Genomic DNA, 57,671 nt, shown 5'->3' with positions numbered 1-57,671 from the left:
TGATCGGATGCCGTGACATCCTGTTGTCGGACGAGTACGACCTCGTCGTCAAGATCCACTCGAAGAAGACGCCGCAGGACGGGGCCAACGTCGGTCGGCACTTCCGCCGGCATCAGTTCGAGAACCTGCTGCACGGTCCGCACGAGGCTGCCAACGTCGTCGCGCTCTTCCAGCAGCAGCCCGGCCTCGGGCTCGCCTTCCCTCCGACCGTCCATCTCGGTCACCCCACGATGGGCCACGCCTGGTGGGCGAACCGCCCGGGCGTGGAGGAGCTCTGCCGTGAACTCGGCATCCGGGTTCCCCTCGACGAGGTCTCGCCGCTCGCTCCCTTCGGGTCGATGTTCTTCGCACGGCCGCAGGCCCTGCGCCTGCTGGTGGAACGACAGTGGACGTACGACGAGTTCGGGGGAGCGGAAGCATACGTCGACGGCGGTCTCGCACACGTCCTCGAGCGCATGCCGGTGTACGCGGCGGGGGAGCTCGGGTTCCATTCCATGACCATTGCGACGCCCGACTATCTGGCCAAGAGCTACACGGCCTTCGACTACAACCTCGACCAGATGTCGGCCACGATGCCGGAGGACACCCAGCATCAGATCGAGTTCTTGCGTCGCGCGGGATACATCGGGTGGGGCCACTTGCGCGATTTCGTCGACATGTGGGTGCGACTGCACCGCCCGGATTCCGCGGCGCGCATCAATCGGCTGTTCGCGCGCAGCGAGGGCATGCGCGGTCGTCTGTGGCGCGCACGTCAGCGGCTGCGCCGTCGCTGAGTTCAGACGTCCCGCAGGAACAGCCCACTAGAATCGGACCCCATGCCTAGTCCTTCACCCTCCGGGGATAACGCGCGCTTCGCTCGGCTCGCGGAGATGCCGATGCGCACGGTCGGCGTCACCCCGGGGCTCGGGTTCGCTTCGTTGTGGACGACGCTCCGAGACATCTTCGCCCGCCGGGAGATGCTCGACCTCCTCGTCAAGCGCGACATCAAGGCGCGCTACAAGGACTCGGCTCTCGGTTTCGTCTGGGCGCTCATCCGCCCGCTCATCCTTCTCGGCATCTACTTCGTCGTGCTCGGGCAGTTCCTGGGCGCGGCGCGTGGCATCCCGGACTTCGCGATCTTCATCTTCACCGGCCTGACCGCCATGAGCCTCTTCCAGGAGATCGCGGTCGGCGGCACGGGATCCATCATCGCCAACGGCGGTGTGGTGAAGAAGGTCTACATGCCCCGCGAGATCTTCCCGCTCGCCGCGACGGGGTCCGCCCTGTTCAATTTCATGATCCAGTTGGGCGTGCTCCTGGTGGCGACCGTGATCGCGGGTAAGCCGCCGTTGCACTGGCAGATCGTGTACGCGGTCCCTTCGCTTCTCCTGATCCTCGTGTACGGCCTGGCTTTCGCGCTGTTCTTCGCCGCCGTGAACGTCTACCTGCGCGACGTGCAGTACCTCGTCGAGGTCGTCACGATGCTGCTGATGTGGCTCTCGCCGGTGCTCTACGCCTGGCACCTCGCGAAGCAGATCATCACCAGCCCCACGCTGCTCGAGGTCTACACGAACAATCCCCTCACCCTCGCCGTACTCGGCTTCCAGCGGGCGTTCTGGCTCGGGGGCGACGGCCTGGAGGGGCCTGCGCACCTCGTGCTGCGCATGGCGGTCGCTCTGCTCATCGGTCTCGTCCTGCTCGTCCTGAGCCACCGGGTCTTCGTGCGCCTGCAGGGCAACTTCGCTCAGGAACTGTGATCGATATGTCGTTCGACGTCAATGTCCCCGCCGTGCGCCCCGAGGTCGTGGTGCTCACCGACGTGTCCAAGCGCTTCGTGGTGCGTCGCGACACCTCGATCAAGGAGCGCATCGTGACGCTCGGTCGCGCCGGGCGTCGGCACCGCCAGAACTTCTGGGCGCTCAGCGACGTGAGCCTCGACATCCGCGCGGGCAACACGATCGGCCTCATCGGGCACAACGGTTCGGGGAAGAGCACGCTGCTCAAGGTCATCGGCGGCATCATCCAGCCCACTTCCGGTGATGTGCGCCAGCGCGGCCGCGTGGCGGCGCTCATCGAGCTCGGTGCCGGTTTTCACCCGGATCTCACCGGCCGTGAGAACGTCTACCTGAACGCCTCCGTCCTCGGGCTCAGCCGCGAGGAGACACGCGCGAGCTTCGATGACATCCTCGACTTCTCCGGCGTCGGCGACTTCATCGACACCCAGGTCAAGTTCTACTCCTCGGGCATGTTCGTGCGCCTCGCCTTCGCGATCGCGGTGCACACCGACCCCGACATCCTCCTCGTCGACGAGGTGCTGGCGGTCGGCGACGAGCAGTTCCAGCGCAAGTGCCTCGACAAGATCAAGGAATTCCAGAGGCAGGGGAGGACGATCATCATCGTCTCCCACGCGCTCGACCAGATCGAGGAGCTGTGCGACCGCGTCATCCTGATGGACAAGGGGCGCGTCGCGTTCGACGGCATGGCCGACGCGGCCGTCGAACGCTTCCGCGAGCTGCTCGAAGAGGGGTCCGGGAAGGTCGCTGCGCGCCCCAACCAGATCACCCGCGCCGCGGAGATCATCTCGGTCGACGTGCGCGCCGCCGATGGCCGCCGATCGAACGACTTCCACAGCGGCGATTCGTTCCGCGTGGCGATCACCGTGCGGGGGCTGCGTCGGCTCGACGAGTGGGCTCTCGGCTTCAGCATCGACACCTCGTCGGGCGTCCTCGCCCTCGCCTCCAACACGAGCATGCTCGGAGCCTCTGTACCGCCGCTGCACGAGGGCGAGACGGTGACGATCGAGATCGACGTGGACGGTGCCCGCTTCAATCCCGGGAGCTACTGGATCAACGCCAACCTGCACGGGATCAGCGAGTCCACTTCGCACGCGCTCATGCAGGGCGCGGAGTTCACTGTGCACGGGCGTTCCGACTCGCTCGGCTCGGTCCCGGCCGAGGTGCGCTTCCGCTGATCACGGCTGACCGGGACCCGCGGGCCCCCTGAACTGCCGGACGGGCCTCCTAGCGGCGCCGCAGCGCCGCGTCGAGCAACGTTCGTGCGCGGGCGTCGAAGGAGTGATCGGCGCGGATACGCGCCGACACCGCATCCAGGTCGGGCGCAGAGGGGAAGGCGGCGTCGAGGTCGGCGGTGAGCAGGTCGAGCAGGTCGGGAACCCCCTCCCATGTGCGCACCGCACCGCCGAAGAGCTCCTCGATTCCCTCGACGCGGTCACTGACGGCGCGACCACCGGCGGCGACGACGTCGAAGAGGCGATTGCCGATGAACCCCCGCTCCTGCATGGCGGGCCAGTGATCGTTCAGCACCACCCCCGCGGTCTCGTAGAGCGCGGGAAGCTCGTCGTTGCCCACCCCGGTGGCGGCGATGCGCTCGGCAGGGATCCATCCGCGCCAGTCGGGGCCGATCACGGTCACGGGGATGCCGGCTCTGATGGGCTCCACGACGGAGGGGCGCAGGATGCCGCGCGCCGTGCCGACGAAGAGGATGTCATGGCCGCGGGGGCGTCCGGCGGGGTGGAAGCGCGTCGCGTCGGTGCACTGCAGCAGAGGGGTGATGGGCACGCCGAGTTCGCGGCCTGTCGCCTCGGCCCACGGCGCGGACGCGGCGAAGACCTCGTGGAACCCCGCGACGTCGTCCGGACCCACCTGGTCGGGATGACTGATGACCCACAGCAGCGAGACACCGGTGGGGGAGGCCTCGAGCGGTTCGGGACCGCGCAGGGCCACGGTCACGTCGTCGAGATGCCGCGTGGGGCGGGTGCGGGCGGCGTACGAGTCGATGACGACTTCCTGTCCGAGGCGCCGGAGGGCGTCGGCGAGGGCCCGGGCGAAGTGGGTGTCGCCCCAGCCCTCCGCGCGAGGGCCCACCGGTGCGGCCGTCCGCAGCGCCCATCTCAGGGCGGGCACGTGCGTGCCGTCGGGGAGCTCCACCTGGCGCTGCGGACGTCTCACACGTGGCAGAGGGCCTTGGGCGAGGCGCTCCCACCCGGCGCGGAGCAGGAGATCCCCACCGCCCGTCAGGTGCGGTGGGAGATGCGCCGGTTCGGCACGCGAGCGCGTGCGCGTCTCGACGTCCAGGGCGACGACGGCCCGTCCCTCGAGGCGGGCAGCCGCGTCGGGACCGCGCAGCGCGACGGTGACCTCCGCGCGGCGCGCGGCGAAGGTGCTCCCGGCCAGGGCGGGGACCTCGAGATCGGTCGCCGGAGCGAGGGCGGCGAGGTCTTCGATCGGGTGTCCGGCGAGGAAGCGTCCATCGGCGGTGGCTCCGACTGCGGCGATCGTGCCGTCGCCGTCCCTCCACACCGGACCGAGCACCGTCCCGGCGGCGCTCTTCTCCACGCGATCCGCCAGACGCGTGGCGTCGGCGGCGGTGAGGGTCTGGTTCGGTCCTCTCACGATGATGATCTCGGCGCGGGAGGAGGCGACGAGTTCGTCGAGCGCGAGGGACGCGTCGTCGTGACGTCGCCGACTGATGCGGACGCGGGGGCGGCCCGCGGCCCACAGTGACGCGAGCGTCCAATCCTCCGCGCGGTCGTCGAGCACGGCGATCGCAACCCCCTGTCCGGGGACGTCCGAGAAGGCGACCGCTTCGGCGAACGATTCGTCGAAGTCCCATTCCTCGGGGCCGATCGCGACGATCAACTCGCGATCGACGGGCTCCGCCGACGGCGCCGGGCCGACCTCTCCGCCCACTCGGGCGCGACGGGCGGCCTCGACGATCACGCGCGACAAGTCGGGCCAGGATGCTGCGGCGGGCTCGGATCGCGGACCGAGGGGGAGCGAGTGCGTCTCACGGTGGCGCCAGGCGTGTCCGAGAGGTCCGCCGGGAGCCTCCCAGGCCTCGGGATGAGCGGTGCCGTAGGCCACGGCATCCCACAGCGGACTCACCTGCAGCCCCCGTGGATCGGCGACGAGGTAGGCGTACAGCGCGGGCACGCGCCATGCCTCGGGCAGGTGGTCGCCGACCGCCGTGTCGACGAAGAGCGGCGACAGGCGCAGCCCGTCGCGGAAGCCCCCGTTCACGTACCGACGGACGGCCGCTGCTTCGCTCAGGGGCCTGCCCACCTGGGCGCGCACGTACGCGAGGTCGACGACGCCGGCGCGGCGGATGACCCGCGCCCACCACAGCCGGTCGGCGCGGGCGACGAGCGGGCGGAGCAGCGGCAGGTCGCGCGCGGCGCGCACGCGCGAGCGGAGGGCGGTCAGCACTCTTCGAGTTTAGGCAGGGCGTCAGGCCCTCCCGAGCGAGACGCGGGCCCGCCGGCCCGCCCGGGCGAAAGCTGGGCCACCCGGCCCGTGCGGACGGGGGACGGGACGGCGGGCCCGCCTGGGCGACACCCGGATGCCGTCACCGCGGCGAGACGGGGCGATCGGCCCAGTATCGGTCGCCGCGCATGCGCATCGATTCGCGCAGGCCGATCGTGCGGTCGACCGCGTGGAGCGGCAGGACCGCGGTGGGCGCGGCGGCGCCGCGGCGCCAGCCCTCCCATCGACCGCGGAGCGAGAGGACGTCTCGCCGCAGCACGAGGCGCGCGGCGCTGACGACCAGCTCGACGGCCAGCGCGCGCAGCGCCCAGCGCGAACGGAGCACGCCGTACTTGCGCAGCAGGTAGCCGCGCGCGAAGCCCGACAGGCGGCGCTGGCGAGCCGACTCCCGGCCCGCGCTGGCCCCGCCGAGGTGCGTGCCGAGGGGGCCCTCGATTGCGACGCACTCCCACGCCGCCGCGCGCAGCCGGAACGCGAGATCGAGCTCCTCGCCGTACATGAAGATGTTGGTGTCGAACAGGCCGATCTCGTCGAGGGCGGCGCGGACGTAGATGGCGACGGCTCCGTACGGTCCGAGGACGGGGGGATCGACGGGGTCCGCCGCCGCCGGCTCCGCCCCGTGGAAGCGCACGAAACCCGCTCCCGTGACGTCGGCGACGATGCCGTAGGAATCGACGGTGCCGTCGGGGGCCAACAGGAGGGTCGCTCCGCTACCGACGCGACGCGACTCCGCGCCGGCGGTCATCGCCGCAAGCACACGCTCCACGGCATCCGGCTCGAGGACGACGTCGCTGTTGACCAGCATGACCAGTCGCGCCGAACCGGCCGCCAGACCCACGTTGCACGCGCGGGCGAAGCCGAGGTTGCGGTCGTTGCGGATGAGGGTGACCTCGGGGAACTCGGCGGCGACGCGGTCGGCGGTGTCGTCGGGTGAGTGGTCGTCGACGACGATGATCCGCGCCGCGACGCTCTGCCGCGTGGCCGCGAGCAGGCACGAGCGGACGAAATCCCACCCGCCGTACACGGGGATGACGATGTCGATGTCGGGTGCGTCGGTCATGCGAGACCTGCCCTTCGAGCGGTCGGTGAGATCACGGGGTGGATGCTTCGGCGGCGACGAGGTCGACCTGGCGGCGCGTGCGCCCGACCAGGATGAGCGTGGAGATCGCCTCGGTCACGGCCAGCCCGGCGGCCACCCCCACGGGGCCGAGGAGCAGGCCCGCGCCGATCATGAGGGGGATGCCGACGACGGTGGCCGTCACGGTGGCCCGCATCACGGCATGCTGCTCACCCGCGGGGAAGAGCACGTGCCGCGTCATCGAGGTGCGCAGGGAGAACAGGGCGAAGGCGACGCCGAGCGCCAGGCAGACCAGGAAAGGCGCCGCCGCCGGCTCGCCGAACATGAGCGCGCTGACCGGGGGACCGGCGAAGCCGAGCACGAGCATCCCGAGCACGCCGAAGCCGCCGTGCATCAGCAGCGCCAGTCGCAGCCGCGACCGCCGCGCGGGCCCCGTGACCTCGGCCGACCACGACTGCAGGGCGTTGGCGAGGGTGAGCGGGAGGAACTGCCCGAGCTTGGCCATCTTGTCGGCCGAGGCGAAGCCGGAGGCGGCCGTCCCGACCGACAGCACGTTCACGAGCGGCGTGGGCACGGCGGAGTACGCCCCCAGGGCGGCGTCGTTCAGCGCCACCGGCGCGCCGACCCGGAAGAGGCCCGGGATCTCGCGGACGGGCGGCCACGCCGACGGATACCGGCGCAGCAGGCGCAGCGAGAACAGCGTCGTCCCGACCACCGTGACCGCGATGCCGGCCATCGGGTAGACCTCGACGGGAGCGCCGTTGACGATGGCGAGCATCGATCCCACGGCCACCACGAGCCGAGGGATCGCATCGTAGAAGAGGATCGACCGCGGGTCGCCCACGCCCACTGAGAACCACGTGAACGACAGGGCGATCATCGCGCCCTGCAGACCCATGAGGGCGGCGAGCAGGCCGTACCCGGGACTCGCGACGAGGGCGCAGACCACCACGAGGGCGGGCAGGGCGACGATCGAGGTCGCCAACCGCACGACGAGCGCGTCGCGGTACAGGCGGCCGCGACGGACGTCGTCGGCCGCGATCGACACGAGGGCCGGTCCCACCGTCGTCCAGCCGTAGGCCACGGCGATGGCGGCGAACGTTCCGATCGACTCCCCCGCGATCGCACTGGACCAGCCGTCGGGTGCCGCGCGCGAGACGGCCGGCAGCACCACGAGGGGCGACACCGCCGCGACGGCGGGGATCAGCGTGAAGCCGAACAGTCGCGAGCGCAGGGACGCCGGTTCAGCCACGGCTGTTCCCCCGCGCCGCCGTGCGACGGAACACGACCGAGAGGGCGATGGCCGCAGCCGACCAGCTGAAGCGGCTCGCCCACTCCCGCCCACCCGTGCGCAGCGCCGCGCGCGTCTCGTCGTCGAGGGACAGCACCGCGAGGATCGCCCGGGCGAATGCAGCGGGATCCGTCGCGTCGGCGTAGCGCGCCCACTCCCCGCCGACTTCGCGCAGCACCGCCGTGTCGTGGGCCACCACGGGCACTCCCGCGCCGAGGGCGTCGACGACGGGCAGGCCGAAGCCCTCGGTCAGAGACGGGCACGCATAGACGTCGGCCACCTGGTAGAGCGCGCGCAACTGGTCGTCGCCGACCCAGCCCGGCAGCACGACGTCGGCCGTGAGGCCGAGGCGTTCGACCGTCGGGCTCAGAGGATCGTCGGCTCCGCCGCCCGCGATCACCGTGAGAGGACGCCGGTCGGCGGGGATCCGCGCCACAGCGGCCAGCAGACCCGCGAAGTTCTTGTGCGGCATCCGGTTGCCCGTCGACAGCAGGACCGGTCTTCCCGGGCGGATGCCGAGGGGTGCCAGCAGACGCCAGGGGTCGTCGACGCGGGTGATGTCGCTCCCGCCGTTGTGCACGACAGTGATGCGCTCGCGCGCGACGCCGAGATGACGGGAGATCGCGCTCGCCGCAGTGGAGGAGACGGTGACGACCTCCCGCGCGGTCTGCGCGGTGCGCGTCATGAGCCAGGCCGTCACGGCGCGCGTGATCCGCTCGAGGCCCGTGCCGGGCACCTCGTGGTAGATGACGTCGTGCACCGACACCACGCGGGGGACGGCGCCGGCGGTCAGGGGACCGAAGTTCGCCGGGCTCCACACGAGGTCGGCATCCGTCGCTTTCGCGGCCCGCTCCACCGCGACGATCTCACCCGCGGCCCACGAGGCGCGTCCGTCGCCGACCCACTCGACCACGCGCACCTCGCCCGGGAAGAACGCCCGCACGCCGGCGGCGCCGGACGCTCCGGTCAGGGCGACGAAGCCGGCATCCGGCATCTCGTCGGCCAGGCGCGGCAGCAGCTCGCGCACGTACGTCTCGGTGCCGCCGCGACCGCCGGTGTAGCCGAGCAGATCGACGAGGATCCGCACGGCGGTCAGCTCTCGATGACGGCTTCGGGGCGCTGCTCGCGCCGGGGCGTGGTGAGGACGCCCGAGAAGAAGCTCATCATGACGGTCTGGAAACCGAGGATGATCAGCAGCGCGCTCGGCACGGCGATGCGCACGGCCTGGGCCGCATTCTGCTGCCCGAAGTCGAGGCTGCCCCACAGGATGACCTGCACGATGCCGATCACCACGCCGAGGACGAAGAGTCCGACGCCGATGAGCAGGCCGCGCTCGGCCGACCACTTCGCCACGATCCGGCGATAACGCTCGCTGGTGGGGAGGAACCCCTCCTGCGTGGCGTAGAGCTTGGTCAACCAGAAGAACAGCAGCGATTGGAACCCGATCACGCACAGGGCGCTGGCGTAGACCATCGTCGTGACGTCGAATCCGACGCCGCCGACGTTGATACCGCCGAAGGAGAGGACACCGACGGCGATCGCGCCGAGGAAGAACGCCACCAGGCCCGGGTAGACGAAGAGCCAGCGCGGGGCGAACAGCAGCAGGAAGCGCAGGTGGCGCCAGCCGTCGTGCCAGCTGCGCAGGTGCGGAGGCCGCGAGCGGCCGTCCTTCTTCAGCGTCGTCGGCACCTCTTCGATGCGGTAGCGCGCGAGGGAGGCGCGCACGACCATCTCGGAGGCGAACTCCATCCCCGTGGTCTGCAGGTCGAGAGTGCGGATGCGCGCGCGGTTGAATCCGCGCAGACCGCAGTGGAAGTCGCGGATGCCGGGGCGGAAGAACAGCTCGCCGATGAACGACAGCACCGGGTTGCCGAGATACTTGTGCAGCGGGGGCATGGCGCCCGGGGCGATCCCGCCGCGGAAGCGGTTGCCCATGACGAGGTCGGCTCCTGCACGAAGGCGGTCGACGAACGGCTCGAGGTTCTCGAAGTCGTAGCTGTCGTCGGCATCCGCCATGATGACGTACGTCCCGCGCGCCTGCTCGATGCCGTTGATGAGGGCCGCGCCGTATCCGCGGCGCGGGGCGTGCGACACGCGGGCGCCGAGGCCTTCGGCGATCGCCTGGGAGCCGTCGGTGCTGCCGTTGTCGGAGATGAGGACCTCACCGCGGATGCCGCTGCGCTGCAGGAAGCCCTGCGCCTTGCGGATGCAGACCTCGAGGGTCTCGGCCTCGTTGAGGCAGGGCATGAGGATCGTCAGTTCGACGTCCGTGGGAGCGGGAGTGGTCACGGGCTGTCTTCTTTCGTCTTCACCGCGGCGGGCGTCGGCAGCGGCAGTGCCGACAGGATCCCTTCCACGGTGCGGCGGATGGTGCGGGTGCCGACGGCGGCGTCGTACCACGCGCGCGCGGAGCGGCGCAGGTCGTCACCGCCGTCGACGGCGACCCGGATGGCCCGGGCGAGGTCGGCGGGTGAGGTGGTCGGGGAGACGACGCCGTTGACGCCGTCGTCGATGAGTTCGGTGGACGCGTTGCCCTCGTCGGCGACGAGCACGACGGGAACGCCGTGGGCGTTGGCCTCGACGACGACGAGTCCGTAGCCCTCGCGGCGGGAGGGGTTCACCAGGCACGCGGCCCCGTGCAGCAGCTCATCGAGTTCGGCGTCGGAGACGAAGCCCGGGAACCGCGTCCAGGCCTCGCCGCCCACGCGGCGGACTTCGGCGCGCACCGCGTCGGAGCTCGGGCCGGTGCCCAGGACGACGAGTCGCAGGTCGGGAACGCTGTCGCGAGCGGCGGCGACGGCGGCGGGGAGCACCTCGACGCGCTTGTCGGGGATGTGGCGACCGACGTAGAGCACGTAGGGCGGGGCCGCGGCCGGACCCGGCGGCGGCACCTCGGCGGCACCGTCGATGAGTCCGGGGCTGACCAGCGGTTCTCCGCGGAGGCCCTCGCGTCGCAGCCGGGTGGCCGAGAGCTGCGAATGGCAGGTCGCGATCGGCGTGATCGCGATGGCGGCCCGCTGCAGCAGCCATGCGATCGTTCCGGTCACCGCACCGGAGTATTCGACCCACTGACGACGGTGCCAGACCTCGAGGTAGTCGACGACGAGCTTCGTCCCCGAACCCAGCAGCGCCGCCCGGGCGGCGAAGACGTTGAAGATCGGCAGGCCGCTGACGATCACCGCGGCGTAGCGGCGACGGCGGCGGAGGAGGGCGCCGAACAGCGAACCGGCGTACCGGAGGGCCGCGGGGATGCGGCGCACCCCGTCATCCGAGTAGAGCGAGAGTCGCCCGGTGACGGGGACGATGCGGAACGCGTCCTCGACCGGTGCCGGGCCGTCCCACTGCGTGGCGGTGAGGTAGTCGACCTCGAACCCCTTCAGGCCGAGCTCGACGGCCTCCGCACGATACTGCCGTTCGCCCCCTCCCGTGGAGTAGGGGAACAGGCAGTCGTACGCGACGGCGACGCGGCTCTCGCGGGACACGTCAACACCCCTCGATCTTGAACAGGCGCGCCGACGGTCCCTCGGAGTCGACGAGGACGAGGTGCTCCGAGGGGGAGAGGTTGTAGAGCCCCTGGCGCTCGAGTCCGACGCCGGGGTTGTTCCAGACGTTCTGCGCGCCGAAGTCGAGCACGTAGTCGACGCCGAGGCGGTCGACGACCTCGCACACGCGCGGATCGGAGTCGATCGCGCTCAGGCGGTTGTCGAGGTACTCCTCGTCGGTTCCGATCGCACCGAACACGTGCTTGCGCAGCACCTCGCGGTCGCCGACCGCATACGCCAAGGAGGCTCCCGTCCAGGGGCTGCCGGCGATGACCGCGTCAGCGGGCGTGGTCTCGGGCAGGCGCTCCAGCAGCGCCTCCTCATCGCTCGTGAGCAGCGGCGAGGTGGCGTCGAGAGCGTAGGCGCCGCGCGCGTCGGCGGCGGTGCGGAGGATGTTCGGGCTGACCCCGACCGAGAACACCGCGAGGACGCCGACCGCGGCGACCGCGACGCGCAGCACGCGCCCGGCACGGGCGCGGGAGAGGACGCGCCGGGCGGCGTCGGCGATCGTGACCGCACCGAGGACGGCGACCGGGATCCCGGCGGCCGGCAGGAGAGCGGCGAGGCGATAGGAGTCGTTGTACCAGGGGTTCGTCAGGAACTCCCGCAGCGCGTTGCCCCCGGCGGTGCCCGAGGCCACCACGAAGAGCACCGTCGCGACAGCCATGGGCGCGGCGACGACGAGGAGGCGCGGTCGGCGCACGATGGCGAAGATGCCCGCCGCGATCATCACCGAGATCGTCAGGGTGATCGTGTAGCCGCCGGGGGAGAGCAGGAGGGCCTCGCCGACTGCGCGGGCCGTGGTCTGCCACGGCGCCCAGATCGACATCTCGGCGTTGGTGCGCATGACGCGCCACAGCACGCCGAGCACGACGAACAAAGCCAGCAGGATCGCCGTGGTCGAGAGCCACCGACGGCGGGACGGATGCCGCACCGCACGGCCGACCAGCTCGACGACGGCGACACCGGCGCCCAGGGCCGCCATCGACAGGAAGGCGTTCGGATGGGCGAGGCCCACGCCCGCGGCCGCCACCAGGAGCAGGACGGCGGCGCGCACCCGCGCGGCGAGTCCGGTCGCCCGCAGCAGGTGGACGACGACGGCGACACCGCCCGGAAGGACCGCGTAGCCCATGGCGTTCGGGTAGAGCACGCCGAAGAACATCAGCAGCAGGGGGAAAGCGCCGAACCCCGTCGACAGTGCTGCGGCGCTGACGACCACGGCGGTGCGCTGCGACAGCAGGGCGGTGCTCAGGGCGACCACCGACAGCGGCCAGGCGACGGCTGCGAGCGCGATGTTGGCGGCGTTGACGGCGACCGGGACGGCGGCTCCGGTCGCCTGGGCGGCGAGCGCGGCGACGGTGTGCCAGCCGTTGGGGTAGAAGCCGATATCGGAGGTGAGTCCGATGTGGAAGGCCGACGCGTCGCCCGTGTCGACGGCGAAGGCGACCGTGTTCAGATGGACGATCGCGTCGAAGGTCTGCGAGATGTGCGCGGGACCACCGAAGACCCAGGCGAGCTGGAGGGCGATGACCACGCCCGCGACCACGAGGGACAGGCCGCCCCACAGGAGGGTGCGCCCCGGGGTGCGGTCGCCGGACTCGGGTCCGACCCATCGGCGCAGGGCGTACGCCGCAGCCGCTGCGACGATCGTGACGATCGCGATCGGCACGACCGACCACGACAGGCGCGCGAGCGGGGCGGCGATCGCGGCGACGGCGAGGATCGCGATCGAGACGACCGGTGCCAGGGCCAGGATGCGCAGACGCCGCACGCCCCACCCGGCGGCGAGGACCACGATTCCGGGGACGACGAGAGCGAGGATCGAGATGATGAGAGGCATCACGATCACCCACCAGGAATCGCTCATGCACTCCCATTTCTCGCTGGACGACAGTCAGCCATGCTAACGGACGGTCGCTGACCCGCCCCTGAAGGCCGCGGCGAGGTGCCCCTTTAGACTGGAGGGGCGCGGGATCGCTCTCCGCGTGTCCGCGACACGAAAGACGCACCACTTCATGGATCTCCTCATCGTCGGCTCCGGCTTCTTCGGTCTCACGATCGCCGAGCGCGCGGCCGCTGCGGGCCGCAAGGTGACGGTCATCGATCGTCGTCATCACATCGGCGGAAACGCCTACTCCGCGAACGAGCCCGAGACGGGCATCGAGGTGCACCAGTACGGCGCGCACCTGTTCCACACCTCCAACCCGACGGTGTGGGAGTACGTCAACCGCTTCACCGACTTCACCTCGTACGTCCACCGCGTCTACACGACGCACAAGGGCGTGGTGTTCCCGCTGCCGATCAACCTCGGCACCATCAACCAGTTCTTCCAGGCCGCCTACACGCCCGACCAGGCGAAGGCGCTCGTGCACGAGCTCGCCGGCGAGTTCGACGCGAAGGATGCCGCGAACCTGGAGGAGAAGGGCATCGCCCTGATCGGACGCCCGCTGTACGAGGCGTTCATCCGCGACTACACCGCGAAGCAGTGGCAGACCGACCCGAAGGACCTCCCCGCGGAGGTCATCTCGCGGCTGCCCGTGCGGTACACGTACGACAACCGGTACTTCAACGACACCTGGGAGGGTCTCCCGGTCGACGGATACACCGCGTGGCTGGAGCGGATGGCCGATCACCCGAACATCGAGGTGAAGCTGTCGACCGACTACTTCGACGAGGCGCAGCCGCTGAACAAGAAGGCGACCGTCGGTCAGGTGCCGGTCGTCTACACCGGTCCGGTCGACCGGTACTTCGACTACGCCGAGGGCGAGCTGTCGTGGCGCACGCTCGACTTCGAGCAGGAGGTGCTGCCGATCGGCGACTTCCAGGGCACCAGCGTCATGAACTACGCCGATGCCGACGTGCCCTACACGCGCATCCACGAATTCAAGCACTTCCACCCCGAGCGCGCGGACCGCTACCCGACCGACAAGACGGTGGTCGTGCGGGAGTACTCGCGCTTCGCCACGCGCGCCGACGAGCCCTACTACCCGGTCAACACCGCCGACGACCGCTCCGGTCTGCTCGCGTACCGCGAGCTCGCCAAGGGCGAGAGCGAGGTGTACTTCGGCGGACGCCTGGGCACCTACCAGTACCTCGACATGCACATGGCCATCGGGTCGGCGCTGTCGATGTGGAACAACCAGCTCGCGTGACGGATTCGTGCGTCTGACGCTGCGTCCGCAGACCCTCCCGTCGATCGGCGGGAGGGCGGACGAGGGGCGGTGGGCGTATCGGCCCGACGTCGACGGCCTCCGTGCCGTCGCCATCCTCCTCGTCGTCACGTACCACGTGTGGTTCGGACGCGTCTCGGGCGGGGTCGACGTCTTCCTGATGCTGTCGGCGTTCTTCCTCACCCGGGGGTTCGTCCGGCGGATGGCCGGGCCCAACCCCGTCCGACCGCTCCCTCACCTGCTCGGTATCTTCCGCCGCCTTCTGCCGGCCGCGGCGGTGACGCTCGCGGGCGTCCTCGCGCTCGTCTGGTTCACCTACCCTCCTACCGCCTGGCGCGCGGTCTGGGATCAGACCTGGGCGTCGCTCGCCTACGTGCAGAACTGGGTGCTCGCGGCGGATGCCGTGGACTACTACGCCCGCACCGAGATCCCGAGCCCCCTGCAGCACTTCTGGTCGATGTCGGTGCAGGGGCAGGCGTTCGTCCTGTGGGTCGTGCTGCTCGGACTCTGCCAGCTCGTCGTCCGCCGGCGCGGCCTCTCTCCCGACCGGGTCGTGGGTGTCGTGTTCGGCGCCGTCTTCGCGCTGTCGTTCGTGTACTCGGTGGTGCGCACCGCGACGGCGCAGGAGATGGCGTACTTCGACACGGGGGCGCGGCTGTGGGAGTTCGCGGCCGGGTCCCTCCTGGTCGTCGCCCTCCCGCACGTGCGCGTCGGCGCCGTCGCCCGGGCGATCCTGGGATGGGCCGGGCTGGCGGGCCTGCTCGTCCTCGGCGCGGTGCTCGACGTGCGCGGCGGCTTCCCGGGGTTCCTCGCGCTGTGGCCGGTCCTGTGCGCGGCCGCGATCGTCGTGTCGGGGTCGGGCGATGACCGGGGCAGGGGGCCCGCGCGGTTGCTGTCCTCCCGGCCGCTGCAGGCGGCGGGGCGCGACGCGTACGCGCTGTACCTCGTGCACTGGCCGATCCTCGTCACCTTCCTCGTCGTCAACGAGCGCGTCGAGGTCGGTCTCGTGGGAGGTGCCGCGATCATCGCGCTGTCGCTGCTGCTCGCGCGCGCGTTGACGTGGGCGGTGGATCGACCGGTGCGCGCGTGGCGTCGGTCGGACAGCTTGCCGTGGGTGCCGGTCGCGGTGGTCGCCGTCGCCGCGAGCGTCGTCGCCCTTCCCCTCGGCGCCTGGCAGGTGTCGACGTGGGCGCAGGAGCGGGCGATCGAGGCGCAGGCCGTACGCGATAACCCCGGTGCCGCGGTGCTGCGCGATCCGTCGCTGGCGGAGATCCCGACGGATGCCGAGCTGCTGCCCCTCCCGACCCTGCTCGACGACGAGTGGGTCCAGTTGGAGAACCCGTGCGCCGGTCGATGGAGCGTCGACACGGACATCCTCCTCGGCACGTGCTTCGAGACCGCTCGCACCGCACGAGCCGGTTTCACGATCGCGGTCATCGGCGACTCCCACGCGCAGCAGATCACCGGAGCGCTGCTGCCGCTCGCGGACGAGAACGGGTGGGGAGTCGTCAGTCTCATCAAGGGCGGCTGCTCGATGGGACTGGCGGAACCCGGAATGGACGAGCGCTGCGACGCGTGGCGCGAGGAGGCGATCGATCTCGTCGAGCGGGTCGCGCCCGACGCCGTCATGACGGTCGTCACGCGTTCCGACGCGGGGGAGGACGACGAGGTCGTGCGCCCCGGCATCGAGCTGTTCCTCGATCGCATGGGGGATGCCGGCATTCCGGTGCTGGCGGTGCGCGACAACCCGCGGTTCGCGTTCGACATGTACGGCTGCGTCATCGACGCGGACGATCCGCTTGACTGCGCCGCACCCCGTGCGGCGTCCCTCGCCGACGAGAACCCCGCCCGTGTGCTCGACCGCCCGGGTGTCGACCTGCTCGACCTCACTCCCTGGATCTGCCCCGACGACCTGTGCGTCGGCGTCATCGGCAACGTCTCCGTGTACCGCGACGACAACCACCTCACGCGTCTGTACGCCCGCACCCTCGGTCCCTCGCTGGCCGAGCAGCTTCCGTCCAGCCTCGGATGACGCGCCCGCATAGGATTTCGTGGTGACTTCCGCCGCCGTCGGCGCCCCCGGATCGGTGCGGCGCTCGCTCCACTCCCTGTGGCTGCTGTCGGCGCGCGACCTCCGCGTGCGCTATTCGACGAGCGCCTTGGGTTACCTGTGGTCGGTGCTGGACCCGCTGGTGATGACCGGCATCTACTGGTTCGTGTTCACGCAGGTCTTCCACCGGTCGGTCGGAGAGGACCCCTACATCGTCTTCCTCATCACGGCGCTGCTGCCGTGGGTGTGGTTCAACTCCGCGGTCACCGACTTCACCAAGGCGTTCAAGAAGGACGCCCGCCTGGTGCGCTCGACCGCGATCCCGCGGTGGATCTGGGTGAACCGCATCGTGTTGAGCAAGGGCATCGAGTTCCTCTTCTCCGTGCCGGTGCTCGCCCTGTTCGCCGTCTTCGGCGGAGCGCAGGTGTCGTGGGCGTTGCTGGCGTTCCCCCTCGCCGTGCTGCTGCAATCGATCCTGCTGGTGGGACTCGGATTGATCGTCGCGCCCCTGTGCGTGATGTTCGGCGACCTCGAGCGCACCACGCGCCTCGTGTTGCGCGCGCTGTTCTACGCCTCGCCCATCATCTACGGCGTCGGCAATCTCCCCGGGGTCTTCGCCGACATCGCCGCGTTCAACCCGCTCGCCGGCATCTTCACCCTCTACCGCGTGGGCTTCTTCCCCGACCAGTGGGACACCCTGACCGTCGTCGTGGGCGCGGCGGTGAGCGTCGGCATCCTGGTCATCGGCCTGATGGTGTTCCCGCGTCTCGAGCGTCCCGTGCTGAAGGAGCTGTGATGACGCGACCCGCCATCGAGGTCGAGGGCCTCGGCGTCCGCTTCCGCCGCAACCGCCGCGGCAGCCGCAGCCTCAAGGATCTGTTCGCCGGCTCCGCGCGCCGCTCGCGTCCCGACGAGTTCTGGGCCCTGCGCGACGTGTCGTTCCGCGTGCAGCCGGGCGAGTCCATCGGCGTGGTCGGGCGCAACGGCCAGGGCAAGTCGACGTTGCTCAAGCTCGTCGCGGGCGTGCTGCTGCCGGACGAGGGCGGCGTCGAGGTCGAGGGCGGTGTGGCACCGCTCATCGAGATCACGGGCGGTTTCGTGGGTGACCTGACCGTGCGCGAGAACGTGCGCCTCACGGCGGGACTGCACGGGATGCCGCGTGCGGAGGTCGCGCGTCGCTTCGACGACATGATCGCGTTCGCCGAGATCGGCGACTTCGTCGACACGCCCTACAAGCACCTCTCCAACGGGATGAAGGTGCGCTTGGCGTTCTCGGTCGTCTCGCAGCTGGACGAGCCGATCCTTCTCGTCGACGAGGTGCTCGCCGTGGGCGACCGTGCGTTCCGCGAGAAGTGCTACCGGCGCATCGACGAGATGCTCGCCGCGGGACGCACCCTCTTCTTCGTCAGTCACAACGAGAAGGACCTGCGCCGCTTCTGCACGCGCGGGCTCTACCTCGACCGCGGCGCCTTGCAGCTGGACGCCCCGATCGCCGAGGTGCTCGACCGCTACAACACCGACTACGCCACACGCTGAGCGCGAGCGCTCAGGACGCGGGCTGCGCCTGCTCCAAAGGCGGCATCGGCTTCCACGAGGAGTCGCGGGCGATCGCCCGTCCGTCGCGGAGCCCCCGGAAGAGGTGGCTCGTGCCGCGGACCTTGCGTTCGACGACGACGAGCCGGATGAGCTCCTTGACGAAGGTCAGCGCGGTGCCGGTGAGGAAGGGCAGCGGCCGATAGACGCCCAGCTCGCGGTAGTACTTCGCCAGATACGCGCGGTTGCGCATGATGAAGTACCGATAGGCGTCGCTGGAGGCGTTCATGTGGCGGATGCCCATGTCCCACTGCTTGATCTCGCGCGTGCGGCGCAGCACGAACTCGTTCACGATCACCGAGGGTGTCTGCCGGGAGGCGAGCCATCCGTAGAGCTGGTCGTCCCAGTAGATGAAGAAGCGCGGGTCGGGCAGGCCGATCTTCGCGACGATGTCGCGGTGGATGAACATGCCCTCGAAGCATCCCGAATTCATCGGCTTGTAGCCCGAGGAGTCGAAGCCGGCCGGGGCGAAGGGGATGGGGATCGCCATCGACTCCGCCACGCGGTACTGCCAGTAGAACTCGCTGCCGTCGGAGTCGTACCGACGACCCTGGATGCTGCGGAAGCGCGGCGCCCAGTGACCCATGCGCGCCAGTCCGTCGGAGACGACCTCGACATCGTCGTCCATCAGCCAGATCCACTCGGATCCGAGGTCGTACGCCACGCGCATGCCCTCGCTGAACCCGCCGGATCCTCCGGTGTTGGTCTCGAGACGGCGGTAGACCAGCGTCGTGGGCAGACGGTCGCGGAAGGATTCCACGACCGCGGTGGTGTCGTCGGTCGAGGCGTTGTCGACCACCACGAGGTGCCCGGGCGCCGGATCCATCTGCTCGATGCTCTCGAGCAACCGGGTCAGCAGGGGCGTGCGGTTATAGGTGACGACGACGATGGTCGCCGACGTCGGATCGAAGGATGCCACGGTCAGGAACGCTCCTCGAAGGTGGCGCGCCACTGCGATTCGGAGACGAGATCGGGCAGGGCGCGACGGTAACGGCGCGAGAGGGAGGGCCACTCCCGCTGCAGGCGGCGGTGCAGCCGCCAGCTGTCGACGAGCATGCGGCGGAACAGCGCGCGGTCGCGCGTGTAGATGTTCTTCCCCGACCCGTCGGCGGCGCTCACGAGGGCGCTGTCGTAGAGCGGAACGCGCCACCAGTTGGCGTCGCCCTTGCCGAACTCGACCTCGGGCTTTTCGACGTTCTCGGGGCGCGGAGTGTGGAACCAGTGCGAGAGGAGCGTGCGCAGTGTGAAGGTGCGCAGGGCGATGCCGGTCGGGCTGTCGAACTGGTGGTTCTTCAGACGCTTGAACACCTGCCGACCGCGGCGGGAGCGCAGCGGGACGCCGGAATCCTTGTGGATGACCGTCTCGGGATGCTTCTTCGCGACGGCACGGGCGGCGGGCATCGCGGTGGCGAGATTTGCCCGCATGTGCTCGGGGCCGGAGAGGATGTCGCGCAGCGCACGGTGGCGCAGCTCCACCGGGTAGTACTGCATCATCATCAGGTGCTTGAGGTCGACGCGTCGACTGTGACGGATGAGCGTGCCGCCCTGCGGGGAACGCGAGTGCAGCAGTGCCGACACGATGCGGTTGCGGGCGTGGAAGTAGGCCTGCCAGTCGATCGAGTCGTCTTTGCCGAGCCACGACACGTGCCAGAGAGCCACGCCGGGGACCGAGACGGTGGGGTAACCGGCATCCCGCGCCCGCACGCAGAATTCGGCGTCGTCCCACTTGATGAACGCGGGCAGGGACAGCCCGATCTCCCGCAGGATGCTGGTGGGGATGAGGCACATCCACCAGCCGTTGTAGTCGGCGTCGAGGCGCATGTGCAGCAGGGGGGACTGGCGCAGGTTCGCGACGCTGAAGTCGTGGGGGAGGCGCTCCTGGAACAGCGCTCGCCACATGAACGGGGCGTCGTCGACGACCTCGGCCCACGCGTGCAGCTTGGGTCGGTCGAGCAGGTCGAACATGTGCGCGCCCACGATGGTGGGCACAGAGGCGTAGCGGCCGAAGACGACGGAGCGTCGGATGGACTCGGGCTCGACGCGCACGTCGTCGTCGAGGAGCTGCACGAAGTCGCTCCCCTCCCGGGCGAGGGTCTCGACCATCGCGCGGGCGAAGCCGCCCGAGCCGCCGAGGTTGGGCTGGCGCACCACCTCGAGGGTCTCGCCCAGGCGTCCGGCGACCGCGGGGAACGCGTCCTGGTCGGCGACGAGATCGGTTCCCTGGTCGATGAGGAAGACCCGGTCGATCACGTCGAGAGCATCGGGGGAGTCGGCGAGAGCCGTGAGCGTCTCGACGCAGTAGTCGGGCTTGTTGTAGGTGGTGATGCCGATGCTCGCCTTGCCCGCGCGGACCGGTTCCTGCTCGGTGGTCCACTCGGCGCCCTCGAACATCGCGTCGGCGCGGTCGGCGGCGACGTCGAACCAGATCCACCCGCCGTCGCTGTACTGGTCGAGCACGAGGTCGAAGGAGGATTCGTTCGCGTCGCCGCGCACCTCACGGGTGTCCAGGCGCTGCTTGGTCCCGCCGCCGTTCGAGCGGTAGACGAGGATCGTGGCGTCTCCCGTGGTGCGCACCGTGAGGCGCACCTGCCGGACGGCGGTCCAGTGCTGCCAGTACGACGCCGGGAACGCGTTGAAGTAGGTGCCGAACGACACGCGCCGACCCGCGACGATGCGCGCGCGCGTGCGGTCGAGGATGTTGCTCAGCTGTGCGACGTTGGTGACGCGCACCGGCTCCTCGTCGATCGTCGACCATGTCTCGGGGTCGACGTACAGGGGGAGAAGGTCGGGATCGCGGTCGAGCGGGAGCACGGCGTTCTGCAGGGTGTACGTCACGAAGAGGTCTTTCGTCTCAGGCGAGGGGGCCTCGGCGGGGCCGCCCGCAGTCTACCCGGCGTCACCGGCGCCGCCCTGAGCGTCGGGAGCCTGCCCGCGCCGCCCGTCGGGGCCGGGGCGGCCGTCGGTCGCGGGGCGGGCGGCATCCGTCATCCGCTGCTCGAGGCGCTCGCGCCACGACCGGGACTGCCCCGCCCGCACGGCGCACAGGGCGAGCAGGAGCCATCCCGGACCCGTGAGCGTGAAGCTCTCGAACAGCGACACGGTGAGCAGAGCGACCAGGATGAGCGGCGCCCAGGCGTGGACGACGGCGCGCCGCTCGCCCGCGACGAGCCATCCGCGTGCGAGGCCGAGGCCGCCGAGCGCCAGGAACAGCAGCAGGCCCACCCAGCCGAGCTGCAGCAGCACGTCGAGGTAGGCGTTGAGGGCCGAGGCGTGCCGCGCGCCGTCGGCGAGGGTGACGAGGGCGAAAGGGACGGCGTCGGGGTCCCACGCCCCGAACCACCCGAAGCCCTGGACGGGGCGGATGTCGGCGATGTCAAGGACGCGCGTCCACACGCGCGTGCGCGTCTCGAGGTCGTCCTGGGCCCCGAGGGCGGCGACCAGCGACGCCCGTGCGGCGTACGCGACGGCCACCACGACCGCCACCCCGATGCCGAGTCCGATCTGCACCCCGCGTCGTCGATCGGTCGGCACCCGCCGCACGCCCCACAGGGCGAGTGCCGCGACGGCCGTGACCAGCGCGACCACGATCACCGTCGGCGATCCGCTCAGCGCGGCCAGTACGCCGCCGAGCACGACGGATCCGATCGCGACGCTCACGCCGACCGACTGGGTGCGGAACTCCACGAGGAAGGTGATCAGCGCGATGACGGTGACGAAGCCCAGCGCGTTCCGCGTGCCGAACAGGCCCTGGATGGGGCCGAGGTCGGCGATCGCCCCCTGGATACCGAGGAACGGGATGGGCAGATCGAGGAGGATGCCGCTGAGCACCTCGAGCCCGAGCGAGATGCCGAGCAGCCAGCGCAGGACGTCGCCGAGGGCGCGCACGGTCTGCAGGGCGTCGCGCACGTGGCCGATCACGACGGCCAGGAGGGCGATCCCCGCCAGCTGCATCCATCCGGCGAGGGCGGCGGTCGGCGCGGCGCTCCAGAAGACGCTCGCGGCGGCCCACGCCACCAGCAGCACGAGGGTCGTGGGGGCGAGGCGCACCAGCTCGATCTCGTCGCGCCGCGCGAACAGGATCGCCGCGCCGAGGATGCACAGCCCCGCGAGGACGGTCGCGAGCGTGACCGCACCCGCGACGGCGGTCAGGGCGAAGCCGCCGAACACCGTGGTGAAGACCGTCAGGGTGAACGCGCGGGCGAGCGCCGCCGAGGAGAGCAGGGAGAACAGGCGAGGGCGGAGCGCGTCGGGCTCCGCGATCACGGGGCGGGTCTTTGCAGTTCGCCGCGTTCGATCGAGATGCTCTGCTCGCTGGGCCCCACTCCGACCAGCGGCGTCTGCTTGATCTTCGCGCCGAACAGCACCACGAACATCCAGCCCCACAGCAGCAGCGGGCCCGACTCGGTGAGTCCCTGCACGACGAGGAGGGCGCCGATCAGCGTGGGCAGGAGCGTGAGCGGGGAGTGCGGGCGGTCGTCGCGGAGGTCCCACCGCGGCCGGTCGACGGCGAAGAACCACGAGCGCCAGACGTAGGCGAGGTACACGAGCGCGAGGAGCACGACGCCGACACCGCCGAGCTGGAGGTAGACGTCGAGCCACATGCTGTGCGCCTGCACGACCGTCTGGCCGTGGTCGACGATCCAGCCGTCGATCAGCGGTTCCGAGGCGATCCAGGGGGTCGAGAAGCCCCAGCCGATCACGGGATGCTGGTCGGCGCGGGCGATCACGTCGGCCCAGATCCCTTCGCGTCCGGTCAGATCGGCGCCGCGCCCGAGCAGGCCGAACAGGGCGTCGCGGCCGAACCACAGCGCAGCGGCCGCACCGAGACCGATCGCCGCGTAGAGGAGGTACCAGCGGGTGCGCTCGCCGGGGCGCCGCGCCGTGCGCATCACGAGCACGGTGCCGAGCACGAGCGCGACGAACGCGGCGGCCAGGAAGGCGGTGGCCGACCCCGCGCGCACGAACAGGAAGGCGGCGATCGCGATCCACACCCCGAGCAGCACCCGTCGGGGGGCGCCCACGGCCAGCCGGATCGCGAACACGATGATCGCGACGAGCATGACGGCGGCGAGGAGGTTGGCGTTGCCGAACACGCCCTGGATGCGGCCGCCGTCGAAGAGGTTGTCGCGCGACCAGTAGACGATCGGATCCAGGCGCTCGTCGGGGATCACGAAGCCCGGGAGCACCGGCCCCCGCACGAACACCGACACCGCGAGCTCGAAGAGCAACGACAGCCCCACGATCCATTTGGCGGCCGACGCGACGGCGCGAACGACGTCGCGCCAGGTGAGCACGGCTCCCACGAACAGGCCCTGGAAGGTCGTGATCACCAGCAGGAGCCAGGTGAGCACGGATGCCGCCGGCCAGGCGCTCCAGGCGAGCGACGCGGTGGCCCACGCGACGTAGCCGAACGCCAGCCACGGCAGGCGGCGCACGGCCAGCGGCGGTCGGGTCACGAGCCAGAGGATCGCGGAGACCACGGCGGAGGCGACGACGACGACGGCCGTCGGCACGGGGCCGACGGCGTTGACGAGTCCCACACCGCCCAGCGCCAGCACGAGGACGAACACGCACCAGGCGCGCAGCAGCAGGTGCCCGGTCGTCTCGCGCGCAGGCGCGGTCGGCAGCGCCGACACCGGGTGGTTCGTGTGCATCGCCATGGTGATCTCAGGGTAGCGGGCGGCATCCGGGACCGTCCGGTCGGACCACTAGGCTGACGCCGTGCTGATCCCGATCTCGAACACGCCCCGCGACTACGCCTGGGGCAGCCCCACGCTCATCGCCGACCTCGAGGGTCGTGAGCCCTCCGGTGCTCCCGAGGCCGAGGTGTGGTTCGGCGACCACCCGGGCTCGCCCGCGCGGGTGCACGACGGCTCGGAGCGCACCCTCGACGCGTGGCTCCCGGCCGCCGCCGGCGAGCACGGCGTGCCCGCCGCGCTTCCTTACCTGCTGAAGCTCCTGGCCGCCGGCGCGCCCCTCTCGATCCAGGTGCACCCCTCGAAGGAGCAGGCCGTCGAGGGCTTCGCGCGCGAAGAGGCCGCGGGGGTCCCGCGCGATGCGGGCGAGCGCAACTACAAGGACGACAACCACAAGCCCGAGGTCATCGTGGCGCTGAGCGAGACCTTCACCGCTCTCGCGGGACTCCGCGACATCGAGCGCACGCGCGCGCTCGTCGCGACCCTCGGTGAGGCCCCGGGCGTGCAGACGCTGCGCACCCACCTGTCCGCGCCCGACGCCGCCGACGCCCTGCGCGCGAGCATCGCCTGGCTCCTCGGCGAAGCCGACGCGACCGCGATCGAGCAGATCGTGGATGCCGCGGCATCCGCCGATCCGGGGGAGTTCGCCGCCGAGCTGGCCCTGACCCGCTCGCTGCACACCGCCTACCCGGCCGACCCCGGCATCGTGGTGGCGCTGCTGATGAACCTCGTCGAGCTGCGGCGCGGTGAGGCGATCTTCGTGCCCGCCGGCGTGCTGCACGCCTACGTCGCCGGTCTCGGTGTGGAGATCATGGCCGCGAGCGACAACGTGCTGCGCGGGGGGCTGACCCCCAAGCACATCGACGTGGACGAACTGCTGGCGCTGGTGGACTTCCGGCCCGCCGAGCCGCCGTTCCTGCGGCCGACTCCGGCGGGCGACGGTGCCGAGGTGTTCGCACCCGGGATCGCCGACTTCGCCCTCGGGCACCTGGCCGCCGAGGCGTCGGGGTCGCTCGACCTGCGCGGCGTCGCAATCGCGCTCGGCGTCGCCGGGGAGGCGACGATCACCGGAGCCTCGGGCGCGCAGGTGAGCCTGAAGCCCGGGCAGGCCGCGCTCGTGACCCCCGACGAGTCCCCGTTGTCGGGCGACGGTGGCGGCGAGGTCTTCGTCGCGACGCCGGGGGCCTGATCGCGACACGCCGTGAGGGGGTATGAAGCTTCACCTCGGCCTTGAGGGTTTACGATCCGCGACTTGACCAAACCGAATCACACGGGTGTAATTATGTCTACGCGGAACCGCGTCATGGGGGCTTGAACGAGGCGGAGGACGATATGGCGACGTCGCAGTACCGGTCCGGTGTCCCGGACAACTGGTTCGTAGACCCGGTCGATCTGGGAGTGCCCGGCGTTCGCCGAGACATCGACGCGACCGAGGAGAACACCCTCGCCTGGCAGACCGACGCGCTGTGCTCGCAGACCGATCCCGAGGCCTTCTTCCCGGAGAAGGGCGGATCGACCCGCGACGCGAAGCGCATCTGCACCTCGTGCGACGTCAAGAGCGAGTGCCTCGAGTACGCCTTGCAGAACGACGAGCGCTTCGGCATCTGGGGCGGTCTCAGCGAGCGCGAGCGCCGCAAGCTCAAGCGTCGCGCCTGATCCGCCGCCGATCGCCCTCGGGTGACCCAGGGGTGAGCGATCGGCGTCCCGACGGCGCGGCGTCCCTGATCGCGGAGGAGCCGACTTAGGCTGATCCGGTCATGCCCGCCCGTGTACACGCCATCCTCGTCGTGCGTCCCGAAGGACGCACCCCCGCCGCGAACCATCTGCAGCGCACGCTCGCAGCCCTCGCGGCCCAGACCCGTCCGGTCGACGCCCTGACCATCGTCTTGTGCGGCGCCGACCCGGCCTTGACGCAGGTCGCGGCCTCCTCCGGCGCCGAAGGCGTCATCACGGCTCCGGCCGGCACCCCGTTCGCCGTCGCCACGGCCCTGGCCACGCCGCGTCTGACCGGCGACGCCGTGTGGCTGCTCGCACAGGACACCGCGCCCGATCCCGACGCCCTCGTCCGTCTCGCGGGTGCCCTCGAGCTGTCGTCGTCGCTCGTGATCGCGGCGCCCAAGCTCGTGTCGTGGGACGACCGCGACGAGATCGTGTCGCTGGGTGTGAGCATGAACCGTTACGGCGGCACGGTCGAACTCGCCAAGGGCGAGCTCGACCAGGGTCAGCACGACGCCGATGCCGACGTGCTCGGTGCCGACGTGCGCGGCGTGCTCGTGCGTCGCGAGGCGTGGAGCGCGCTCGGCGGTCTCGACCCCGCCCTCGGTGGGGCCGACGAGGGGCTCGACCTCGGCGTGCGCGCGCGCCTGGCGGGCGATCTCGTCTCGCTCGTGCCGGCGGCGCGCGTCGCGGTCGCGGGCGACGGCGTGGCCGCGATGGCCCGCGGTCGCCGTCGGGCGCGTCGTCGCGCGTTCGCCACGCGCACCGCGCAGTTGCACCGGCGGTTGGCGTACGCGCCGTCCGCGGCCGTGCTGCTGCATTGGCTCTCGTTCCTGCCGCTCGCCCTGTGGCGCACGGTCATGCACCTCGTGACGAAGATGCCCTACCGGGTGCTGCCGGAGTGGGGGGCGACGCTGCTCGTCCTCTTCCGACCCGCCGCCGTCGCGCGCGCCCGTCGCCGCATCCGGACGGTACGCCGCGTGGGGTGGTCGCGCATCGCGCCGCTGCGCATCTCGCGGGCGCAGATGCGCCTGCGTCTCGACGCCGACGGCGCCGACCCCGACGCCCCCGTTCGTTCGGAGCTGCGCTTCTTCGTCGGGGGCGGCGCGTGGGCCGTCCTCGGCGCGCTCGCCGTGTCGGCGGCGCTCTTCGCCCCCCTGCTGGCCTGGCCCGTCCTCGGCGGGGGAGCGCTGCTGCCGCTCCGTGCCGACATCGCTCAGCTCTGGCAGGACGCCGCCTGGGGCGCTCGCCCCCTCGGTCTGGATGCCGTGGGACCGGCCGACCCGTTCTCGGCGCTCGTCGCGCTCCTCGGCACGCTCTCGCCGGGGGACCCCTCGCGAGCCTTCGTCGTGCTGTGGGTGCTCGCGCTCCCGCTGGCGGTGCTGGGCGGCTGGTTCGCCGCCACGCGGGTGACCGAGTCGTCGCTGCTGCGCATCACCGCCGCCTTCGCGTGGGCCCTCGCCCCCACCTTCCTCGCCGCCCTCGTGGAGGGCCGCCCCGCTGCCGTGCTGCTGCACCTGCTGCTGCCGTGGCTGTTCTTCGCGGCGAGCGTGGCCCATCGGTCGTGGGCGCCGGCCGGAGCGGCATCCCTCCTCCTGGTCGCCGTGCTCGCGTGCGCCCCGTCTCTCGCACCCGCGGTGGTCGTGCTGTGGTCGGCGGCGCTCATCGTGGTGGCGCTCGTCGCGGGCCGCGGAGTGGCCCGTGTGGTCTGGCTGCTCGTGCCGTCGGCGGTCATCTTCGCGCCCCTGGTGTGGACGCAGGTGCGTCGCGGGACGCCGTGGGCGCTCCTCGCGGATCCGGGCGTGCCATATGCCGGGGCGGAGGCCACGGCCGACCCCCTGGGTCGGGCGCTCCTGGCGGCCGGCTTCCCGACGTCGGATCCCGGCGGGTGGGCCGCCGTGTTCGACGGGCCCGTGTGGTGGGTGGGACTGCTCGTCGCGCCTCTCGCCGTTCTCGCGCTGCTCGCGGTGCTGACGCCCCGCTGGGTGACGGCATCCGCTCTGCTGGTGATCGCGGTCACGGGGCTGGCCACGGCCTTCGCCGCGGTGGGCGTCGCCGTGTCGTTCCGCGACGCGATCGCCGTGCCCGTGTGGGCCGGATCGGGCCTGAGCCTCGCGTGGATCGGCCTGGTCGGTGCCGCCGTCGTCGCGCTCGACGCCGGCCTCGTGGAGCGCGTGCGCGTGCTGCGACCGATCGGCGCGCTGGCCGCTCTGGCGGCGCTGCTCGTCGCCGTGGCCCCGGCGCTGACCGCGCAGACCGCCTCCGTCGAGAGCGGTCGCTCGGTGCTGACAAACGGTCCGGTGTCGACCCTGCCGGCCTTCGTCGCCGCCGAGGGGCGCGGCTCCACCGACATCGGCACCATCGTGCTCGACCCCCGCGCTGACGGCATGCGCGTCGACGTCGTCTGGGGCGGCAGCGCCACCCTGTCCGGTCAGAGCACCGTGCAGGCCACGCGCACCGCCGCGTCGCCCGCGGACGAGGAGCTCGCGGCGCTCGCCGCCGATCTCGTCACTCCGTCCGCCGACGACGTCGTCACGCGTCTGGCCGATCGTGGCATCGGCTTCGTGCTGCTGGCGTCGGCGCCCGCGGGCGAGGACGACGTGATCCGCGGGGCGCGTCTCGGTGCGGCCACGTCGCTCGACCAGCGCGACCTGCTCGACCCGGTGGGGGCCACCTCCCGCGGCGACCTCTGGCGCGTGAACACCACCATCGTCGCCCGTGCGCCCATCGACGATCACCAGGTGCGTCTCCAGCGCCTGGTCACTCTCGCCTCGCTGGGCGTGGTGCTGGTCGCGCTCCTGCTCGCCGTGCCCACCGCCGCCTCGCGCCGGGTCGCCCGGCGGACGCCGCGCACGGTCGGCCCGATCTCGGGAGGATCACGATGAGCGATCGTCGTCTCGTCCGCTTCGCCGCCACGAGCGCCCGCGTCGTGGCGGGGGCAGCCGTCGCCACGGCGGCGGTCGTCGGCACCGTCGCGGGTATCGCCGCGCCCTGGCCCGAGTACGCCGCCGAGCCGGTCCGGGTGCAGGCGACCCCCGCGCCCTCCGACACCGTCCTCGCGTGCGACGGCCCGCTGCTGGCGCTCGGTCGCAGCGCCGACGCGGCGAACAGCCTGAGCGCCGCCGCCGCGCAGCAGGTGGTGAGCGGTCCCTCCTCCGCTTCCGCGGACACATCGGCGCTGACCGGGGCGACGGGCGGCGACGACGGTTCCGCCGACGCCCTGCGCGCCGCCCCGCAGGACGGCGTGCAGACCCCGCTGGCCGCTGCCGGTTCCGCGACCGCGGTGTCGGACGACCTCACCGGCTTCGCCGCCTCCGCCTGCCGCGCCCCCCTCGCCGAGTCGTGGCTCGTGGGCGGCGCCTCCACCACCGGGTCGAACGACCTCGTCGTCCTCGCCAACCCGGGAACCGTCCCGGCGACCGTCCAGCTGTCGGTCTACGGTGCCCAGGGCGTCTCGACCCCTCCCGGTGGCAGCAACCTCGTCGTCCCGCCCGGTGAGCGCCGCGTCGTGCCCCTGGCCGGGCTGCTGCTGGGCGAGGAGAGCCCGGTGGTGCGGGTGGTGGCATCCGGGGCCCCCGTGCACGCCTCGTTGCAGGCGAGCCTCACGCGGGTGCTGCTGCCGGGCGGCAGCGACCAGGTCGCGCCTCTCGCCCAGGCCGACACGCGCCTGGTGATCCCCGGGGTGCAGGTGCTGACGACGGGGGAGGGCCAGGCGGGGACCGTCCTGCGCCTTCTCGCACCGGGCGCCGACACCACGGCGACGGTGACCATGACCCCGTTGGATGCCGCGACCGCGGTGCCGGAGGCCCGCTCGGTGCCGCTCACGGCAGGACTCCCGACCTCGCTCGACCTCTCGGGCGTCGCGGCCGGGGCCTACACCGTCGAGGTGACGGCCGCCGCTCCCGTCGTCGGAGGCGCGTGGTCGACCACGGGCTTCGGCGAGGGCGCGGACTTCGCCTGGTACGCCGCCGCCCCCGCGTTCTCGTCGTCCGGAGTGATCGCCGTCGCCTCGGGCGTCGGTGCCGCCGTGGTGATCGCCGGCGACGCGAGCGACGCGACGGTCACCCTCACGCCGGTCGACGGGGGAGACCCGCTGACGATCGCGGTGGGGGCCGGCGCGAGCGTCGCCCTCCCCGTCGGCACGGGGGTCTACCGCCTCGACACCGATGCGCCGGTGCGCGCCGCGGTGTCGTACGCGGGGGCCGGCGCACTCGCGTCGTACCCGCTGTGGCCGGCGGACGCCGCGGCCTCGGCGGTCACCGTCCTGCCCTAGGCCCGGGGCGCCGGGTCACGGCATCCGGACCGGTCAGAGGAAGCGGAAGCGCTCGGGCCCGAGGTCCCACGGGTCGCGATCGAGGAACTCCGCGGCCGCGCGGAAGACGGCGCCCTCGATCATCATGCGACGGTGCAGGTCGTCGTCGTGGTGCGGGTGACCGAGGCGCTCGATCGGCACGCGGTACAGGATGATGCGCTTCTCATCGCGCAGCACCGTCCAGCGGGGGATGCCGTCACCGGCCGCCGGAGGCATGATGCCGATCTCGAACGAGACCTCGCGCAGCTCGGGCCAGGCGGAGCGCAGGAACTCCGCCGCCGTACTGACGGCGACGTCGAACCGCTCGACGCGGGTGTCGATCGGGGGCAGCGGCGGACGGACGACCGGGCTGCGGTTCTCGCGGCCGTGCCGACCGTGACGGGAGGGGCGGACGACCGGACGCGCTTCGCGGGATCGACGACGCATCATCCGCCCATCCTACGTTCGTCGGCGGGTCGCGCCGGGCGTCGGACAACGGTCGGGGCCGGCGGGGAGCCGTCCGCACGTCCGCTCCGCGTCGGTGCCCTCCGCCGCACGGCGATCGGCCCCGGGCCCCTGCATCGCCGGGGTATGCCTCTGCGCACCCCGCCTCCGCCGTCTACTGCGGCGCCGGTCACCGGCATCCGGGGTGCTCCTCATCCCGGCGCGGCGTCGTGGCGGTGTCGGAGGGGCTGGGTAGGATGACCGCGATGCGCGACAGACTCTGCTCGAAGGTGGGATGCGCCCGCGAGGCGATGAGCACCCTCACCTACGACTACGGCGACCAGATGGCGGCCCTCGGCCCCCTGGGGCCTGCGGGCGACCCGCACGCGCACGACCTGTGCGCGATCCACGCCGACCGCCTGTCGGTCCCCAAGGGCTGGGTCGTCGTGCGCCACGAGACGCTGCGCGCCTGAGGCCGGCCGTGCCGCGCGTCTGACCCGATGCGCCCTTCGCGTCGTGGCGCCGGCTTTCCCGGTTCGTGGCGCGTTCGGCTCCGTGGGGCAGGGGATTCGTGCCCGGAACGCGGTGATCCGCCCCGATCCTCCCCGAAGGCGGCGCTCCCTCGCCCGCGACCCGCTGCTCAGGCGCGCTCGGTGAGGGCGGCGGCCCGCTCGTTCTTGAGCAGGAGGGCGCGATACTCGCGATCGCGTCGCACCGCCGACACCGCGCGGACCAGGCTCTCGGCATCCACCGCGGGGATGGGCGAGACGAAGGGCCGCACCGCCTCGGCGAGCGAGACCGCCACGCGCGCGCGTGCGGCGGGGGTGAGCGCGTCGGCCCCGCGCACGAACTGCGACAGTCGCGCGGCGAGGCGGTCGGGCAGACGCGAGACGTCGGCGACCTGCGCCCACGCCTCGAGACCGAGCGGGATGCCGGGGGCCTCGAGGGGCAGGCGCGGGGTGCGCGTCCGTTCGCTGGCGGTGCCCGCGAGGAGGTCGCCGAGGCGCTGAGAGCGCGGGGTGAACATCCCGACGACCGCGGCGATCGCGCCGAAGGTGAACCAGATCTCGAGCACCCCCGTCAGCGCGCGGATGAGCGCCTGACGGAAGCCGGAGGCGCCGCCGTCGGTGCGGACGATGCGCGCCCCCACCGCGAGGCGACCGAGGCTGCGCCCGCGCGACAGCGTCTCGACCGTGGTGGGCACCGCCACCATCACGAGGACGAGCAGCGTGATCACGCCGATGCCGAGGGCGGATTCCGGCAGCGAGCCCTGGGCGGTGAGGGTGGCGAGCAGAAGGGCACCGCCGAAGAGCAGCACCGCGCCGATCACGACGTCGATGACTGCGCCCACCGCGCGCAGGAAGAACCCGATCGGCTGGACGTCGAGGGCGACGGCCTCACCGGTGAGCGTCTCCTCGGCGGTGGTGTGCACGAGGGAGACCGCGGGGGAGGGGACCGGGGTCGATGCCATGCGTACAGTTGACCACATGGACCTCGACGCGCTCACGGCCGCGCGCCGCCGCGAGTGGGAGCGGCTCGACGAGCTCGGCAGACGCCGTCGCCTGAGCGGCGAGGAGGTCGACGAGCTCGTCACCCGCTACCGGGCGGCTTCCGCGGATCTGGCCGACATCAAGACCTCGGCCGGCCGCACCCCGCAGGGCGACTACGTCTCGATCCTGCTCGCGCGCACGCGTCTGCGTCTCACCGGCGTGCGCGAGAACGTGCTGAAGCAGCTTCCGCGCTTCTTCCTCCTCCAGCTGCCCGCGGCGTTGTACCGCGTGCGGTGGATGACGCTGGCGGTGACGGTGTTCTTCCTGGTCGTGGCCACCCTCGTCGCGCTGTGGATCTCCGGCGACCCGCAGGCCGTGGCCGCGCTCGGGGCGCAGAGCGATCTGCAGCGCTACGCCGACGAGCAGTTCGTCGACTACTACCGCGAGAACCCGAATGCGATCTTCGCCGGCACCGTGTGGACGAACAACGCCTGGATCGCGGCGCAGTGCGTGCTGTTCGGGGTGACGGGGTTCTGGCCGCTCATGGTCATCATGCAGAACGCGGTCGGCGTGGGGACCTCGGCCGCGATCATGATCGCCTTCGACCGGGCCGACGTGTTCTTCCAGTTCATCCTCCCGCACGGCCTGCTGGAGCTCACGGCGATCTTCGTCGCGGGGGCGGCGGGGCTGCAGATCTTCTGGGCGTGGGTCGCCCCGGGGCGTCGCACCCGCGCGGCGGCGCTGGCGGCGGCGGGGCGCTCTCTCGCGACCGTCGCCGTCGGACTCGTGTTCGCGCTCGCGCTGTCGGGTCTCGTCGAGGGCTTCGTCACCCCGCGCGAGTGGCCCTGGCCTGTCAAGATCGCGATCGGCGCGGCCGCCCTCGGCGTCTTCCTCTTCTACATGCTGTGGGTCGGACGCCGCGCGGTCCGGGCGGGGGAGACGGGCGACCTCACCGAGTACGAGGCCGGCACACCCACGCTGACGGCCGGCTGACGGCATCCGGATGCCGACCCGGGGGCGCCGCGGAGGCTTCGGGTTCCCCGGCGTTCCGCGGGGACGGGCGGCTCCGGCGCCGTGCGCGCAGCGCAGCGGAAACGCCCTGCGTCGTGCCGCCCGCACCCCGATCACGCCGTTCACCGGCGTGTCATTTTTGATTCATTCAAAACTAGGTAGGCTCGACGCATGCTCGACAGTCAGCCGGACGCCCCCGCGGATGCCCTCATCCGTGGTGCGGGTCTGCGGGTCACGACGACGCGCGTCGCCGTGCTCGAGGCCTTGCGCGCCCGGCCGCACGCCACCGCCGACGACGTGTTCGCACGGGTCAGCGGCACCCTCGCCGGCACGAGCAAGCAATCCGTGTACAACGCGCTCGGCGACTTCGCCGACGCGGGTCTCGCGCGCCGCATCGAACCGGCCGGGCACTCCGGCACGTTCGAGCTGCGCGTCGGAGACAACCACCACCACGTGGTGTGCACCGGATGCGGACGCATCGACGACGTGGATTGCGTCGTCGGCGCGGCACCGTGCCTGCACGTGCCGGAGGGGAGCGGTTTCGTCATCGAGACCGCCGAGGTGACGTTCTGGGGCGTGTGCCCCGACTGCCGGGCCGAGTCCGAAGCCGAAAAACCGAGAGGATCCCGATGAGCGACACTCTGAACGGATGCCCCGTCTTCCACGACGGCGCCGCCCCCGACGACAACCGACTGCCGGTGGGCGAGGCCCCCGCCGACAGCGAGCCCGCCGGCGCCCTGCCGCACCCGACCCAGGGATCCGCCAACCGCGTGTGGTGGCCCGAGTCCCTGAACGTGAAGATCCTCGCGAAGAACAACGCCCTCCGCGACCCGCTCGACGAGGGCTTCGACTACAAGGCCGCGTTCGAGGCGCTCGATCTCGAGGCCGTGAAGAAGGACCTGCAGGCCGTCATGACGACCTCGCAGGACTGGTGGCCCGCCGACTTCGGTCACTACGGCCCCCTCATGATCCGCATGGCCTGGCACAGCGCCGGCACCTATCGCGTGACCGACGGTCGTGGCGGCTCGGGCGCGGGCATGCAGCGCTTCGCCCCGCTGAACAGCTGGCCCGACAACGTCAACCTCGACAAGGCGCGCCGCCTACTCTGGCCCGTCAAGAAGAAGTACGGCCAGTCCATCTCGTGGGCCGACCTCATGATCCTCGCCGGCAACGTCGCGCTGGAGGACATGGGCTTCCCCACCTTCGGCTTCGCCGGTGGCCGCACCGACGTGTGGGAGCCCGACGACGACGTGTACTGGGGTCCCGAGACCACCTGGCTCGGCGACGAGCGCTACACCGGCAACCGCGAGCTCGAGCGTCCGCTCGCCGCCGTTCAGATGGGCCTGATCTACGTCAACCCCGAGGGGCCCAACGGCAACCCCGACCCGCAGCTGTCGGCCCACGACATCCGCGAGACGTTCGGCCGCATGGCCATGAACGACGAGGAGACCGTCGCCCTTATCGCCGGTGGACACACCTTCGGCAAGACGCACGGTGCGGCGAGCGACTCGCACGTGGGTGTCAACCCCGAGGCCGCCGACATCGAGGACCAGGGCCTGGGCTGGAAGAACAGCCACGGCACCGGCAAGGGCGACGACACCATCACCAGCGGTCTCGAGGTCACCTGGACCTACCACCCGACCCGGTGGGACAACGAGTTCTTCCACATCCTCTTCGCCTACGAGTGGGAGCTCTTCCAGAGCCCCGCGGGAGCGCACCAGTGGCGTCCCGTCAACGGCGGGGGAGCCGACATGGTCCCCGAGGCGCACTCGGCCGGACGCCGCGAGCCCCGCATGCTCACGAGCGACCTGGCGCTGCGCGTCGACCCGGCGTACGAGAAGATCTCGCGGCGTTTCGCCGAAGACCCGGCGGCGTTCCAGGACGCCTTCGCCCGCGCGTGGTTCAAGCTGACCCACCGCGACATGGGCCCGCGCGAGCGCTACCTCGGTTCCGAGGTGCCCTCCGAGGTGCTCGTGTGGCAGGACCCGGTGCCCGCCGTCGACCACCCGCTCATCGATTCCGCGGATGCCGCGGCGCTCAAGCAGCAGATCCTCGACAGCGGCCTCACGGTGCAGCAGCTCGTCACCACGACGTGGGCGGCGGCATCCACGTTCCGCGGGAGCGACAAGCGCGGTGGCGTGAACGGCGCGCGTATCCGCCTCGAGCCGCAGAGGAGCTGGACGGTGAACAACCCCGAGCAGCTGGCATCCGTGCTCGAGGTGCTCGAGAAGATCAAGGCCGGGTTCGATGCTCAGGGGGAGAAGAAGGTCTCGATCGCCGACCTGCTCGTGCTCGCGGGCAACGCCGGTGTCGAGCAGGCCGCCCTCGCCGGCGGCGTCGAGATCGAGGTGCCCTTCGCCCCCGGTCGCACCGACGCCTCGCAGGAGCAGACCGAGATCGAGTCGTTCCGCTGGCTCGAGCCGATCGCCGACGGGTTCCGCAACTACGCCTCGCGCGAGGCGCGGCTGCCCGCGGAGTTCCTGCTGCTCGACAAGGCCAACCTGCTGACGCTCACCGCGCCCGAGATGACGGTGCTGGTCGGGGGCCTCCGCGCGATCGGCGCGAACTGGGACGGCAGCGACTGGGGCGTGTTCACCGACACCCCCGGTGCGCTGACGAACGACGTGTTCGCGAACCTCCTCGACCTCGGTACGACGTGGAAGCCGCTCGACAGCGGCAAGCACGCCTTCGAGGGCACGAAGGACGGCTCGGGCGAGAAGGTCGGCATCGGAACCCGCGTCGACCTGGTGTTCTCGTCGAACTCCGAGCTGCGCGCGCTCGCCGAGGTGTACGCCTCGGATGACGCGAAGGAGAAGTTCGTGCGCGACTTCGTCGCCGCGTGGCGCAAGGTCACCGAGCTCGACCGGTTCGACCTGGTCTGAGATCGACCCCCGCTGCGGCGGGGTTCGCGCTGCGGCTCGGTCGTCGCGGCATCCGGAAGGTCCGTCCCCTCGTCGGGGCGGGCCTTCCGTCGTTCGGTGGCGCCGCGGTCCGTCTCCGTTCCGCCCCGCCGGGGAGGTGTGTCCCACTTATGGCCGGTAGGAGGGGTGTGGGGTGACCATTTTCGGGACATCCACCGTCATATGTGGGACGAGCGCCGCGAGGAGTAGGACGCACTGCGGGGCCGGTGTGCAGCTTTGTCGGCGGTGGCTCGTCGGTGGCGGGGAGAGGGAGGTGTGTCCCACTTATGGTCGGTGCGAGGGGCGTGAAGTGGCCATTCTGGGGACATGCGCCGTCAGAAGTGGGACATGCGCCGCTAGGAGTGGGACGCGCGCCGCTGAAGGGGCACTGTAGGAGAGACACGCTGCCGGAGACGCGCGCTGCCGGAGGTGTGGCGGATGCCTGAGGTGTGGCGGATGCCGGAGGTGGGACGGATGCCGCCGACTCAGGCGCGCGACAGGCGGCGCAGGCCCTCGTCGATCGAGACCGAGGGACGCCAGCGCAGGTCGCGGCGGATCTCGGTCTGATCGAACCAGTGCGCGGTCGACAGCTGCTCGGCGAGGAAACGCGTCATGGGCGGTTCGTCCTGCCCCGGGCGCACGGCCCACACGCGCTCGATGAGCGATCCCGCGGCCTTGGCGAGTCCCGCGGGCACGCTGAATCGCGGCGGTGTCACGCCCGATGCGCGGCAGATCCCGGCGAGCAGGTCGCCCACGGGCCGCGGCTCGCCGTTGGTCAGCACGTAGGCGCACCCGCTGACGTCCTCGACGCGGTCGAGGGCGGCGACGATGCCGGATGCCGCGTTGTCGACGTACGTGGAGTCGATGAGCGCCGTGCCGCCGTCCAGCAGCGGCAGCGTGCCGCGACGAGCGCGGTCGACCACGCGCGCGATGAGCTGGGTGTCACCCGGCCCCCACACCAGGTGCGGTCGGATGGCGACGAGCGCGGTGCCGTCGCCGGCGCGCGAGAGCGCGAGCAATTCGGCCTCGGCCTTGGTGCGGGCGTACTCGCCGTGCGCGGCATCCGGGTCGGCGGGCTCGGCGCCGACGCCCGCGAGGGCGTGTCCGGCGTGCGCGACCGAGGGCGACGACACGTGCACGATGCGCGAGACTCCCGCGGCGGCAGCGGCGTCGAGAAGCGTGCGCGTCCCCTCCACGTTCACGGCGCGGAACTGCGCCGGGTCCCCCGCGAGGGAGACCTTCGCGGCGAGGTGCACGATCGCGTCGACGCCGTCGAGAGCGGATGCCACGGCGTCGGCATCCGTCACCGAACCGAGACGGTCGTCGGCGCCGTCGACGCGCGAGGGGCGGCGCTGCAGCGTGCGCACGTCGTGACCGTCGTGCTGGAGGGCGCGGACGACGGCACGGCCGAGGAAGCCGGAGGCACCGGTGGCGAGGACCCTCACAGCGCCGACGCCTTCTCGCCCGCGAGCACCCGCTCGGCCCACGCGGCCACGCGGGAGCGGTCGATCTTGGAATTGTGGCGGATGTCGGTCGGCAGGCTCGGCACGGCCAGCACGGCGGCCAGCGACTGCGCGGTGGCCGCGCGGACGGCGTCGGTGAGCTCGGGGGATGCCAGGCCGGGACGCCGGACGGCGGACTCGACGACGGCGACGACGACCTGTCGGCCGACGGGGCCCACGCCGACCGCGGCGGCGCGGACGACGGCGGAGACGGTCTCGACGTCCTGCTCGACGCCGACCGGGGTGACGGGCCCCTCCGCGGTGGTGATGACGTGGGGGAGGCGCCCCTCGACCCACAGGCGCCCCTCGGCGTCGAGGTGACCGACGTCGCCGGTGCGATGCCAGCGGGCGGGGAGGCCGCGCCGGGCGTCGCGGTCGGTCAGGTGCAGGCGGAAGTAGCCGCGCTTGAGATGCGGCGCCGAGATGACGACCTCGCCGGTGACCCCGGCATCCGTCGTCGTCTCATCGGCCGCGCGGCCCCGGTCGTCGAGGGGTGAGATGCGCACCTCGCCCGTCCCGAGGGGACGACCGACGCACACTCCGCGGTCTCCCGCAGCGGCCTCGATCTCGGGCAGGGTGACGTCGGCCACCAGCAGGCATTCCGTCATGCCGTAGGGCGTGTGCGCGACGGCGTTCGGCATGAGCGCCTGAGCCCGCCGCAGCAGGTCGACGCCCACGGGAGCGCCGGTCGAGAGGAACGTCTGCACACGCGCCAGCGCCGAGCGATCGGCATCCGTCAGACGGTCGGCGGTGGCCACGACGTTGGCGACGGCGGCGGGGGAGAGGAAGACGATCTTCGCATCGGAGGCGCGCACGGCGGCCGCGACCGCGGCGGCGGTGAGGGTGCGCGGAGCCGAGACGTCCATGTCGGGCGTCGCCGAGCGGGTGCCGAGCGCCGGGCCCAACAGCGCGAAGGGCGCGAAGCCGGTCACGAGCCCCGTGTCGGCCGACACCGCGAAGTGCGTGGCGAGGGTGTCGCGCAAGGCTGTCACCTGCGCGTGCGTGTACACGACGCCCTTGGCGGGACCGGTCGAGCCCGAGGTGAAGAGCACCGCCGCCTCGGCGTCGGCTGCGGGCGGCTCCGGCAGCGTCCGCCCCCGACCGGCGCGCGCGAGATCCGACAGGCTGGCCTCGACCCCCAGTGCGCGCGAGGTCGCGGCGGGCAGGGACGCCGACGAGATGCGGCGCCCGGGCCACCCCAGGGCGCGCGCCGCGGCGAGCCCCGCGACCTCGCCGATCACCACGTCGGGGACGGCACCGCGCACCGCGCGCGACAGCCCCCGGATGCCGAGACCCCGGTCGGCCACGACGACCACGGCGCCGATGCGCAGGCACGCGTACAGCGCGGCCGTGAGCGTCGGGCCGGGCTGCACGAGCAGCGAGACGCGGTCGCCGGCGCGGACGCCGAACGCGTCGAGTCCCGCGGCGATCTCGTCGACCCGCGCGGCGAGCTGTCGCCAGCTCACCCGCAGCGGTCCGCCGTCGCCCGAGGCCGTGGTCATGTCGATGACGGCGGTGTCGTCGTCATCGCGGCGGGCGTCGAGGGCGTCCCAGAGGCGACCGGCAGGGGCAGTGCCGGTGCCGGTGCCGGCGCGCTTCGTCGGGGACGAGCGACGCGAGCGCGCGGGTGCCGTTGCGGCATCCACGATCTTCTCGTCGAGCCAATCGAGCACCACGTCGGCGTAGGGGCGCTCCTCGGCGATCAGGTGGCCCGCGCCCTCGAAGCGGTGCACGTCGGCGTGGGGGAGACGCTCGGTGAGATCGTCGAGGTGGTCCTCGCCGAACACGGGGTCTTTCGGACCGCGCAGGAGCAGCGCGGGCACCTCGAGCTCGCGCAGCCCCGCCGACATGCGGTGCAGGGCGGGGGTGCTGACGTGGTCCGGCGTCGCCGGGATGTCGGCGACGAATCCGCCGATGCCCCGACGCCGTGCCACGGTCGCGTACGGCGCGCGGAAGGCGGCGCGCACGGCCGGGTCGAGGTCGGCGAGGGCGAGGGTGACGTCGAGGAACGCCGTCGTGCCGGTCGTGCCCGCCGCGAGCATGCCGCGAGCGGTCGCGACGCGCAGCGCGAAGGGCAGCTCGGCGCCGTCGGGGTGGTGCACGGCGGTGTTCAGCGCGATGACCGCGGCGACTCGCTCGCGGTTCTCGACGGCCCAGCCGAGGGAGACGGGCCCGCCCCAGTCGTGTCCGATGGTGACGACCGGACCGCGGATGCCGAGCTCGGAGACGAGCGCGTCGAGATCGGCGATGCGCTGAGCGAGTGTGCGGCGCAGCGAGGAGCGCTCCGAGAAACCCATCTCGAGCTGGTCCACGGCGACGACGCGCCACGCGGCGCGGCCGTCGAGCGCGCGGTCGAGCGAGGCGGTCACGAGCGCGCGCCACAGGTACGACCACGTCGGGTTACCGTGCACGGCGATGATCGTGCCGAGCGGCTCGACGCCGTGCTCGGCGAGGGTGCCCCCGGTGTCGAGCACGTGCCAGAGGCGCGACGCTCCGCGGTCATCGAGGACGCCCTCGACGCTGACGAGCCGCGACAGAGACGGGTCGAGGCCGGGGAGCCCGGCCGGGGGGAGGGTGGCCTGCGGTCCGGTCACGCGGGGGTGGCTCACCAGGCCAGCTCCAGCATGCCGGTGTTCAAGCCGGAGCCCACTCCCATCAGCAGCACGCGATCACCTCGCCGCAGCGTCTTCTGCTCGGCGGCGAGGGTGATGGGGATGGATGCCGGGCCCACATTGCCCAGCTCGGGGTACGTGACCGGGACCCGGTCGCGGTCGAGCTTCGCAGCGCGAACGATCGCACCGGTGTGCACCGACGAGACCTGGTGGGTGACGTAGCGGTCCATGCCGGTCCAGTCGAATTCGCCCTTGGCCTCTTTCCACGCCGACACGACGAGGTCGAGTCCGCCCTTCAGCAGCGCCTTGGCGTCGGTGAACATGCCGTCGACGCTGCCCACGCACAGGTCGTAGAACTGCGTCGCGGCCCGCGTGACGCCGCCCACGATGCGGTGCCCCTCGGGGTGGTCGCTCGCGCGTCCCAGGACGGCCGCGGCGGCGCCCGACCCCAGGGTGAGCGAGGCGAACTCCTGCATGAAGGCGTCGCGGTCGAGATCTTCGCGCACGAGCCGGTTGATGGTGTTGACCTGGATCTCGTCGGCATCCTCGCCGTTGACGATGAGGGCGTACTTCACCTGCCCCGACTGGATCATGCCGGCTGCGAGGCTCATGCCGTTGATGAAGCCGAGGCACGCGTTGGCCACGTCGAAGTTGATGGCCGAGCTCGGCAGGCCGAGGCCGTGGTGCAGTCGCACGGCGACCGAGGGCTCGAGGTGCTTGCGGGTGACCGACGTGTTGATGATGAGGCCGATCTCGCTCGCGTCGACCCCGGCCTCGGCGAGGGCCTGCTTGCCGGCGGCGATCGTCGCCTCATCCGACGACTCGCCCTCCGCCCAGTTGCGGCGCTCGTTGACGCCCGCGACGCGGCGCAGCAGACCCGGCTTGAGCTTGAGTCGCTTCAGCGCGGGAGCCAGACGCTCCTCGATGTCGTCCGACGTCGTGACTCGGCTGGGCAAGACGCTCGCCACCGACACGAGGGCCACATCGTCGAAGTGCGTGGTGGCGTTACCTGGCAAGAGAGCTCCCGCATCCTGTGCGTAGACGGCGAGGCCGCGCGCGGAGGGGACACGCTGACGACCGGAAGGGTACCCCCCAGGATAAGCCGCGTCGTATGTCGCGGGCTGCATGCGGGCTGGGTGTGCTACAGCCGCCCCGCCGCCTTCAGGGCGAGGTAGCGGTCGGCCACGAGCGGCGGCAGGTCGTCGGCGGACGCCGCCACCGCGTCGCCGCCCGCGCGGACGACGGCGTCGCGCACGCGGTCGGCGTCGTGGCGCGCTCGCTCGATCGCAGCGGCGGCATACACGTCGGCGGCGTCGCGGTGGGCGGGCACGTCGCCGGGGCCGTCGGTCGCGGTCGCCACCAGCAGGCGCGACCGCGCGGCGACCGCGGGCAGCGACGCGAGGAAGGCGCGGGCGGCCTCGGGGTCGTCGGCGGCGGTCAGCAGCACCACGAGGGCCGGGCGCACCGACAGGCCGCGCACGTGGGCGAAGACGGCGTCCCAGTCGGTGTCGATCAACTGCGGGTCGACCGGGGTCATGGCATCCACGAGGGCGGGGAGCAGCTGCGCGCCGTCGACGCGGGTCACGCGGGCGCGGGGCACGCGATCGAACATCACGAGGTGCACGTGGTCGCCGGCGCGTCTGGCCAGGACCGACAGCAGGAGGGCGGCTTCCATGGCCGCGTCCAGCCGCACCCCGTCACCGACGCGCGCGGCGGCGGTACGGCCGGTGTCGATCACGATGACGACGTGGCGGTCGCGCTCGGGGCGCCAGGTGCGCAGCATGGTCGTGCCCGCGCGCGCGGTCGCGCGCCAGTCGATCGAGCGCACGTCGTCGCCGCGCACGTACTCCCGCAGGCTGTCGAACTCGGTGCCCTGCCCGCGGACCTGCAGCGTGGTGTTGCCGTCGAGTTCGCGCAGACGGGCCAGGCGCGAGGGCAGGTGGCGACGCGATGTGAACGGCGGCAGCACGCGGAGGCGGGCGGGGGCGTCGACCCGGGCCTGCCGACCCGCCAGGCCGAGCGGTCCGAGGGCGCGCACCACGACGAAGGCGCTGCGCAGCTCGCCGCGCCGACGGGGGAGCAGCGGCAGCGGCGCGGCCCGTCTCTCGCCCGGCGGCACGGTGAGGCGCAGACGCTCCTCGGGCGCGCCCGCCGTCGGCTGCCAGGCGTCGCGCACGTGCGCGCGCAGCAGGCGCGTACCGAGGTTGCGCACGCGCAGCTCTCCCGAGACGGGTTCGTCGCGCAGGGCGCGCTCGGGCAGGGTCCGCGTGACCTCGACCCGGCGCGGATCGGCCGCCGCCGCCGCATCGGCGGCCATCGCGAGGGCGCACAGCAGCACCCAACCGCCCGCCGCGATCCAGGCCGGCACCCCCGCGGTGCTGAGCAGCACGAGGGGGACGACGCCGAGGGCGACGAGGAGAGCGAGGCGGCCGGTGACGAACATCAGATCGGGACGCGGGTCTGCTGCAGGACGGAGGTGAGGATGGCATCCACCGAGACGCCCTCGATCTCGGCCTCGGGACGCAGACGGATGCGGTGGCGCCACACGGGGACGAGCATCGTCTGCACGTGGTCGGGGGTGATCGCGGGGTACCCGCCGAGCCACGCCCACGCCTTGGCGGCGGCGAGCAGGCCGGTCGTCGCGCGCGGGCTCACCCCGAGCTGCACGGACGGGCTCTGCCGCGTGGCCCGCGCGAGGTCGACGACGTAGCCGAGCACGTCGTCGGCGACGGCGACGGATGCCGCCGCCCGCTGCGCGGCGAGGATCTCGTCCGCCGTGACGGCAGGGGTGACCCCCGCCTCGTCGAGGCGCCGCGGGTCGAAGCCCTGCGCGTGACGGCGGAGGACGTCGACCTCGGCGTCGCGGCCGGGCAGATCGACGACGAGCTTGAGCAGGAAGCGGTCGAGCTGCGCCTCGGGCAGCGTGTAGGTGCCCTCGTGCTCGATGGGGTTCTGCGTCGCGGCCACCAGGAAGGGATCGGGCAGGGCGCGACTCACCCCGTCGCTCGACACCTGCCGCTCCTCCATCGCCTCGAGCAGGGCCGCCTGCGTCTTGGGGGGCGTGCGGTTGATCTCATCGGCGAGCAGCACGTGGGTGAACACCGGACCCGGTCGGAACTCGAATCCGCCCGCGCGGGCGTCGTACACCAGCGATCCGGTCACATCGCCCGGCATGAGGTCGGGCGTGAACTGCACGCGGTGCGTGTCGAGACCGAGGGCGCGGCTGAACGAGCGCACGAGCAGCGTCTTGGCGACGCCCGGCACGCCCTCCAGCAGCACGTGTCCGCGCGAGAGAAGGGCGATGAGCAGCCCGGTCACCGTGCCGTCCTGGCCGACGACCGCTTTGCCCACCTCGAGGCGCACGCGGTGCATCGCCTCGCGGAGGGTCGCGTGGTCGTCGGACGGGCCGGACGGATCGGGGCGGACGGAGCCGGCCGCGGGGCTCGTGTCGGCGGTGCCGGTCGCTCGGCCGTCGGCGGCCGGCTCGGCGCCGGGGGTCTCGGGGCTCTCGGTCATCGGGGTGTCCCTTCGGTTCGGACGGCGACGCGCACGCTCTCTTCGAGGTCGCGCAGTCGGTCGGCGGCGGCGACGAGGTCGCGGTCGGTGCGGGGCACGTCGTCGACCAGGATGCCGCGCACGCGGGAGCGATCCGCTCCCAGGCGCTCGGCGACGGCGTCGGCGACGTCGGGCGGCGAGGTCCGTGCCGCGAGCCCCAGGAGACGCACGAGACGCGTGCGGCTCGCGCGGCGGAGCTCGTCGAGAGCGTGCGGGGCGTCGCGCGCCGTGGCGTAGAGGCGCGCGCGGCCCTCCGTGGTCTCGGTGGCGCGCACCGTCACGGGCAGGCGCTCGGTGACGAGAGGGCCGAAGCGCCGACCCCGCCAGATCGCGGCCGTGAGAGCGGACAGCAGCAGCAGCGCGATGGCGGGGGTGACCCACGGCGGCGTCAGGTCGCTGAGGGTCGGGGGAGCGGCGCCGGGGTCGGCGTCGGCGGGCGCGGGCACGTACCAGACGAGGGTGTCGGTCTTCCCCAGCACACCGAGGGCGAGGGCCGCGTTGCCCTCGCGCGGGAGCGTGGAGTTGGTCAAAGTCGAGAGGCCGTCGAGAGCGGTCACCGAGCGACCCCCGTCCTCGAGGGACAGCAGCCCGAACTCGCTCCCGACGGGGAAGCACCCGGTGACGCCGTCGCCGGCGACGAGAAGTTCACCGACACGCGCGGTCCGGGCGTTGTCGGGCGCCGCCACCGCGCAGTCGGCGGCCGCCGTGTCATCGACGAATCCTCCGAGCGACGACCCGTTCATCAGCACGTCGAGGGCGCGGGAGCGCGGCTCGACGAGCACGACGTGCCGGGCGCGCGACGACAGCTCGCGCAGCGCGTCGTCGGAGAGCATCGGTGCGTCCCGCATCACGAGCGTCGCGTCCGCTCCGGCCAGCGCGCGTTCGGCGGCCGGGCGGTCGCGCGCGACGATCACCCGCACGCCCTGCTGCTCGATGACCCGCACCACGGCTCGCGTGCCGTCGGGGCCGGCGGAGTCGGGGTCGAGCAGTGCGCGCTCCGTGTAGCCGCCGTAGACGAACAATCCGCCGACGAGCGACACGAGCAGCAACCCCACCACGAGGGCGATCCACCCGAGGGCGGCGCGGCCGCGCGACCGCGGTCGTGCCGCCGTCACCGCGCTCACAGGGTGCCCATCGGCGTCGGACGCGTCCGCACGGCGGTGTCGTCGAGATCGAGGATGAGGCGGTAGCTCTGCGCCGTTCCCGGGCGCCGCAGGTAGCGCACGTCGTCGAAGGTCGTCGCGGCCGTCTCGAGCCCCTCCGCGAGGGCGGGGAGGGCGCGCGCGGCCTCGCGGGCGAACGCGCGTACCGTGGCCCCGGGTGGCGGGTCCACCAGCCCGCGCTCCGACAGGCCCCGCGCGACGGCGCGGAATCGCAGGACGACGGCGTCGTCCCAGGCTCCGCGCCGTGCGGCCGCCTCGGCCTCTGCCCGCAACTGCTCGGCCGACCGGGTGTCGTCGTCGTCGAAGAGTGCCCGAGCGGCCGGAGCCGCGCGCACGCTCCGACGCGGTCGCCCCCAGATCAGGATGCCGACCACGATCGCCGCCACGAGCAGCACCGCGAGCACGATGAGCGCCGCCGGTCCCCACCCGTCGGTGTTCGGGATGCGCAGCAGATCGTCGAGGAAGCGGGTGACCGCCTGTGCCGCTCGATCGATGATGCTCGGCTCGGCCGCCTGGTAGGAGGGGTCGCCCAGCTCACGCTCCGCCCACTCCTGCGCCTGATCCGGGTCGGGCAGCAGGGGTGCGAAAGCGGCGGCGAGCGCGGCGGGGCTCACGCGTCGCCGCTCGATCCCGGCGCGGCCCAGGTGGTCGGTGCGGCTCCCGGCGCGGCGTCCGGGGCACGGTGGGCAGGCGGGGCGTCGTCCGACGCGCCGTCCGCCGCGGGCGGGACCGGGGGAGCCGGCGGGGTCGGATCAGCCGAGGCCGCCCCGGAGGGCTGCGGTGCCCCATGGGCCGGGGTCGCTGCGTCCTGCGACGGTGTCCCGTACGCCTGCGCCGCCCCATACGGCTGCGGTGCCCCGTAGGCCTGCGGTGCACCATATGCGGGCGAACCCGTCGGCGCGGAATAGCCCGCGAAGGCCGGGGGAGCACCCACGGGCGTCGGAGCCGGGCGCTCGACGATGCGCCCGACGCCGACCAGGTACGGGTCGACGAGGTCGGTTGCGCCGGCGTCGCGCTGTTCGACGTAGGTGTTCAGGTCGTGGTCGAGCGCCTCCACCCGCATGCGCGCGTCGACGTACACGAGCACGGCGGAGGTGGACTGCACCACCAACGCGATGCACTGCACGAGGAGGATGCCGAACTGCCCGACGACCTGGAGGGCGATGACCCCGACGAGGGCGCCCACGGCATCTTCCCCGGTGGGGGCGAGGATGCCGGGGACGATGCCCGCGACGAGGCTGAAGGGCACGGAGATGATCTGCGCGACGATGCTGAAGGCGACCGAGATGATGACGACGACACCGAGCGTCGACCAGAAGCGGCCCCGCGTGAGCTGCCACGATCGTGCGATCGCGCGGAAGATCGGTGCCCGCTCGAGGATGATCACCGACGGCACGAGGAAGAGCTTGGGCGTGAGCCAGAGGGAGACGACGATGAGCCCCAGCACGAACAGCACGCCCACCGCGACGCCGAGCCACAGCACGTTGATCACGAGGAGCGTGACGATCCCCGCCAGGACGCCGATGACCACGATCGTCGCGACGAGATAGAGCGCGCTGTACCCGATGAGACGCCACACGACCGGCTTCACGCGCGCCCACACGGCCTTCAGGCTCGGCTTCTCGGCGACGACCGCGTGGGCGACCTCCGACACCACGACGCCCTGGACGATCACGCTGAGCGCTCCGGTCGCGAGACCCAGGACCAGTGCGGTCGCCGCCGTGATCACGGCGGACCCGGCGAGGATCGCGTCGTAGTCGTCGCTGCCGATGGGCACCGTGTCGAGACGGGAGAAGCTCGCGATGGCGACGCCGCCGACGGCGGCGGTGAGCACGATGTACGCGGCGGCCTGCACGATGAGGGCGAAGCCCAGCAGCACTTTGGGGTTGTGTCGCAGCGCCACGAAGGAGCGGCCCAGGATGGTGCCGAACCCGTACGGGTGCAGCGGGACGATCCCCGGTCGTGATGCCGGAGTCCAAGCCGGGTACGCGGTCATGTGGGGCCCCTCCTCGTCACATGGCGGTGCCCTCATCGTGTCACAGACCTCCGACACGCACGCCTGGCGTGCAGGCAGGTCGACTACTCTCGATGAGACATGCCCCGACCCCGGGCCTGATGCCCGTCCCCGCGCGGGTTCGAGACGGAAGACGTACACCCGAATGACTTCACGGATCCTGGTTGTCGACGACGACACCGCGCTGGCCGAGATGATCGGCATCGTGCTGCGCACCGAGGGATTCGACACCGTGTTCTGCGCCGACGGTGCCCAGGCCGTCGACGCGTGGCGCTCGGAGCGGCCCGACCTCATCCTCCTCGACCTCATGCTCCCCGGCGTCGACGGCATCGAGATCTGCACGCGCGTGCGCGCCGAGTCCGGCATCCCGATCATCATGCTCACCGCCCGCACCGACACGGCCGACGTGGTCAAGGGGCTCGAGTCGGGGGCCGACGACTACATCGTCAAGCCGTTCAACCCGAAGGAGCTGGTCGCGCGCATCCGCACGCGCCTGCGGCCCGCCCAGGCTCCGGCCGACGAGACGCTGCGCATCGGCGACCTGGTCGTCGACGTCGCCGCTCACGAGGTGCGCCGCGGCGACGCGCCGATCGCCCTGACCCCGCTCGAATTCGAGCTGCTCGTCGCGCTCGCCGAGAAGCCGCAGCAGGTGTTCTCGCGCGAGATGCTGCTGGAGCAGGTCTGGGGCTACCACTACAAGGCCGACACGCGACTGGTGAACGTGCACGTGCAGCGTCTGCGCGCCAAGATCGAGGCCGACCCCGACAACCCGCGGATCGTGACCACCGTGCGCGGCGTGGGCTACCGCGCCGGCGCGGTGGCCTGAGGTCTCCATGACGGGCGCCGTGCGCACCGTCTCCTCGCCGCGGATCGACGGATGGCGCGACTGGCGGGGTATCCGCGACCGCCTCGCGACGCTGTGGCGGCGCTCCCTGCGGTTCCGCACGATCGTCATCACGGTGACCCTCACCGCGGCCACGATCCTCGTCACCTGCGTCGCGATGGCCCTCGTCATCCAGAACGAGCTCTTCACCGCGCGCAAGGACCAGGTGCTCCTCGAAGCGCAGCGCGCCACGGCGGCCGCGCAGGCGACCCTCGACGCCGCGGTCGACTCCACCGACCCCGCCGCCGCGCAGACGCTGATGAACGGCATCGCCACCCGGCTGTCGCAGCAGTCCTCGAGTGATCTGATCGCGCTCTACCGCATCGGCCCGCCGTCGCCGCTCGCTCCCCAGCCGTTCATCTCACCCGCGTTCGAGTCGAACCTCGTCACCGAGGCCCTGCGGACGCAGGTGCAGTCGAGTCCCGATCTGCAGTGGTGGCAGTCCGTGTCCCTGCCCTCCGACAACGGGCGCGATGTGCCCGGCATCCTGGTCGGCCACCAGTTGCGCTTCCCCGCTGAGGACGGTGTCGACTCCTACGAGCTGTACATGGGATACGACCTCACGAGCGCCTCGCAGACCCTCGCCTTCGTGCAGGTGCTGCTGTGGGTCGTCGGCCTCGTGCTCGTGGTGCTCATCGGCGCGATCGCCTGGTTCGTGCTGAGGTCGGTGACGACCCCCATCGCGGATGCCGCCGAGACCAGCGCGAAGCTCGCCGCGGGCGACCTGGGGGTGCGCCTGCCCGTCCGCGGCGAGGACGAGCTGGCGACGCTGAACCGCTCGTTCAACGCCATGGCCGACAGCATCGAGTCGCAGATCAAGGAGCTCGCCGACCTCTCACTCGTGCAGCAGCGGTTCGTCTCCGACGTCTCGCATGAACTCCGCACCCCGCTGACGACGATCAAGCTCGCGGCCGACATGATCAACGACCAGCGCGAGGAGTTCGATCCCGTGACCGGTCGGGCCGCCGAGCTGCTGCACGCGCAGGTGCAGCGCTTCGAGGTGTTGCTGACCGACCTGCTCGAGATCAGCCGCTACGACGCCGGATCCGTGCAGTTGGAGCGCGAGGCGACGAGCCTGGCGCACCTCGCCGAAGACGTCATCGAGTCGATGGAGCAGCTGGCCGACGGGCACGGCTCCGACGTGCGGCTGGTCGCCCCCGGCGGCTACACGCCCGTCGACATGGACGCGCGCCGGGTGCGGCGCATCGTGCGCAACCTGCTCGGCAACGCGATCGAGCACGGTGAGGGGCGGCCGATCGTCGTCTCGGTCGACAGCGACCGGGATGCCGTGGCCCTGGGTGTGCGCGACTTCGGTCTGGGCATGAAGAGCGAAGACGTCGAGCGCGTCTTCGACCGCTTCTGGCGCGCGGACCCCTCGCGCGTGCGGACCATCGGCGGAACGGGGCTGGGGCTGTCGATCGCCCTCGGCGACGCGCGCCTGCACGGCGGGACCCTCGCGGTGTGGTCGGAGCCGGGGCGCGGGTCGAACTTCGTGCTCACGCTCCCGCGCGACGGCAGACCGGTCACCGGTTCGCCCCTCCCGCTCGTGCCCGACGACGAGCAGGGGGGAGCGCTCGAAGCGCTCGGGCTCACGCAGCCGATCTCGACCCGCCCCGGCGTCCGGAGGACGACATGAGACGCGCCCTCTCGCTGGTGACCCTGATGCTCGTGCTCGCCCTCACCGCGTGCACGGGATTGCCGACCTCGGGATACGTCAACCCGGGGCGCGGGCCGCAGGTCGACGACACGCAGGCGTTCGCCTTCGTGCCCGACGGTCCCCAGGACGACGCCACCCCCGCCGAGATCGTCGAGGGGTTCCTGCGCGCGGGTTCCGGTCCCGCCGACGACTGGGCCACCGCGAAGCTCTTCCTCGCGCCCGGCACGCAGTGGGACCCCCGCTCGCGCGTGACGATCGACCGCCTCGCCGATCGGCGCGCGACTCCGAGCGCCGACGGCACGTCGGTCGCCGTGGCCCTCACCACGGTCGCGGCGGTGGATGCCGACGGTGCGTACGCCCCGACGGCCGCCGGCGCCGCGGAGACCCTGAGCTACACGCTCGCGCGCGTCGACGACCAGTGGCGCATCACCTCCGCGCCCGACGGCGTGGTGCTGTACGAGGAGGTCTTCCCGACCGTCTACCAGTCGGCATCCGTGGCGTACTTCGACCCGACCTACAGTTTCATCGTCCCCGACGTCCGCTGGTTCCCGCGGCCCCTCGTGGCGAGCCGGGTCGCGACCGCTCTCGTCGACGGTCAGCCCAGTGCGTGGCTGGCCGGCGCCGTGCGCAGCGCCTTCCCCGACGAGCTCTCGCTGGTGGGACGATCCGTGACCCTGTCCTCCGACGGCATCGCGCAGGTCCAGCTCCCGCGGGCGGCGCTCAGCCTCGACCGCACGACGCTCGACCGCATGCAGACGCAGCTCGTGCGCAGTCTCGCCACCGCGGGCATCAACGAGGTGCAGATGACCGTGGAGGGCACGCCGATCGCCGCGTCCGAGGTCGCGGTGCGCGTCACGCGCGTGGACCCGTCGCCGGCCGTGCTCACCACGGCCGGGGTGTTCGGCGCGCTCGCCGGAGACGCGGTGGAGCCGATCGACGGCCTCTCCGATGCCGTCGAGTCGTTGAACCCCGTCGCCGTCGAGCTGGAGGCCGACCGCAGCCTCGCCGCCGTCCGCACCCAGCAGGGGACGGTCGCGAGCGCCCTGAGTGACGGCCGCACGTTCCTACTCGACGACCGGGCCGGGCTCATCGCCCCCTCCATCGACGGCCAGGGCGAGATCTGGAGCGTTCCTGCCAACGCCCCCACGCAGGTGCGCGCGATCACCGCCGAGGGGGTCCCCCGGGAGGTGGGCAACGCCTGGCCCGACGCCTCCGAGATCGTGTCGATGCAGGTCTCCCGCGACGGGACGCGCATCGCGGCCGTCGTCACGGTGTCGGGCGTGCGCGAGGTGTGGGTGGCCGGTATCGAGCGCGAGGGCACCGAGGTCAACCTCGGCCCGCCGCACGTGCTGTCGTTCAGCCAGCAGGGCGCCTTCGACCTGGCATGGCTCGACGACACGACGCTGGGCGTCCTGGTCGACGTCGACGGCGTCGACCGTCTGCGCGAGCTCAACGTCGGCGGACGCGGCACCGAGGCGACCGCCCCCGACGGGGCCCGTACGCTGGCCGCCGGCAGTACGAGCGTGCGCGTCCTGGACGACCAGGGACGGCTCTACAGCCGGCGCGGCAGTTCGTGGACGCTCGTGGCCTCCGGCATCCGCGTCCTGGCGGCGCAACAGGGCACCACCTCCTGAGGTGATCCGCTCCTCCCCAGGCGGCGATCCCTCCACCGTGCGGGAATCGGGCCCCCGGACGGCGATCGGCTCCTCCAGGCTCGAGGAATGGATCCCCGGTCCCTCCTCGCCGACGCGGCGCGCGACGCGCTGACGTTCTGGCTCCCCGTCGCGTGCGCGGGATGCGACGCTCTCGATACGGCGCTGTGCGAGGGATGCCGCCGCGCCCTCGCTCCGCAGCCGGTGCGCCGCGTCCTCGCGCCGGAGCTGACCGTCACGAGCGCCCTCGTCTTCGCAGGACCCACGGCCCGGATCATCCGGGGCCTGAAGGAAGAGGGCCGCACCGCCCTCGCGAGCGCTCTCGCCCCCGCCCTGCGCGCCGTCCTGGGCGCGATCCCGCCCGAGGCCGTGATCACCACCGTGCCCTCGACGCGTGCCGCTTTCCGCCGACGGGGGTATCGCCCGGTCGAGCTCATCCTGCGTCGAGCGGGGCACCGCGACCAGCGGGTGCTGCGTCTGCGGCGCGCCCCCCGCGATCAGCGCGGTCTCGATCGCGACGCGCGTCGCCTCAACGTCGGGGGAGCGTTCGTCGCCCGTGGTGTCACGGGGCTGCCCGTCGTCGTGGTCGACGACGTCGTGACGACGGGAGCCACCCTGCTCGAGGCGGCGAGGGCATTGCGCGACGCGGGGGCTGCCACGGTGGTCGCCGTAACGCTGGCGCACACGCCGCGACGCGGGGGTCTCTGAGGTGAACCGGAGGTGATTGACACGTGACAGCGCGGTGCCGCAGCACTAGCGTAGGGATGACTGAAGGCGACGGACGTTCCGCCCTTAGACCGGGCGGAACCCGGAACAAGGAGGTCACGGATGGACACCAACATCGTCGGCGTGGGAGTCGGAATCACCGATCGATTCCGCTCGGTGGTCGAAGAGAAGGTCAGCCGCATCGAGCACCTGGCTCCCCGGGCGAACACCCTCGAAGTCAAGGTCACACATCGCTCCTATCGCAACGGTCGAATGGAAGACGATACGGTCGAGCTCACCCTCGACGGCAAGGGCCCCGTCGTGCGGGCCGAGGCCACGGACGCCGATAAATTCGCCGCTCTCGACCTCGCGGTCGACAAGATCTCGGAGCAGGTCCGCCGCGCGAAGGACAAGCGCGTCGACGCCCGCAACCACCCCCGCGGTGCGAAGTTCGAGAAGGGCACCGGGGAACTCGCCGGAATCGATGTCGAGCCCGCCTCCGTCGATGTTCTGCGCGCCGTCGCCACCGGGTCCGTGCCGGTGCAGGACGACAGCGTCGAAGAAGAGGACTACTGCCCCGTCGTCATCCGCCAGAAGGAGTTCGAGGCCGAGTGGATGACGGTCGAAGAGGCGGTCGACCGGATGGAGCTCGTCGGCCACGACTTCTTCCTGTTCATCGACGCCCGCACCGACCACCCGAGCGTCGTGTACCGCCGCAAGGGGTGGGACTACGGCGTGATCGAGCTGACGACGCAGGCGTCGCCGATGGTCTCCGTGGCATCCTGACGCAGGCATGAAAGACGCCCCCGGCCGGATGGCCGGGGGCGTCGTCGTGACGGGCGAGAGCTCAGCCGTCGAAGATGTCGCCGAGCAGCGAGCCGATGACGAGACCGCCGAGCATGCCGCCGACCATGTTGCCGCCGCCCATGCCGCCTCCGCGTCCGTAGCCGCCGCCGCGCCCGTAGCCATCCCCGCCCCAGTCGTTCGGGCGGGACTGCTCGATGTCGCGCTGGGCGATCTGAAGAGCCTCGGATGCCAGCGACCCGGCGCGTCGTGCGGTGGCGAGAGCCGTCTCGCGCTGGTCCTCCGCGATCGGCCCGAGCGGGAGGCCGGCGCGCAGGCGCTCCGCCTCGACGAAGCGCGTGCGCGCATCGGCGCCGATCCATCCCCGGTGCCCGGTGATGAGGCCCCGCGCGACCGCCAGCTGACGATCGGCGTCGTCGATCGCGTGCTCCACCTGCTCCTGCGACGGCACCGGACGCGCGGCACGTTCACGGGCGAGATCGAGGGCGGCGTTGGCCTGGCGCAGCGACGACAGCGCGGCGAAGGGGTCGCTGCGCGTCCCCGACGCGGGAAGGGCGGTGAGCGCCTGCTGAAGGGTCGCCATCGCCGCGGTCACCGCGGGCGTCTGCGCGCCCTGGCGTGCCTCGACCAGGTCGGTGCGCGAGTCGTCGACGACGGCGGCGAGGGTCGACTCGGCGCGCAGCGCCTCGATCTCGAACGTGTCGACGGCATCCAGAAGCGATTCCGCGCGTCGGACCGCCTCGGTCGCGGCCTCGAGGGCGACGGAGGCCTGCTCCCGTTGGCCGGCTTCGCGGCGTCGCTCCGAGACGCCCGCGGTGTGCACCGCGAAGTCGAGGAGCTGCTCGATCTCATCGGGGTTGCCGCCGATCTGGGCGAGAGCGGACTCGCTGTACCGGCGGGACAGGCGCTCGACGACCTCCCGCGCGCCGGGGATCCGTGCGGCGAGGCGGTCGCGGTCGGCGCGCACGCGCGCCAGGGTCTCGGGCGCGCGACGCACGGCGTCGATCTTCGGCTGCAGGACCTGCGTGCGCTCCTCGAGGAGGTCTTCGGCCCACTCCGAGAGCTGGATGATGCGGGCGTTGCGCGTGCGCAGCTCTTCTTTGGTGTCGGGGATCTCGTCGTGGTTCAGCTGGTGCAGCTGGAACGCCTCGGCGAGGTGCGTGCGGACGGAGTCGAGGGCCGCCGCGAGATCCTCCGTGGCCTTGTCGCCGAGTTCCGCGCGGGCGAAGTCGAGCTCGTCGGAGGTGAGCCGGACCCGTTCGTCGGCCGCGACGATCGCGAGCTCGGCTCGACGTGCCAGATCGGCATCCGCCGCGTCCTGCTCTTCGCGCTTCCTCTTGCCCCAGAAACCGGCCATGGCTCGATCCTAAGCGGCGGGTTCCCGGCCGTCGCCGTGTGTTCGCTACGGGCGCGCAGAGAGACGTCCGGATTGCGGCCTCCTCGCAGGTCACGAACGGGTAACACGGATAGCATGAGGGGCGTATGCCTGTTCGCAGGCCGGCGTCCGCGCGGGCGCCGCACCCGACAGATGGAGATTCTTCGTGGCAAATCCGCTCGAGAAACTGCTGCGCGCCGGCGAAGGCCGCATCCTGCGCCGCCTGCAGGGCGTCGTGAAGGCGACCGGCGCCCTCGAAGAGGACTACGAGCAGCTCACCGACGACGAACTGCGCAACGAGACCATCGAGCTGCGTGCCCGCTACGACGCGGGTGAGACGCTCGACCAGCTCATGCCCGAGGCCTTCGCCGCCGTCCGCGAGGCGGCCAAGCGCACGCTCGGACAGCGTCCCTACGACGTGCAGATCATGGGCGGCGCTGCCCTGCACCTGGGCAACATCGCCGAGATGAAGACCGGTGAGGGCAAGACCCTGACCGCGGCCCTCCCGGCGTATCTCAACGCCATCGCGGGCAAGGGCGTCCACGTCATCACGGTGAACGACTTCCTCGCCAGCTATCAGTCCGAGCTCATGGGCCGCGTCTACCGCGCGCTCGGTATGACCACGGGCACCGTCGTGGCGGGCCAGACCCCCGAGGTGCGCCGCGAGCAGTACGAGGCCGACATCAGCTACGGCACGAACAACGAGTTCGGCTTCGACTACCTGCGCGACAACATGGCGTGGCGCAAGGAAGACCTCGTGCAGCGGGGGCACTTCTTCGCCATCGTCGACGAGGTCGACTCGATCCTCATCGACGAAGCGCGCACGCCGCTGATCATCTCGGGTCCGGCGTCGGGTGAGGCCAACCGCTGGTTCGCCGAGTTCGCCAAGCTCGCCCGCACCCTCGAGGCCGGCGTCGACTACGAGGTCGACGAGAAGAAGCGCACCATCGGCGTGCTCGAGCCCGGCATCGAGAAGGTCGAGGACTACCTCGGCATCGACAATTTGTACGAGTCGGCGAACACCCCGCTCATCTCGTTCCTCAACAACTCGATCAAGGCGATCGCCCTGTTCAAGCGCGACACCGACTACGTCGTCATGAACGACGAGGTCATGATCGTCGACGAGCACACCGGCCGCATCCTCGTCGGTCGCCGGTACAACGAGGGCATCCACCAGGCGATCGAGGCGAAGGAGGGCGTGCCGGTCAAGGCCGAGAACCAGACGCTGGCCACCGTCACGCTGCAGAACTACTTCCGCCTGTACGACAAGCTCTCGGGCATGACCGGTACCGCCGAGACCGAGGCCGCCGAGTTCATGTCGACCTACAAGCTGGGCGTCGTCCCGATCCCGACGAACAAGCCGATGATCCGGAAGGATCAGGCCGACCTCGTCTACAAGAACGAGACGGCGAAGTTCGCCCAGGTCGTCGAAGACATCGTCGAGCGCCACGAGAAGGGCCAGCCGGTCCTGGTCGGCACCACGAGCGTCGAGAAGAGCGAGTACCTCTCCCGCCTGCTGGCGAAGAAGGGCGTCCGCCACGAGGTGCTGAACGCCAAGAACCACGCCCGTGAGGCCGAGATCGTCGCCCGCGCCGGTCGCCTCGGCGCCGTCACCGTCGCCACCAACATGGCCGGTCGCGGTACCGACATCATGCTCGGCGGCAACGCCGAGTTCCTCGCCGTCCAGGAGATGAAGGCGAAGAACCTCGATCCGGTCGAGACGCCCGAGGCCTACGAGGCGGAATGGGACGGCGTCTACACGACGATGCGCGACACCGTCGCGGAGGAGGCGGCGAAGGTCACCGCGGCCGGCGGTCTGTACGTGCTCGGGACCGAGCGGCACGAGTCCCGGCGTATCGACAACCAGCTGCGCGGTCGCTCCGGCCGACAGGGCGACCCCGGCGAGAGCCGGTTCTACCTGTCGCTCACCGACGACCTCATGCGCCTGTTCCAGTCGGGCGCCGCCGAGGCGATCCTCGCGCGCACCAACTTCCCCGACGACGTCGCGATCGAGTCGGGCCTGGTGTCGCGGGCAATCAAGAGCGCGCAGTCGCAGGTCGAGGCGCGCAACGCCGAGATGCGCAAGAACGTGCTGAAGTACGACGACGTGCTCAACCGCCAGCGAGAGGCCATCTACGCCGACCGCCGTCACATGCTCCAGGGCGACGACATCGCCGACCGCGTGCAGCACTTCATCGAAGACGCCATCACGGCCGTCATCGACGACCACACCGGATCGGGTCACACCGAGTCGTGGGACTTCGACGCCCTGTGGACCGAGCTCAAGACCCTCTACCCGGTGAGCGTCACGATCGACGAGGTGGTGGCCGAGGCCGGCGGCAACAAGGGGCGGATCACGCCCGAGGGGCTCAAGCGCGAGATCATCTCCGACGCGCGCATCGCCTACGACAACCGCGAGAAGGCCCTGGGTGAGCAGGCTCTGCGCGAGCTCGAGCGCCGCGTGGTGCTCCAGGTGCTCGACCGTCGCTGGCGCGAGCACCTCTACGAGATGGACTACCTCAAAGACGGCATCGGCCTGCGCGCCATGGCCCAGCGCGACCCGCTCATCGAGTACCAGCGCGAGGGCTACCAGATGTTCCAGTCGATGATGGGGCAGATCAAGGAGGAGTCGGTCGGCTTCCTGTACAACCTCGAGGTTGAGGTGCGCAGCGTCGAGGGCGAGCCCGCGGCGCAGGTCGAGGCCAAGGGCCTGACGCCCACCCCGGTCGAGACGCAGCGCCTGGAGTACTCCGCGGCCAACGATGCCGGCGAGGTCGAGGTGCGCAACGACCGCGGCCAGGTGCAGCAGGCGGCGACCAACCGCCTCCGCCAGGCCCAGCCGGCGGCTCCGGCCGCCGAGGCCGCTTCGGCAGGCGCGCGCGGCGCCTTCGGCCAGCGCACCGACGCTCCCGCGGACGCCGCACCCGGCAACCGCGCCGATCGTCGCGCCGCGAAGAAGAAGTAAGGCCCTCGAAGAACGGATGCCGTGTCCCGCTGCCGGGGCACGGCATCCGTCGTTCACCCCCGCACGCGCAGCGGTCCCGTTCGGCGCCGCTTCGCAGCGGTCGCCGTCGTCACGGTCCCTCGCCCGCGGGATCCGCGCGACGATCTCCGCCGCCGGCGGGGACGACCGCATGCGGTCCACCCGGTGTCGATTGGCCGGATCGGCCCGGGGATATCCTGAACCGATGAGCCCGCTTCGCCCTCTCGACCAGTCGTCCAAGCTGAAAGACGTCCTCTACGAGATCCGCGGGGAGGCCCTCGTCGAGGCCGATCGACTGGAGGCCGACGGGCACGCGATCCTCAAGCTCAACACCGGCAACCCGGCGATCTTCGGGTTCGAGGCGCCGCACCAGATCGTTCGCGACATGATCGCCTCGGTGCCGAACGCGCACGGGTACAGCGACAGCCGCGGCATCCTGTCGGCGCGGCGCGCTGTCGTGTCGCGCTACGAGCAGGAGCCCGGGTTCCCGCACCTCGACCCCGATCACGTGTTCCTCGGCAACGGGGTCTCCGAGCTCATCACGATGACGATGCAGGCCCTGCTCGACGAGGGCGACGAGGTGCTCATCCCCGCGCCCGACTACCCGCTGTGGACGGCGATGACGAGCCTCGGCGGCGGTACGCCCGTGCACTACCTGTGCGACGAGCAGCGCGAGTGGCAGCCCGACCTGGAGGACATCCGGTCGAAGATCACACCGCGGACCAAGGCGATCGTCGTCATCAACCCCAACAACCCCACCGGCGCGGTGTATTCGCGCGAGATCCTCGAAGGCATCGCCGACATCGCCCGCGAGAACTCGCTCCTCGTGCTCGCCGACGAGATCTACGACCGCATCCTCTTCGACGACGCCGTGCACATCCCGATGGCCACGATCGCGCCCGACCTGCTCGTGCTGACCTTCAACGGCCTGTCCAAGACGTACCGCGTCGCGGGCTACCGCTCGGGGTGGCTCGCGATCACGGGTCCCAAGGAGCACGCGCAGGGCTTCCTGCACGGCATCAACCTGCTGGCATCCACGCGACTGTGCCCGAACGTGCCGGCGCAGTTCGCCGTGCAGGCGGCGCTGTCGGGCGTGCAGTCCATCGACGCGCTGATCGCGCCCTCGGGTCGTCTGCACGAGCAGAGGGATGCCGCGTGGCAGGGCCTCGAGGCCATCCCCGGGGTGTCGTGCGTGCTGCCCCGCGGTGCGCTCTATGCGTTCCCGCGGTTCGA

44 protein-coding genes (2 of these 44 cut by a window edge) are annotated in these 57,671 nt (G+C 71.8%); 22 read left to right on the top strand and 22 right to left on the bottom strand.

Annotated elements, in window-relative coordinates:
* The 3 genes from RWH45_RS02470 to RWH45_RS02460 all read left to right on the top strand — a co-directional run.
* A protein-coding gene (locus tag RWH45_RS02470) for a rhamnan synthesis F family protein (RefSeq protein WP_315993338.1) crosses the window boundary here: on the top strand, nt 1–773 show its final stretch. 1,156 nt of this gene lie to the left of the window's left edge; 773 of the gene's 1,929 nt are visible here — the last part of the coding sequence; the start codon falls outside the window, past its left edge; the stop codon is at nt 771–773.
* 96 nt (nt 774–869) lie between these two features.
* On the top strand, nt 870–1,736 hold the full coding sequence (locus RWH45_RS02465; protein ID WP_315993337.1) for an ABC transporter permease: 867 nt from the start codon (nt 870–872) through the stop codon (nt 1,734–1,736).
* 5 nt (nt 1,737–1,741) lie between these two features.
* A complete protein-coding gene (locus tag RWH45_RS02460; RefSeq protein WP_315993336.1) occupies nt 1,742–2,950 on the top strand; it encodes an ABC transporter ATP-binding protein in 1,209 nt (402 codons plus the stop codon).
* Nucleotides 2,951–2,999: 49 nt separating this feature from the next.
* Here the strand turns inward: RWH45_RS02460 and RWH45_RS02455 are convergent, their stop codons facing one another.
* From RWH45_RS02455 to RWH45_RS02425, 7 genes are all read right to left on the bottom strand, one after another.
* On the bottom strand, nt 3,000–5,204 hold the full coding sequence (locus tag RWH45_RS02455) for a glycosyltransferase family protein (protein WP_315993335.1): 2,205 nt from the start codon (nt 5,202–5,204) through the stop codon (nt 3,000–3,002).
* 139 nt (nt 5,205–5,343) lie between these two features.
* A complete protein-coding gene (locus RWH45_RS02450; protein WP_315993334.1) occupies nt 5,344–6,321 on the bottom strand; it encodes a glycosyltransferase family 2 protein in 978 nt (325 codons plus the stop codon).
* Between the two features lie 31 nt (nt 6,322–6,352).
* Entirely contained in the window at nt 6,353–7,591 is a 1,239-nt protein-coding gene (locus RWH45_RS02445; protein WP_315993333.1) for a polysaccharide biosynthesis protein, read from the bottom strand.
* The gene (locus tag RWH45_RS02440; protein WP_315993332.1) at nt 7,584–8,717 is read right to left on the bottom strand and encodes a glycosyltransferase family 4 protein; all 1,134 of its coding nucleotides are present in this window, start codon (nt 8,715–8,717) and stop codon (nt 7,584–7,586) included. The genes RWH45_RS02445 and RWH45_RS02440 overlap by 8 nt, the downstream gene beginning before the upstream one ends.
* A gap of 5 nt (nt 8,718–8,722) precedes the next feature.
* The gene (locus tag RWH45_RS02435) at nt 8,723–9,919 is read right to left on the bottom strand and encodes a glycosyltransferase family 2 protein (RefSeq protein WP_315993331.1); all 1,197 of its coding nucleotides are present in this window, start codon (nt 9,917–9,919) and stop codon (nt 8,723–8,725) included.
* Complete coding sequence (locus RWH45_RS02430) at nt 9,916–11,112, bottom strand: glycosyltransferase family 4 protein (RefSeq protein ID WP_315993330.1); 1,197 nt, start codon at nt 11,110–11,112, stop codon at nt 9,916–9,918. Before RWH45_RS02430 ends, RWH45_RS02435 begins: the two co-directional genes overlap by 4 nt.
* 1 nt (nt 11,113) lies before the next feature.
* On the bottom strand, nt 11,114–13,039 hold the full coding sequence (locus RWH45_RS02425; RefSeq protein ID WP_315993329.1) for a DUF6541 family protein: 1,926 nt from the start codon (nt 13,037–13,039) through the stop codon (nt 11,114–11,116).
* Between the two features lie 148 nt (nt 13,040–13,187).
* Between RWH45_RS02425 and glf the strand changes: the two genes are divergently transcribed.
* The 4 genes from glf to RWH45_RS02405 are packed head-to-tail and all read left to right on the top strand — an operon-like array spanning nt 13,188 to nt 17,928.
* Nucleotides 13,188–14,324, top strand: a complete 1,137-nt coding sequence (gene glf, locus RWH45_RS02420; protein ID WP_315993328.1) for a UDP-galactopyranose mutase — start codon at nt 13,188–13,190, stop codon at nt 14,322–14,324.
* A 7-nt stretch (nt 14,325–14,331) separates the two neighbouring features.
* The gene (locus RWH45_RS02415; protein ID WP_315993327.1) at nt 14,332–16,374 is read left to right on the top strand and encodes an acyltransferase family protein; all 2,043 of its coding nucleotides are present in this window, start codon (nt 14,332–14,334) and stop codon (nt 16,372–16,374) included.
* Between the two features lie 22 nt (nt 16,375–16,396).
* Nucleotides 16,397–17,188, top strand: coding sequence for an ABC transporter permease (locus tag RWH45_RS02410; protein WP_315993326.1), 792 nt, complete (start codon nt 16,397–16,399; stop codon nt 17,186–17,188).
* On the top strand, nt 17,188–17,928 hold the full coding sequence (locus RWH45_RS02405; protein ID WP_315993325.1) for an ABC transporter ATP-binding protein: 741 nt from the start codon (nt 17,188–17,190) through the stop codon (nt 17,926–17,928). The genes RWH45_RS02410 and RWH45_RS02405 overlap by 1 nt, the downstream gene beginning before the upstream one ends.
* A gap of 10 nt (nt 17,929–17,938) precedes the next feature.
* Here the strand turns inward: RWH45_RS02405 and RWH45_RS02400 are convergent, their stop codons facing one another.
* The 4 genes from RWH45_RS02400 to RWH45_RS02385 are packed head-to-tail and all read right to left on the bottom strand — an operon-like array spanning nt 17,939 to nt 23,645.
* A complete protein-coding gene (locus tag RWH45_RS02400) occupies nt 17,939–18,904 on the bottom strand; it encodes a glycosyltransferase (RefSeq protein ID WP_315993324.1) in 966 nt (321 codons plus the stop codon).
* Nucleotides 18,905–18,906: 2 nt separating this feature from the next.
* Nucleotides 18,907–20,820 (bottom strand): glycosyltransferase, encoded by a 1,914-nt coding sequence (locus tag RWH45_RS02395; RefSeq protein WP_315993323.1) that lies wholly within the window; start codon nt 20,818–20,820, stop codon nt 18,907–18,909.
* Nucleotides 20,821–20,871: 51 nt separating this feature from the next.
* Nucleotides 20,872–22,248: an O-antigen ligase family protein gene (locus tag RWH45_RS02390; protein ID WP_315993322.1), complete on the bottom strand. Its 1,377-nt coding sequence runs from the start codon at nt 22,246–22,248 to the stop codon at nt 20,872–20,874.
* A complete protein-coding gene (locus RWH45_RS02385; RefSeq protein ID WP_315993321.1) occupies nt 22,245–23,645 on the bottom strand; it encodes an O-antigen ligase family protein in 1,401 nt (466 codons plus the stop codon). Before RWH45_RS02385 ends, RWH45_RS02390 begins: the two co-directional genes overlap by 4 nt.
* A 61-nt stretch (nt 23,646–23,706) precedes the next feature.
* Here RWH45_RS02385 and manA point away from each other — a divergent pair, with 61 nt between their 5' ends.
* From manA to RWH45_RS02365, 4 genes are all read left to right on the top strand, one after another.
* Nucleotides 23,707–24,870, top strand: a complete 1,164-nt coding sequence (gene manA, locus RWH45_RS02380; RefSeq protein ID WP_315993320.1) for a mannose-6-phosphate isomerase, class I — start codon at nt 23,707–23,709, stop codon at nt 24,868–24,870.
* 143 nt (nt 24,871–25,013) lie between these two features.
* Nucleotides 25,014–25,337 carry a WhiB family transcriptional regulator gene (locus tag RWH45_RS02375; RefSeq protein WP_058232110.1) on the top strand — a complete coding sequence of 108 codons (324 nt, stop codon included), beginning with the start codon at nt 25,014–25,016 and terminating at the stop codon, nt 25,335–25,337.
* Nucleotides 25,338–25,438: 101 nt separating this feature from the next.
* Entirely contained in the window at nt 25,439–28,282 is a 2,844-nt protein-coding gene (locus tag RWH45_RS02370) for a glycosyltransferase (protein WP_315993319.1), read from the top strand.
* Complete coding sequence (locus RWH45_RS02365) at nt 28,279–29,670, top strand: DUF5719 family protein (protein ID WP_315993318.1); 1,392 nt, start codon at nt 28,279–28,281, stop codon at nt 29,668–29,670. Before RWH45_RS02370 ends, RWH45_RS02365 begins: the two co-directional genes overlap by 4 nt.
* A gap of 33 nt (nt 29,671–29,703) precedes the next feature.
* Here the strand turns inward: RWH45_RS02365 and RWH45_RS02360 are convergent, their stop codons facing one another.
* Nucleotides 29,704–30,135 (bottom strand): hypothetical protein, encoded by a 432-nt coding sequence (locus tag RWH45_RS02360; protein ID WP_391401501.1) that lies wholly within the window; start codon nt 30,133–30,135, stop codon nt 29,704–29,706.
* A gap of 263 nt (nt 30,136–30,398) precedes the next feature.
* Here RWH45_RS02360 and RWH45_RS02355 point away from each other — a divergent pair, with 263 nt between their 5' ends.
* Nucleotides 30,399–30,605, top strand: coding sequence for a DUF3499 family protein (locus tag RWH45_RS02355; RefSeq protein ID WP_136587001.1), 207 nt, complete (start codon nt 30,399–30,401; stop codon nt 30,603–30,605).
* A gap of 167 nt (nt 30,606–30,772) precedes the next feature.
* Here the strand turns inward: RWH45_RS02355 and RWH45_RS02350 are convergent, their stop codons facing one another.
* Nucleotides 30,773–31,603, bottom strand: a complete 831-nt coding sequence (locus tag RWH45_RS02350; RefSeq protein ID WP_315993316.1) for an RDD family protein — start codon at nt 31,601–31,603, stop codon at nt 30,773–30,775.
* 16 nt (nt 31,604–31,619) lie between these two features.
* Between RWH45_RS02350 and RWH45_RS02345 the strand changes: the two genes are divergently transcribed.
* From RWH45_RS02345 to katG, 3 genes are all read left to right on the top strand, one after another.
* Nucleotides 31,620–32,615, top strand: a complete 996-nt coding sequence (locus tag RWH45_RS02345; protein WP_315993315.1) for a stage II sporulation protein M — start codon at nt 31,620–31,622, stop codon at nt 32,613–32,615.
* A 189-nt stretch (nt 32,616–32,804) separates the two neighbouring features.
* Nucleotides 32,805–33,266, top strand: coding sequence for a Fur family transcriptional regulator (locus RWH45_RS02340; protein ID WP_315993314.1), 462 nt, complete (start codon nt 32,805–32,807; stop codon nt 33,264–33,266).
* Complete coding sequence (gene katG, locus RWH45_RS02335) at nt 33,263–35,515, top strand: catalase/peroxidase HPI (RefSeq protein ID WP_315993313.1); 2,253 nt, start codon at nt 33,263–33,265, stop codon at nt 35,513–35,515. The genes RWH45_RS02340 and katG overlap by 4 nt, the downstream gene beginning before the upstream one ends.
* A gap of 503 nt (nt 35,516–36,018) precedes the next feature.
* Here the strand turns inward: katG and RWH45_RS02330 are convergent.
* The 8 genes from RWH45_RS02330 to RWH45_RS02295 form a co-directional block, all read right to left on the bottom strand.
* Nucleotides 36,019–36,978 carry an NAD-dependent epimerase/dehydratase family protein gene (locus RWH45_RS02330; protein WP_315993312.1) on the bottom strand — a complete coding sequence of 320 codons (960 nt, stop codon included), beginning with the start codon at nt 36,976–36,978 and terminating at the stop codon, nt 36,019–36,021.
* The gene (locus RWH45_RS02325) at nt 36,975–39,644 is read right to left on the bottom strand and encodes an alpha/beta fold hydrolase (protein ID WP_315993311.1); all 2,670 of its coding nucleotides are present in this window, start codon (nt 39,642–39,644) and stop codon (nt 36,975–36,977) included. The genes RWH45_RS02330 and RWH45_RS02325 overlap by 4 nt, the downstream gene beginning before the upstream one ends.
* Nucleotides 39,641–40,663, bottom strand: a complete 1,023-nt coding sequence (locus tag RWH45_RS02320; protein WP_298874550.1) for a 3-oxoacyl-ACP synthase III — start codon at nt 40,661–40,663, stop codon at nt 39,641–39,643. The genes RWH45_RS02325 and RWH45_RS02320 overlap by 4 nt, the downstream gene beginning before the upstream one ends.
* 125 nt (nt 40,664–40,788) lie before the next feature.
* Nucleotides 40,789–42,090, bottom strand: coding sequence for a DUF58 domain-containing protein (locus tag RWH45_RS02315; RefSeq protein WP_315993310.1), 1,302 nt, complete (start codon nt 42,088–42,090; stop codon nt 40,789–40,791).
* Complete coding sequence (locus tag RWH45_RS02310; RefSeq protein WP_315994582.1) at nt 42,090–43,019, bottom strand: AAA family ATPase; 930 nt, start codon at nt 43,017–43,019, stop codon at nt 42,090–42,092. Before RWH45_RS02310 ends, RWH45_RS02315 begins: the two co-directional genes overlap by 1 nt.
* A 140-nt stretch (nt 43,020–43,159) precedes the next feature.
* Nucleotides 43,160–44,326, bottom strand: a complete 1,167-nt coding sequence (locus RWH45_RS02305; protein WP_315993309.1) for a DUF4350 domain-containing protein — start codon at nt 44,324–44,326, stop codon at nt 43,160–43,162.
* Nucleotides 44,323–44,979, bottom strand: a complete 657-nt coding sequence (locus tag RWH45_RS02300) for a DUF4129 domain-containing protein (RefSeq protein WP_315993308.1) — start codon at nt 44,977–44,979, stop codon at nt 44,323–44,325. Before RWH45_RS02300 ends, RWH45_RS02305 begins: the two co-directional genes overlap by 4 nt.
* On the bottom strand, nt 44,976–46,361 hold the full coding sequence (locus RWH45_RS02295; RefSeq protein ID WP_315993307.1) for a glycerophosphoryl diester phosphodiesterase membrane domain-containing protein: 1,386 nt from the start codon (nt 46,359–46,361) through the stop codon (nt 44,976–44,978). The genes RWH45_RS02300 and RWH45_RS02295 overlap by 4 nt, the downstream gene beginning before the upstream one ends.
* Nucleotides 46,362–46,524: 163 nt before the next feature.
* Between RWH45_RS02295 and mtrA the strand changes: the two genes are divergently transcribed.
* The 5 genes from mtrA (at nt 46,525) to hpf (ending at nt 52,062) form a co-directional block, all read left to right on the top strand.
* Nucleotides 46,525–47,205: an MtrAB system response regulator MtrA gene (mtrA, locus tag RWH45_RS02290; RefSeq protein WP_315993306.1), complete on the top strand. Its 681-nt coding sequence runs from the start codon at nt 46,525–46,527 to the stop codon at nt 47,203–47,205.
* Between the two features lie 7 nt (nt 47,206–47,212).
* Nucleotides 47,213–48,898, top strand: coding sequence for an MtrAB system histidine kinase MtrB (gene mtrB, locus RWH45_RS02285; RefSeq protein WP_315993305.1), 1,686 nt, complete (start codon nt 47,213–47,215; stop codon nt 48,896–48,898).
* Entirely contained in the window at nt 48,895–50,553 is a 1,659-nt protein-coding gene (locus RWH45_RS02280; RefSeq protein ID WP_315993304.1) for an LpqB family beta-propeller domain-containing protein, read from the top strand. The genes mtrB and RWH45_RS02280 overlap by 4 nt, the downstream gene beginning before the upstream one ends.
* A gap of 87 nt (nt 50,554–50,640) precedes the next feature.
* The gene (locus RWH45_RS02275) at nt 50,641–51,279 is read left to right on the top strand and encodes a ComF family protein (RefSeq protein ID WP_315993303.1); all 639 of its coding nucleotides are present in this window, start codon (nt 50,641–50,643) and stop codon (nt 51,277–51,279) included.
* A 120-nt stretch (nt 51,280–51,399) separates the two neighbouring features.
* Complete coding sequence (gene hpf, locus RWH45_RS02270; protein WP_315993302.1) at nt 51,400–52,062, top strand: ribosome hibernation-promoting factor, HPF/YfiA family; 663 nt, start codon at nt 51,400–51,402, stop codon at nt 52,060–52,062.
* A 61-nt stretch (nt 52,063–52,123) separates the two neighbouring features.
* Here the strand turns inward: hpf and RWH45_RS02265 are convergent, their stop codons facing one another.
* Nucleotides 52,124–53,437 (bottom strand): coiled-coil domain-containing protein, encoded by a 1,314-nt coding sequence (locus tag RWH45_RS02265; protein WP_315993301.1) that lies wholly within the window; start codon nt 53,435–53,437, stop codon nt 52,124–52,126.
* A 184-nt stretch (nt 53,438–53,621) separates the two neighbouring features.
* On the opposite strand from RWH45_RS02265, the gene secA reads away from it, so the two are divergent.
* Together secA and RWH45_RS02255 are read left to right on the top strand one after the other, a co-directional pair.
* Nucleotides 53,622–56,420 (top strand): preprotein translocase subunit SecA, encoded by a 2,799-nt coding sequence (secA, locus tag RWH45_RS02260; protein WP_315993300.1) that lies wholly within the window; start codon nt 53,622–53,624, stop codon nt 56,418–56,420.
* Nucleotides 56,421–56,643: 223 nt separating this feature from the next.
* Nucleotides 56,644–57,671: the 5' portion of a pyridoxal phosphate-dependent aminotransferase gene (locus RWH45_RS02255; protein WP_315993299.1), read on the top strand. It continues 199 nt past the right edge of the window; only the first 1,028 of its 1,227 coding nucleotides appear in the window; the start codon lies at nt 56,644–56,646; its stop codon lies beyond the right edge, outside the window.

Source organism: Microbacterium galbum, from assembly GCF_032464915.1.
Classification (GTDB): Bacteria; Actinomycetota; Actinomycetes; order Actinomycetales; family Microbacteriaceae; genus Microbacterium; species Microbacterium galbum.
The sequence above is the reverse complement of the archived record's forward strand: the minus strand, read 5'-3'. Positions and strand labels throughout refer to the sequence as shown.

Bases quoted from the DNA above. Each gene is read 5' to 3' on its own strand.
- RWH45_RS02465 (WP_315993337.1), top strand. From the start codon at position 870: ATGCCGATGCGCACGGTCGGCGTCACCCCGGGGCTCGGGTTCGCTTCG.
- RWH45_RS02460 (WP_315993336.1), top strand. From the start codon at position 1,742: ATGTCGTTCGACGTCAATGTCCCCGCCGTGCGCCCCGAGGTCGTGGTG.
- RWH45_RS02450 (WP_315993334.1), bottom strand. From the start codon at position 6,321: ATGACCGACGCACCCGACATCGACATCGTCATCCCCGTGTACGGCGGG.
- RWH45_RS02425 (WP_315993329.1), bottom strand. From the start codon at position 13,039: ATGAGCGATTCCTGGTGGGTGATCGTGATGCCTCTCATCATCTCGATC.
- glf (WP_315993328.1), top strand. From the start codon at position 13,188: ATGGATCTCCTCATCGTCGGCTCCGGCTTCTTCGGTCTCACGATCGCC.
- RWH45_RS02405 (WP_315993325.1), top strand. From the start codon at position 17,188: ATGACGCGACCCGCCATCGAGGTCGAGGGCCTCGGCGTCCGCTTCCGC.
- RWH45_RS02385 (WP_315993321.1), bottom strand. From the start codon at position 23,645: ATGGCGATGCACACGAACCACCCGGTGTCGGCGCTGCCGACCGCGCCT.
- RWH45_RS02375 (WP_058232110.1), top strand. From the start codon at position 25,014: ATGGCGACGTCGCAGTACCGGTCCGGTGTCCCGGACAACTGGTTCGTA.
- RWH45_RS02370 (WP_315993319.1), top strand. From the start codon at position 25,439: ATGCCCGCCCGTGTACACGCCATCCTCGTCGTGCGTCCCGAAGGACGC.
- RWH45_RS02365 (WP_315993318.1), top strand. From the start codon at position 28,279: ATGAGCGATCGTCGTCTCGTCCGCTTCGCCGCCACGAGCGCCCGCGTC.
- RWH45_RS02360 (WP_391401501.1), bottom strand. From the start codon at position 30,135: ATGCGTCGTCGATCCCGCGAAGCGCGTCCGGTCGTCCGCCCCTCCCGT.
- RWH45_RS02355 (WP_136587001.1), top strand. From the start codon at position 30,399: ATGCGCGACAGACTCTGCTCGAAGGTGGGATGCGCCCGCGAGGCGATG.
- RWH45_RS02350 (WP_315993316.1), bottom strand. From the start codon at position 31,603: ATGGCATCGACCCCGGTCCCCTCCCCCGCGGTCTCCCTCGTGCACACC.
- RWH45_RS02345 (WP_315993315.1), top strand. From the start codon at position 31,620: ATGGACCTCGACGCGCTCACGGCCGCGCGCCGCCGCGAGTGGGAGCGG.
- RWH45_RS02340 (WP_315993314.1), top strand. From the start codon at position 32,805: ATGCTCGACAGTCAGCCGGACGCCCCCGCGGATGCCCTCATCCGTGGT.
- katG (WP_315993313.1), top strand. From the start codon at position 33,263: ATGAGCGACACTCTGAACGGATGCCCCGTCTTCCACGACGGCGCCGCC.
- RWH45_RS02315 (WP_315993310.1), bottom strand. From the start codon at position 42,090: ATGTTCGTCACCGGCCGCCTCGCTCTCCTCGTCGCCCTCGGCGTCGTC.
- RWH45_RS02310 (WP_315994582.1), bottom strand. From the start codon at position 43,019: ATGCACCGCGTGCGCCTCGAGGTGGGCAAAGCGGTCGTCGGCCAGGAC.
- RWH45_RS02295 (WP_315993307.1), bottom strand. From the start codon at position 46,361: ATGACCGCGTACCCGGCTTGGACTCCGGCATCACGACCGGGGATCGTC.
- mtrA (WP_315993306.1), top strand. From the start codon at position 46,525: ATGACTTCACGGATCCTGGTTGTCGACGACGACACCGCGCTGGCCGAG.
- mtrB (WP_315993305.1), top strand. From the start codon at position 47,213: ATGACGGGCGCCGTGCGCACCGTCTCCTCGCCGCGGATCGACGGATGG.
- RWH45_RS02280 (WP_315993304.1), top strand. From the start codon at position 48,895: ATGAGACGCGCCCTCTCGCTGGTGACCCTGATGCTCGTGCTCGCCCTC.
- RWH45_RS02275 (WP_315993303.1), top strand. From the start codon at position 50,641: ATGGATCCCCGGTCCCTCCTCGCCGACGCGGCGCGCGACGCGCTGACG.
- hpf (WP_315993302.1), top strand. From the start codon at position 51,400: ATGGACACCAACATCGTCGGCGTGGGAGTCGGAATCACCGATCGATTC.
- RWH45_RS02265 (WP_315993301.1), bottom strand. From the start codon at position 53,437: ATGGCCGGTTTCTGGGGCAAGAGGAAGCGCGAAGAGCAGGACGCGGCG.